Source organism: Leucobacter triazinivorans (assembly GCF_004208635.1).
In the GTDB taxonomy this organism is placed as follows: Bacteria; Actinomycetota; Actinomycetes; order Actinomycetales; family Microbacteriaceae; genus Leucobacter; species Leucobacter triazinivorans.
The window spans coordinates 2634836-2692238 of sequence record NZ_CP035806.1; the positions used below are offsets into that span (position 1 = coordinate 2634836).

Annotated in this window: 49 protein-coding genes and 2 tRNA genes (2 of these 51 cut by a window edge); 35 read left to right on the top strand and 16 right to left on the bottom strand. The window is 70.6% G+C overall.

Annotated elements, in window-relative coordinates; all coding sequences use genetic code 11:
• Positions 1-268 carry the 3' portion of an APC family permease gene (locus EVS81_RS11855; protein ID WP_130110574.1) on the top strand. It extends 1142 nt beyond the left edge of the window, so only the last 268 of its 1410 coding nucleotides appear in the window; its start codon lies beyond the left edge, outside the window; its stop codon occupies positions 266-268.
• A gap of 31 nt (positions 269-299) precedes the next feature.
• Here EVS81_RS11855 and greA read toward each other — a convergent pair whose 3' ends face one another.
• Together greA and EVS81_RS11865 are read right to left on the bottom strand one after the other, a co-directional pair.
• Positions 300-785, bottom strand: a complete 486-nt coding sequence (gene greA / locus EVS81_RS11860; RefSeq protein ID WP_130110575.1) for a transcription elongation factor GreA — start codon at positions 783-785, stop codon at positions 300-302.
• A gap of 265 nt (positions 786-1050) precedes the next feature.
• Positions 1051-1518 (bottom strand): DUF4307 domain-containing protein, encoded by a 468-nt coding sequence (locus EVS81_RS11865; RefSeq protein ID WP_240739829.1) that lies wholly within the window; start codon positions 1516-1518, stop codon positions 1051-1053.
• Positions 1519-1603: 85 nt separating this feature from the next.
• On the opposite strand from EVS81_RS11865, the gene mca reads away from it, so the two are divergent.
• Genes mca through EVS81_RS11880 form a run of 3 tightly spaced genes read left to right on the top strand, consistent with a single transcriptional unit; the run spans position 1604 to position 5065 of the window.
• Positions 1604-2473 (top strand): mycothiol conjugate amidase Mca, encoded by an 870-nt coding sequence (gene mca / locus EVS81_RS11870; protein WP_130110577.1) that lies wholly within the window; start codon positions 1604-1606, stop codon positions 2471-2473.
• The gene (locus EVS81_RS11875; protein ID WP_130110578.1) at positions 2470-2805 is read left to right on the top strand and encodes a hypothetical protein; all 336 of its coding nucleotides are present in this window, start codon (positions 2470-2472) and stop codon (positions 2803-2805) included. Before mca ends, EVS81_RS11875 begins: the two co-directional genes overlap by 4 nt.
• Entirely contained in the window at positions 2750-5065 is a 2316-nt protein-coding gene (locus EVS81_RS11880) for a RecQ family ATP-dependent DNA helicase (protein WP_130110579.1), read from the top strand. Before EVS81_RS11875 ends, EVS81_RS11880 begins: the two co-directional genes overlap by 56 nt.
• Before the next feature lie 218 nt (positions 5066-5283).
• Here EVS81_RS11880 and trhA read toward each other — a convergent pair whose 3' ends face one another.
• The gene (gene trhA, locus EVS81_RS11885; RefSeq protein ID WP_240739830.1) at positions 5284-6126 is read right to left on the bottom strand and encodes a PAQR family membrane homeostasis protein TrhA; all 843 of its coding nucleotides are present in this window, start codon (positions 6124-6126) and stop codon (positions 5284-5286) included.
• Between the two features lie 194 nt (positions 6127-6320).
• Here trhA and uppS point away from each other — a divergent pair, with 194 nt between their 5' ends.
• From uppS to EVS81_RS11905, 4 genes are all read left to right on the top strand, one after another.
• Complete coding sequence (gene uppS, locus EVS81_RS11890) at positions 6321-7142, top strand: polyprenyl diphosphate synthase (RefSeq protein WP_130110580.1); 822 nt, start codon at positions 6321-6323, stop codon at positions 7140-7142.
• A 142-nt stretch (positions 7143-7284) separates the two neighbouring features.
• Positions 7285-8115: an SDR family NAD(P)-dependent oxidoreductase gene (locus EVS81_RS11895; RefSeq protein ID WP_205879331.1), complete on the top strand. Its 831-nt coding sequence runs from the start codon at positions 7285-7287 to the stop codon at positions 8113-8115.
• 198 nt (positions 8116-8313) lie between these two features.
• Entirely contained in the window at positions 8314-9642 is a 1329-nt protein-coding gene (locus EVS81_RS11900) for an amidohydrolase (protein ID WP_130110581.1), read from the top strand.
• A 131-nt stretch (positions 9643-9773) separates the two neighbouring features.
• Positions 9774-10529 carry a nucleoside phosphorylase gene (locus EVS81_RS11905; protein WP_130110582.1) on the top strand — a complete coding sequence of 252 codons (756 nt, stop codon included), beginning with the start codon at positions 9774-9776 and terminating at the stop codon, positions 10527-10529.
• 64 nt (positions 10530-10593) lie between these two features.
• On the opposite strand, the gene EVS81_RS11910 is transcribed toward EVS81_RS11905, so the two are convergent.
• From EVS81_RS11910 to EVS81_RS11920, 3 genes are all read right to left on the bottom strand, one after another.
• A complete protein-coding gene (locus EVS81_RS11910; RefSeq protein ID WP_130110583.1) occupies positions 10594-10890 on the bottom strand; it encodes a DUF1905 domain-containing protein in 297 nt (98 codons plus the stop codon).
• A gap of 14 nt (positions 10891-10904) precedes the next feature.
• Positions 10905-11396: an S-ribosylhomocysteine lyase gene (locus EVS81_RS11915; protein ID WP_130110584.1), complete on the bottom strand. Its 492-nt coding sequence runs from the start codon at positions 11394-11396 to the stop codon at positions 10905-10907.
• 112 nt (positions 11397-11508) lie between these two features.
• The gene (locus EVS81_RS11920; protein ID WP_130110585.1) at positions 11509-11811 is read right to left on the bottom strand and encodes a hypothetical protein; all 303 of its coding nucleotides are present in this window, start codon (positions 11809-11811) and stop codon (positions 11509-11511) included.
• 297 nt (positions 11812-12108) lie between these two features.
• Between EVS81_RS11920 and EVS81_RS11925 the strand changes: the two genes are divergently transcribed.
• The 3 genes from EVS81_RS11925 to EVS81_RS11935 all read left to right on the top strand — a co-directional run bounded on the left by EVS81_RS11925 (position 12109) and on the right by EVS81_RS11935 (position 15528).
• Entirely contained in the window at positions 12109-12702 is a 594-nt protein-coding gene (locus EVS81_RS11925; protein ID WP_130110586.1) for a phosphorylase family protein, read from the top strand.
• Positions 12699-13643 carry a DUF808 domain-containing protein gene (locus EVS81_RS11930; protein WP_130110587.1) on the top strand — a complete coding sequence of 315 codons (945 nt, stop codon included), beginning with the start codon at positions 12699-12701 and terminating at the stop codon, positions 13641-13643. Before EVS81_RS11925 ends, EVS81_RS11930 begins: the two co-directional genes overlap by 4 nt.
• A 106-nt stretch (positions 13644-13749) precedes the next feature.
• Positions 13750-15528, top strand: coding sequence for a bifunctional 3'-5' exonuclease/DNA polymerase (locus EVS81_RS11935; protein ID WP_240739831.1), 1779 nt, complete (start codon positions 13750-13752; stop codon positions 15526-15528).
• 10 nt (positions 15529-15538) lie between these two features.
• On the opposite strand, the gene EVS81_RS11940 is transcribed toward EVS81_RS11935, so the two are convergent.
• From EVS81_RS11940 to EVS81_RS11950, 4 genes are all read right to left on the bottom strand, one after another.
• A complete protein-coding gene (locus EVS81_RS11940) occupies positions 15539-16189 on the bottom strand; it encodes an SDR family NAD(P)-dependent oxidoreductase (RefSeq protein WP_240739832.1) in 651 nt (216 codons plus the stop codon).
• A complete protein-coding gene (locus EVS81_RS16190) occupies positions 16186-16320 on the bottom strand; it encodes a hypothetical protein (RefSeq protein WP_276319064.1) in 135 nt (44 codons plus the stop codon). The genes EVS81_RS11940 and EVS81_RS16190 overlap by 4 nt, the downstream gene beginning before the upstream one ends.
• A gap of 282 nt (positions 16321-16602) precedes the next feature.
• Positions 16603-16693 (bottom strand) — tRNA-Ser (locus EVS81_RS11945).
• Positions 16694-16793: 100 nt separating this feature from the next.
• On the bottom strand, positions 16794-17777 hold the full coding sequence (locus tag EVS81_RS11950) for a putative FMN-dependent luciferase-like monooxygenase (protein WP_130110588.1): 984 nt from the start codon (positions 17775-17777) through the stop codon (positions 16794-16796).
• Between the two features lie 295 nt (positions 17778-18072).
• Here EVS81_RS11950 and EVS81_RS11955 point away from each other — a divergent pair, with 295 nt between their 5' ends.
• The 3 genes from EVS81_RS11955 to EVS81_RS11965 all read left to right on the top strand — a co-directional run bounded on the left by EVS81_RS11955 (position 18073) and on the right by EVS81_RS11965 (position 22827).
• Complete coding sequence (locus EVS81_RS11955) at positions 18073-19575, top strand: DNA repair protein RadA (protein WP_130110589.1); 1503 nt, start codon at positions 18073-18075, stop codon at positions 19573-19575.
• 75 nt (positions 19576-19650) lie between these two features.
• Positions 19651-21120, top strand: coding sequence for a malate dehydrogenase (quinone) (gene mqo / locus EVS81_RS11960; protein ID WP_240740077.1), 1470 nt, complete (start codon positions 19651-19653; stop codon positions 21118-21120).
• A gap of 234 nt (positions 21121-21354) precedes the next feature.
• The gene (locus EVS81_RS11965) at positions 21355-22827 is read left to right on the top strand and encodes an APC family permease (protein WP_130110591.1); all 1473 of its coding nucleotides are present in this window, start codon (positions 21355-21357) and stop codon (positions 22825-22827) included.
• Positions 22828-22929: 102 nt separating this feature from the next.
• Here the strand turns inward: EVS81_RS11965 and EVS81_RS11970 are convergent, their stop codons facing one another.
• Together EVS81_RS11970 and EVS81_RS11975 are read right to left on the bottom strand one after the other, a co-directional pair.
• Entirely contained in the window at positions 22930-23694 is a 765-nt protein-coding gene (locus tag EVS81_RS11970) for an HAD-IIB family hydrolase (protein ID WP_130110592.1), read from the bottom strand.
• Between the two features lie 157 nt (positions 23695-23851).
• Positions 23852-25366 carry an aminotransferase class I/II-fold pyridoxal phosphate-dependent enzyme gene (locus tag EVS81_RS11975; RefSeq protein WP_130110593.1) on the bottom strand — a complete coding sequence of 505 codons (1515 nt, stop codon included), beginning with the start codon at positions 25364-25366 and terminating at the stop codon, positions 23852-23854.
• A 227-nt stretch (positions 25367-25593) separates the two neighbouring features.
• Between EVS81_RS11975 and mftD the strand changes: the two genes are divergently transcribed.
• The 4 genes from mftD (at position 25594) to EVS81_RS11995 (ending at position 30983) form a co-directional block, all read left to right on the top strand.
• A complete protein-coding gene (gene mftD, locus EVS81_RS11980) occupies positions 25594-26778 on the top strand; it encodes a pre-mycofactocin synthase MftD (RefSeq protein WP_130110594.1) in 1185 nt (394 codons plus the stop codon).
• A 34-nt stretch (positions 26779-26812) separates the two neighbouring features.
• Entirely contained in the window at positions 26813-28270 is a 1458-nt protein-coding gene (locus EVS81_RS11985; RefSeq protein ID WP_165384258.1) for a GMC family oxidoreductase, read from the top strand.
• 11 nt (positions 28271-28281) lie between these two features.
• The gene (locus tag EVS81_RS11990; protein ID WP_130110596.1) at positions 28282-29583 is read left to right on the top strand and encodes an aspartate aminotransferase family protein; all 1302 of its coding nucleotides are present in this window, start codon (positions 28282-28284) and stop codon (positions 29581-29583) included.
• Positions 29584-29738: 155 nt separating this feature from the next.
• A complete protein-coding gene (locus EVS81_RS11995) occupies positions 29739-30983 on the top strand; it encodes an ABC transporter substrate-binding protein (RefSeq protein ID WP_240739833.1) in 1245 nt (414 codons plus the stop codon).
• A 120-nt stretch (positions 30984-31103) separates the two neighbouring features.
• On the opposite strand, the gene EVS81_RS12000 is transcribed toward EVS81_RS11995, so the two are convergent.
• On the bottom strand, positions 31104-32234 hold the full coding sequence (locus EVS81_RS12000; RefSeq protein ID WP_130110597.1) for an amidohydrolase family protein: 1131 nt from the start codon (positions 32232-32234) through the stop codon (positions 31104-31106).
• Positions 32235-32501: 267 nt separating this feature from the next.
• Here EVS81_RS12000 and EVS81_RS12005 point away from each other — a divergent pair, with 267 nt between their 5' ends.
• From EVS81_RS12005 to tyrS, 11 genes are all read left to right on the top strand, one after another.
• Positions 32502-33224 carry an ABC transporter ATP-binding protein gene (locus EVS81_RS12005; protein ID WP_130110598.1) on the top strand — a complete coding sequence of 241 codons (723 nt, stop codon included), beginning with the start codon at positions 32502-32504 and terminating at the stop codon, positions 33222-33224.
• A 5-nt stretch (positions 33225-33229) separates the two neighbouring features.
• The gene (locus EVS81_RS12010) at positions 33230-33973 is read left to right on the top strand and encodes an ABC transporter ATP-binding protein (RefSeq protein ID WP_130110599.1); all 744 of its coding nucleotides are present in this window, start codon (positions 33230-33232) and stop codon (positions 33971-33973) included.
• Positions 33974-33975: 2 nt separating this feature from the next.
• The gene (locus EVS81_RS12015) at positions 33976-34851 is read left to right on the top strand and encodes a branched-chain amino acid ABC transporter permease (RefSeq protein ID WP_130111451.1); all 876 of its coding nucleotides are present in this window, start codon (positions 33976-33978) and stop codon (positions 34849-34851) included.
• Positions 34848-35894, top strand: a complete 1047-nt coding sequence (locus EVS81_RS12020; protein ID WP_130110600.1) for a branched-chain amino acid ABC transporter permease — start codon at positions 34848-34850, stop codon at positions 35892-35894. The genes EVS81_RS12015 and EVS81_RS12020 overlap by 4 nt, the downstream gene beginning before the upstream one ends.
• On the top strand, positions 35887-36768 hold the full coding sequence (locus tag EVS81_RS12025) for a MurR/RpiR family transcriptional regulator (RefSeq protein ID WP_130110601.1): 882 nt from the start codon (positions 35887-35889) through the stop codon (positions 36766-36768). The genes EVS81_RS12020 and EVS81_RS12025 overlap by 8 nt, the downstream gene beginning before the upstream one ends.
• A 22-nt stretch (positions 36769-36790) precedes the next feature.
• Positions 36791-38107 (top strand): type I glutamate--ammonia ligase, encoded by a 1317-nt coding sequence (locus EVS81_RS12030; protein ID WP_130110602.1) that lies wholly within the window; start codon positions 36791-36793, stop codon positions 38105-38107.
• A 39-nt stretch (positions 38108-38146) separates the two neighbouring features.
• Positions 38147-39340 carry a M20 metallopeptidase family protein gene (locus EVS81_RS12035; protein WP_130111452.1) on the top strand — a complete coding sequence of 398 codons (1194 nt, stop codon included), beginning with the start codon at positions 38147-38149 and terminating at the stop codon, positions 39338-39340.
• Between the two features lie 30 nt (positions 39341-39370).
• Positions 39371-40297, top strand: a complete 927-nt coding sequence (gene argF / locus EVS81_RS12040; RefSeq protein WP_130110603.1) for an ornithine carbamoyltransferase — start codon at positions 39371-39373, stop codon at positions 40295-40297.
• Positions 40294-41769: an argininosuccinate lyase gene (gene argH, locus EVS81_RS12045; RefSeq protein ID WP_420813217.1), complete on the top strand. Its 1476-nt coding sequence runs from the start codon at positions 40294-40296 to the stop codon at positions 41767-41769. Before argF ends, argH begins: the two co-directional genes overlap by 4 nt.
• A 1011-nt stretch (positions 41770-42780) precedes the next feature.
• Entirely contained in the window at positions 42781-44079 is a 1299-nt protein-coding gene (locus tag EVS81_RS12050; protein ID WP_338034599.1) for a nucleoside recognition domain-containing protein, read from the top strand.
• Positions 44080-44142: 63 nt separating this feature from the next.
• Positions 44143-45456 carry a tyrosine--tRNA ligase gene (gene tyrS / locus EVS81_RS12055; protein WP_276319065.1) on the top strand — a complete coding sequence of 438 codons (1314 nt, stop codon included), beginning with the start codon at positions 44143-44145 and terminating at the stop codon, positions 45454-45456.
• Between the two features lie 139 nt (positions 45457-45595).
• Here the strand turns inward: tyrS and EVS81_RS12060 are convergent, their stop codons facing one another.
• Positions 45596-46327 (bottom strand): polyprenol monophosphomannose synthase, encoded by a 732-nt coding sequence (locus EVS81_RS12060; protein WP_130110606.1) that lies wholly within the window; start codon positions 46325-46327, stop codon positions 45596-45598.
• A gap of 150 nt (positions 46328-46477) precedes the next feature.
• Here EVS81_RS12060 and secA point away from each other — a divergent pair, with 150 nt between their 5' ends.
• The 4 genes from secA (at position 46478) to EVS81_RS12080 (ending at position 51566) form a co-directional block, all read left to right on the top strand.
• Entirely contained in the window at positions 46478-49216 is a 2739-nt protein-coding gene (gene secA / locus EVS81_RS12065; RefSeq protein ID WP_130110607.1) for a preprotein translocase subunit SecA, read from the top strand.
• A gap of 51 nt (positions 49217-49267) precedes the next feature.
• Positions 49268-50248 (top strand): DsbA family protein, encoded by a 981-nt coding sequence (locus tag EVS81_RS12070; RefSeq protein WP_130110608.1) that lies wholly within the window; start codon positions 49268-49270, stop codon positions 50246-50248.
• Between the two features lie 69 nt (positions 50249-50317).
• Positions 50318-50390 (top strand) — tRNA-Thr (locus EVS81_RS12075).
• A 237-nt stretch (positions 50391-50627) separates the two neighbouring features.
• A complete protein-coding gene (locus EVS81_RS12080) occupies positions 50628-51566 on the top strand; it encodes a DMT family transporter (protein ID WP_240739834.1) in 939 nt (312 codons plus the stop codon).
• Here the strand turns inward: EVS81_RS12080 and EVS81_RS12085 are convergent.
• On the bottom strand, positions 51553-52161 hold the full coding sequence (locus tag EVS81_RS12085) for a nitroreductase family protein (protein WP_130110610.1): 609 nt from the start codon (positions 52159-52161) through the stop codon (positions 51553-51555). The genes EVS81_RS12080 and EVS81_RS12085 overlap by 14 nt on opposite strands.
• Positions 52162-52469: 308 nt before the next feature.
• Between EVS81_RS12085 and EVS81_RS12090 the strand changes: the two genes are divergently transcribed.
• Complete coding sequence (locus EVS81_RS12090) at positions 52470-55901, top strand: HtaA domain-containing protein (protein ID WP_130110611.1); 3432 nt, start codon at positions 52470-52472, stop codon at positions 55899-55901.
• Complete coding sequence (locus tag EVS81_RS12095) at positions 55901-56794, top strand: HtaA domain-containing protein (protein WP_130110612.1); 894 nt, start codon at positions 55901-55903, stop codon at positions 56792-56794. Before EVS81_RS12090 ends, EVS81_RS12095 begins: the two co-directional genes overlap by 1 nt.
• Positions 56795-56924: 130 nt before the next feature.
• Here EVS81_RS12095 and EVS81_RS12100 read toward each other — a convergent pair whose 3' ends face one another.
• Positions 56925-57403, bottom strand: the 3' portion of a protein-coding gene (locus EVS81_RS12100) for a heme ABC transporter ATP-binding protein (protein ID WP_205879332.1). The gene runs 337 nt beyond the window's last position; only the last 479 of its 816 coding nucleotides appear in the window; its start codon lies off the right edge, out of view; its stop codon occupies positions 56925-56927.

A 57403-nucleotide genomic window follows, 5' to 3' on the forward strand; every position in this document is an offset into this window, starting at 1 on the left:
CTTCACCTTCGTGAACCTGTCGGTGATCTTCGTCTTCTTCCGCTTCATCAAGCGGCGCGGACCCGGAGTGTGGCTCGGCTTCGTCGCGGTGCCCGCCATCGGCGTCGCGATCAACGTGTGGCTGTGGTTCAGCCTCGACAGCGTGTCGATGATGATCGGGGGCGTCTGGTTCGCGCTCGGGCTGATCTACCTGTTCGTCAAGACCCGCGGCTTCCGGGCGCCGGCGCCCGACCTCACGGGGCCGATCAACATCAGCATGTACGAATAGCGGCCAGGGGACGGGATCCGCTGCGCTCCGCTCAGCCGGCGTAGGTGTCGACCGCCAGGATCTTCACCGAGATCTGGTTGCCGTTGGGCGCCGCGTAGCTCGTCTCGTCCCCGACGCCCAGCCCGAGGATCGCCACGCCGAGCGGGCTCTCGGAGCTGTAGACGTCGAGATCGCTGCCGTCCGCGAGTTCGCGGCTGCCGAGCAGGAACCGCTCCTCGTCGCCGAAGACCTCCGCGGTCACGATGGTGCCGACCTCGACGACGCCGCTCGCCTGCGGGGCCTCGCCGACCACCGCGTGCTTCAGCAGCTCCTCGAGGTCGCGGATGCGGGCCTCCATCTTGCCCTGCTCGTCCTTGGCGGCGTGGTACCCGCCGTTCTCCTTGAGGTCGCCCTCCTCGCGAGCGGCCTCGATGCGCGCTGCGATCTCCTTGCGGCCGGCACCGGAAAGCGCGTCGAGCTCGCCCTTGAGGCGGTCGTAGGCTTCCTGCGTCAGCCAGGTCTGCGTGGGCTCGGCCATAGTCGATCCTCGTTTCGTGTGTGCGCGGTGTGTGCCGGCGCTCGTGCGCATCGCGGTCGCGGAGGGCGACGGCGTCGGCACGCGCCATGGCGCGGGGGTAAACGGAACGCCCCGACCAGGTCAGGGCGCAGCCTCAAGGATAGCACCGTGTTCCCAGAACGCGGACCGAGAAATCGCCGCGTGTCAGGGCGGGGGCGGGAGAACGGGACCGCGAGGACGGGAGCGGGTGGAGGGGAAGCGGGTGGACGGGAGCGGGGCCTCGCGACTACTCCATCACCCAGCACTCGCGCACGGTTGCGGCGGTCGCCGGATTCGTCACGACCAGGGGCGTGGTGACGGTGTGGGTGCGATCCTCGGTGACCGGCAGTTCCACGACCTTCCACCCGACGGTGGCCTTCACCGTGTTGAGCGCCTCGACCGCGCACGCGACGGGCGTCTCTGCGGGGGCGGTCACCTCGAACTTCACGTCGAGGTTCAGCTCGTCCTGCTTGGTGAACCCGATGTCCTGCCAGGAGACCCGATTCGTATTCTGCCAGCCGCTGAAGAGCAGGAAGCTCACGCCGCCGAGCACCAGGATCGCCGCCGCGCCCCAGGCGACGCGCCGGTCGAGCCGACGCCGACGCCCGGAGCCGTAGCGATCCTCGAGCGACTGCCCGTCGCCCGGCCCCGTGCCGGGCTCCGGGTCCGAGCCCGATGCTCGCGAGGCTCCTGCACCGGCAGTCGTCTGCGACACGGGAGCCTCCGATCCGGGCTGGGTAAACTGGGTGATCGTTGCCAGACTACCGGGAGGCTCCCGAGAGGCACGTGAGAGGACTCGCATGACGCTCAGGTTGATCGCGGTGCACGCGCACCCCGACGATGAGTCCAGCAAGGGCGCCGCCACCTACGCACACTACCTCGATGCCGGGGTGGAGGTGATGATCGTCAGCTGCACCGGCGGGGAGCGCGGCGACGTGCTCAACGAGCTCGTGTCGCGGGATCCGAAGAGCCGTCGGGATCTCGCCGGTCTGCGCCGCGAAGAGATGACCCGCGCCCGCGAGATCATCGGCTTCGAGCACCGCTGGCTCGGCTACCAGGACTCCGGCCTGCCGGAAGCGGGCGATCCCGTGCCGCCGGGATCCTTCGCGGCGATCCCTGCCGAGGTGTCGGCCGAGGCGCTCGTGCGCGTGGTGCGCGAGTTCCGTCCGCACGTCATGATCACCTACAACGAGCAGGGCGGATACCCGCACCCCGACCACATCCGCTGCCACGAGATCAGCCGCATCGCCTGGGAGCGCGCGGGCGATGCCGCCGCGTACCCCGACGCGGGCCGCCCCTGGTCGATCAAGAAGCTCTACTACGAGGAGATCTTCAACGCCGAGCGCGTCACGACGGTCTACCAGTGGCTCGTCGACCACGAGCCGACCTCGCCGCTCCTGCAGCAGTTCGCCGAACTGCGCGAGTGGATGAGCCGGCGCGAGTACCGCGGGACGGCCAAGATCGAGGTGGGGCGCTTCTTCGAGCGCCGCGATGAGGCGCTGCGCGCGCATGCGAGCCAGGTGCCCCCGGACAGTCCCTTCTTCTTCTGGCCCAACGAACTGCAGCGCGAGGCGTGGCCGTTCGAGGACTATCGGCTCGCAGCGTCGCGAGTGGCAACGAGCGAGTTCGAAGCCGATCTGTTTCAGGGAATCGAGGAGGAGCGCGCATGAACGTGCTGAGTATCGCGGTGCGGATCGCGGAGGAGACCGAGTTCGATCCCGATCAGGTGACGCCCGGCTGGGAGGGCTTCGTCTTCACGGGGCTGCTGGCCGTGGGGATCATCGCGCTCGGGTTCCTGCTCGTGAGCCGGTTGCGCCGCAACGCCTACCGGGCCGAGGTGCGCGAGCAGATCGCCGAGGAGCTCGCCGCCGAGGGCGACGCCCCCGCGGGGCCTGCCGACGGAGCGGCCGCGGGGCCTGCCGGCGGGGCGGCCGATGGGCCGACCGATGGGCCGACGTCGACGGGGGCCGGCGACGCGACCGATCCCGACCGACGGGCCTGACGCCATCGTGAGCGGCGGCGGCTTCGACGAGCCCGGTTTCGGCCCGGCCGACGAGGAGCGGTGGCCCGGAGAGGCCTGGGGCGCCCCGCCGCCCGAGGGGTGGACGGATCCCCGCCGCGAGACCGCGCGGGGGCCGCGCGCCGCTGCCGGGCCCGGCCCGGACGGGGCGCCCGCATCGCCGGGATCCGCGCCGGGACCCGTACCGGGATCCGCGCCTGCACCGACGGCTGCACCGGGATCCGCGCCCGCACCGCCGGTTGCACCGCCCGCGTCGACCGTGCCGAGCGCCCGCGGCGCCGACCCGCTCTCCGTGCTCTCGGAGGTCTTCGGCTACGACTCCTTCCGGGGCGAGCAGGCCGCCATCATCGAGCAGGTGAGCGCCGGCGGCGACGCGGTCGTGCTGATGCCGACCGGGGGCGGCAAGTCGATCTGCTACCAGATCCCGTCGCTCATGCGCGAGGGCACCGGGGTCGTGCTCTCCCCGCTCGTCGCGCTGATGCACGACCAGGTGGCCGCGCTGCGATTGGCCGGCGTGCGCGCGGCGGCGCTCAACTCGGCGATGTCGCATGAGGATCGGCTCGAGGTCGAGCGCGCCTATCGCGCGGGTGAACTGGAGCTGCTCTACCTCGCTCCCGAGCGACTCGCCGCGCCCGGCACCGTCGAACTGTTGGGCCAGGGGCGCATCGCCCTCTTCGCCATCGACGAGGCCCACTGCGTCTCCCAGTGGGGCCACGACTTCCGGCCCGACTACCTGCGCCTCGGCGCGCTCGCCGAGCGCTGGCCCGACGTGCCGCGGATCGCGCTCACCGCGACGGCCACCCCCGAGACGCACCGTGAGATCACCGAACGGCTGCACCTCGAGAACGCCGCGCACTTCGTGTCGAGTTTCGACCGGCCGAACATCCGCTACCGCATCGTCTCGAAGCAGAACGTGCGCTCGCAGCTCATCGCGTTCATCCGCGGGGAGCACGCGGGCGAGGCCGGCATCGTCTACGCGCTGAGCCGCAAGCGCGTCGAGCAGACGGCGGCCGCGCTGCGCGACGCCGGGATCGACGCGGTCGCCTACCACGCGGGCCTGCCCGCCTCCGAGCGGCTCGAGGCGCAGACCCGCTTCCTGCGCGAGGACGGTGTGGTGGTGGTGGCCACCATCGCCTTCGGCATGGGCATCGACAAGCCCGACGTGCGCTTCGTCGCGCACATCGATCTGCCCAAGTCGATCGAGGGCTACTACCAGGAGACCGGCCGCGCCGGTCGCGACGGACTGCCCTCCGAGGCCTGGCTCGCCTATGGGCTGCAGGACGTGGTGCAGCAGCGGCAGATGATCGAGGGGGGCGACGGCGACGCGGCCACGAAGGCCAACCAGACCCGTCACCTCAACTCCATGCTCGCGCTGTGCGAGGGGGTGGAGTGCCGGCGGGCCTTCCTGCTGCGCTACTTCGGGCAGGATCCCGCGTCTTCCGTGCGCCATCTCGTGGGCAGCGAGCCCGCCGGCGACGCTCCCTCCCGTCATCCTGCGGCCAGCGAGCCCGCGAGCGGAGTCGCAGGATCCGGACCCGCGCAGGCGCAGAACTGCGGCAACTGCGACGTCTGCCTCGATCCGCCGAAGCTGTGGGACGCGACCACTCCCGCGCAGATGCTGCTCTCCACGATCATCCGCACGCAGAGGGAGCGCGGCCGCACGTACGCGGCCGGCCAGCACATCGACGTGCTGCGCGGCGTGGGATCGGAGCGCGTCACGCAGATGCGGCTCGACGAGCTCTCCACGTGGGGGATCGGCAAGGAGTGGTCGGTCGCGCAGTGGCGCGGCCTGGTGCGGCACCTGCTCGCGGTCGGGCTGATCGAGGCCCGTGGCGAGTGGGGGGTGCTCGCGCCCACCGAGGCCGCGAAGCCGGTGCTGCGCGGCGAGGAGCAGGTGCGGATGCGCGAGGAGATCGTGGCGCGGGGCGCCGGCCGCGGTGGGCGCGCGGGCGGTGCGGGTGGTGCGGGCGGTGCGGGATCCGGCGGCGCGAAGCGCTCGGCAGCCGCTGCCGATCTGTCGCCCGAGCAGGCCGAGATCTTCGAGCGGCTGCGCGCGTGGCGAGCGGGGGAGGCCCGCAAGCAGGGGGTGCCCGGCTACGTGGTGTTCGGCGATGCGACGCTCGCGGCGCTCGCAGTGCACCGGCCCGCGACCGACGACGAGATGCTCGCGATCTCCGGCATCGGAGCGGTGAAGCTCGAGCGGTACGGTGCCGCCGTGCTCGAGGCGCTCGCCGCGGGCTGATCCTCCTGCCGGTCTCCCCGCGCGCCCCGCTCCCGGTCTCGCCGCGCGCCCCGCTCCCGGTCTCTCTTCGCGCGCCAGTAGTTGTCACCAAATCTCAGGTGAGGTGACACCTACTGGCGCGCGAAGATGCCGCGCCCGGGCCGGGCGCTCGGCCCGGGTGTTCGGCCCGGGCGCTCGCGCCGGGCACCCGCCCCGGGGCCCGGCCCGCGCCGCCCCGGCTACCGCAGGTAGACCGGATCCAGTGCCACGAGCAGCGCAGCCGTCCAGTGGCACAAGAACGCGAGCACCGTGAGCGCGTGGAAGATCTCGTGGAACCCGAAGACGCCCGGCACGGGATTCGGGCGCTTCAGCCCGTAGACCACCGATCCCAGCGTGTACATCAGGCCGCCCACGACCACGAGCACCATCGCTGCGGCGTTCGCGTTGTAGATGTCGACGATGAACATCACCGCCGCCCAGCCGAGCAGCACATACAGGGGCACGTACAGCCAGCGCGGCGCTCCGATCCAGAACACTCGGAAGCCGATCCCCAGCAGTGCTCCCGCCCAGACCAGCACTAGCAGCAGCACGCCCTTGTCGAGCGGCAGCGCGAGCAGCGCGATCGGCGTGTACGTGCCCGCGATCAGCAGGAAGATGTTGGCGTGGTCGAGGCGGCGGAAGACCTGCTTGGTCCGCGGCTTCCAGTTGAAGCGGTGGTAGAGCGCCGAGACGCCGAAGAGCAGCATGCTCGACAGCATGAAGACCGCCGAGGCCCACTTCGCCACGGGGCCGTGCGCGAGCGAGATGAGTACGATGCCGGCGGCGGTCGCCACGGGGAAGGTGCCGGCGTGGATCCATCCGCGCCAGCGGGGCCTCGACTCGACGGTGCCCTGCGGTCCCTGCACGGTGTCGGCGGCCCGATCCGGGGCCTGGGGCGGCTGCGGGTGATCGTGCGGGTGGTCGAGTGCGTCGGCGAGCAGCGGCAGCGACAGGCGATCCGGCTCGGGGAACGGCCGCTCGGTGCGCTCGGCAGGGTCGTTGCGGTCGGTGCGCTCGGGCTCGGAGGAGCCGTGGGAGGTCATGCTTCGAGTGTATGGTCTGCACAGTTCGCGAGCTGCATATATGTGGGGGATCCCCAGCCGGCGCGGTCGGCCCGTCGCTCGAACAGGAGATCGGCACTCGCGCAGGAACGACTGGACGACATGCTCCTGCGCGAACGCCGATCTCCTGTCTCGACGACGGCTGCTGCGCAGCGGGCGGGCGATACACTCTCAGGGTGAACGCACCTGCCCCGACGCCGCGAACCGGTCTGCTGTACCGGCTCTATCAGCGGCGTCTGCGCCGGCAGATCGCACCCGGCAGCGTGCCGAACCACATCGCCGTGATCGTCGACGGAAACCGGCGCTGGGCCAAGCAGCGACTGCAGGAGCGGGCGGCATTCGGCCACCGCGCCGGCGCGCAGAAGGTGCCGGAGTTCCTGGGCTGGTGCGAGGAGGCCGGCGTCGGCACGGTGACGCTCTATCTGCTCTCCGCCGACAACCTGCGGGCGCGGGATCGCCAGGAGCTCGAAGACCTCTTCGGGATCATCGGCGAGCTCGCCGCGCAGCTCGCCGAGAACCCGCGCTGGCGGGTGAAGCACGTGGGCTCGTGCGAGGGGCTCTCGAAGGATCTCGCGTCTGCGCTCGCCGCCGCGGAGGGGCGCGCGGAGGGGCACACGGCGGAGCGCGCGGAGGGGCGCGCGGCGGAGCGCGACGGGCTGCACATCAACCTCGCCGTCGGCTACGGCGGCCGCAGCGAGATCACCGCCGCCATGCGCAGCGTCATCGAGGAGCACCAGGCCGCGGGCGGCACGATCGATACGCTGGCCGACCGGCTCACCCCCGAGATCATCGGCGAGCACCTGTGGACGCGCGGGCAGGCGGATCCCGACCTCGTCATCCGCACCTCGGGGGAGCAGCGGCTGTCCGACTTCATGATCTGGCAGTCGGCGCACTCGGAGTTCTACTTCGTCGAGGCGCTCTACCCAGATCTGCGCGAGGTCGACTTCCTGCGTGCCCTGCGCGACTACTCCTCGCGGCAGCGGCGCCTGGGCGGCTGAGGCGCCCGGGTCTGACGAGGGCGGGTAGTCTGCCGTGTGGAGGCGTTCCTGCCGCGCATGCGCCGGGCCTCCTGCAGATCCCGCTTCTGCGGCGGCGCGACCGGCGTCGACCGCAGTTCGAACCGACCATGAGGAGACCGAGATGACCGACGGGAACGCGGGCCTGCCCGACCTGAGCGGTCAGCGCGTGCTGGTGACGGGAGCCTCGGGAGGCATCGGCGGCGGGATCGCGCGACGCTTCGCCGCCGCCGGCGCGCGCCTGGCGGTGCACTACCGAGGTCTCTCGGCAGCGTCGACCGATGCGGTGTTCGCGCTGGTCGAGGACGTGCGGGCGCGCGGCGGCGAGGCAGTGGCGGTGCGCGCCGACCTGTCGACCGCCGGATCCGCGGCACTGCTCGTCGAGGAGGCGGTGCGCGCGCTCGGAGGTCTCGACGGGCTCGTGAACAACGCGGGCATCCAGCCGCTCGCGCCGCTCGCGGAGACCTCTCGCGAAGAGTGGGACGAGGTGCTGGGCACCAATCTCGGCGCGGTCTTCGAGCTGTCCCGCGAGGCGGCGGCTGCGATGGGCGATTCCAGGGAGGGCGCCGAGGGCCGATCCGGATCGGGATCCCGGGGCGATCGTTGGATCACGCACATCGCCTCGATCGAGGCCAGTCGCCCCGCGCCGGCGCACGCGCACTACGCCGTCGCGAAGGCGGGGCTGGTGATGCACGCCCGCGCCGCCGCCCTCGAGCTCGGGCCCTCGGGGATCCGCGTCAATTCGGTGTCACCGGGTCTCGTGGATCGGCCGGGGCTCGCCGATGCCTGGCCCGAGGGCGTCGAGAGCTGGATCGCGCACGCGCCGCTCGGCCGGCTCGCGACGGCGGAGGACATCGGCAACGCGTGCGTGCTGCTCGCCTCGCCCGCGGCGTCGTTCATCACGGGGCAGGATCTCGCCGTCGACGGCGGCATGCTCGCGACCCCGGGCTGGTAGCGGCGTCGCCCGTCTGCTCGTGCAGGTCTGCCGTCGTCCTGCGCGCAGTCGCAGGATCCACCAGTGGCGGTCAGTCCACGCCGAGCGCGGGTCCGGCGTGCCGGTCCGGACAGATCCGGGCTGGTTCGGCCTGGCGGGGCCCAGCCGGTCCGTGTCCGAGCCGGGCGATACAGTGGGCCTGGACGAAACGGAGGCGCGATGACCGAGACCATTCTGCGGGCCGATGCGATGCTGACGCCGCACGGCGCGATCGCGGGGGCCGAACTCGCCTTCGACGAGACCGGCCGCATCACCTACGCGGGAGCGGCCCGCCCCGATTCGGTGGTGACCCACGACCTCGCGGGGCACGTGCTCATGCCCGGGCTCGTCAACGGGCACACGCACTCGGCGATGACCCTGCTGCGCGGTGTCTCCGACGACGAGGGCTTCATGCCGTGGCTGGCGGCCGTGCAGGCACTCGAGCAGCATCTCACCCACGACGACGTCGCGACGGGGCTGCAGCTCGCCATGGTCGAGATGATCGAGACGGGCACCGTCGCGTTCGCCGACATGTACCACTGGGACGAATCGCTCATCGAGCTCGTGCGCGCCGCCGGCATGCGCGCGATGGTCGCGCTCGCCTCGTTCGCGCCGGAGGCCGTCGGCTTCCCGGGAGTGTCCCCGTGGAACGGCAGCGACGCCACCGCCCAGACGGAGGCGCTCGCCGAACGATACTCGGGGGATCCGCAGATCCGGGTCGCCTACGGCCCGCACGCGCCATACACCTGCCCGCCCGAGTTTCTGCGCGACATCGCGGTGCGTGCCGCCCGGCGCGGGATCCCCATCCACACCCACATCTCGGAGTCGGCGGCGGAGGTCGAGCAGATCGTCGAGCGCTACGGCGCCACGCCGGGCGAGCACCTCGCCTCGCTCGGTCTGTTCGAGGCCGACGTGCTCGCCGCGCACTGCGTGCACCTCACGTCGGGCGAGATCGAGCGCTTCGCCCGCGAGGGGGTCGCCGTGAGTCACAATCCGGTCTCCAATCTCAAGCTCGGCTGCGGGATCGCGCCGCTGCCCGACTGGCAGGCTGCCGGTCTGCGCGTCTCGCTGGGCACCGACTCCGTCGCCAGCAACAACACGCTCGATCTCTTCGAGGAGATCAAGACCGCCACGATCCTGCATCGCGGGGCGCGGCAGGACGCGGCGATCGTGCGCGCCTCCGATGTGCTCGACATCGCCACGCGGAGCGGGGCGGAGGCGATCGGCTTCCCCGAGAGCGGTGCGCTCGAGGCGGGCGGGCTGGCCGACGTGATCGCGCTCGACGTGCGCGGTTCGTCGGCGACACCGCTCGACCTGGCGAGCGATCCGGGCGTCCTCACGTCCCACCTCGGCTTCGCGGCCACCGGAGCCGACGTGCGTCACGTGTTCATCGGCGGCCGCCACGTGTACTCCGAGGGAGAGCATCTCACGCTCGACGCCGCCGCGATCCGCGCCCGAGCGGCGGAGGCCCGCGCCCGGCTGAGCGCCGCGTCCCGACACCCCGACTGAGTGCGCGAGGCGCGGGCACCGCCGGCCTGCGCCGGGCACCGCGGCCCGTGGCGCCCGGACACCGTCGCTCTGCGATTACGATGGCTTGGCGTCCCTGTTCAGTACGACCGTTCGAGAGAGGTCCCCTCACCATGGCACCCGTCCGACTCCCCGCCGATGCCGAGCTGCCCCTGCTGCGCGCCCGCGTCTCCGACCTCGCCGATCGCGCACTCGTCGTCGGCGACCCCGGCCGCGCCGCCCGCGTCGCAGAACTGCTCGACGACGTCCGGCAGCTCGCGGCGAACCGCGAGTACCACGTCTACGCGGGCAGCTACCAGGGCGTGCCGATCACCGTCGCCTCGCACGGCGTTGGAGCAGCGGGAGCAGCGGTCTGCTTCGAGGAGCTCGCACGCGGCGGGGTGACTCGCATCATCCGCTCGGGCACCGCGGGCGGCATGCAGCCCGACGTCGTGGACGGCGCGATCGTCGTCGCCACCGGCGCCGTGCGCGAGGACGGCGTGAGTCACCAGCTCGTGCCGACGCCGTTCCCCGCGATCGCGACGCCGTCGCTGACGCTCGCGCTGCAGGCAGCGGCCGAGCAGAGCGGCCTCGACGTGCACAGCGGAATCGTCGTGACCGGAGACATGTTCTATCCGAGCGATGTGATCACCGGGGTCGATCTGCCCATGTGGCAGCGGGCCGGCGTCGTCGCGGTCGAGATGGAGGCCGCCGCGCTCTTCGTGATCGCGGCGCTGCACGGCATCGAGACCGGTGCGGTGTTCGCGATCGACGGCAACCCGCTCGCCGCGAAGGACGAGTCGATGGACGGATACGACCCCTATCGCGAGGTCGTGACGCGCGCCGTCGACGGCGCGCTCACCGCCGCGCTCGACGCGCTGATCGCCTAGGCCGGCATTCCGCGGCCGGATCCCGGAACTGCGGATCCCGGGCCAGCGGCGACACCGGGAGACGTCAGAGGTCGAGCACGTCGAGCAGGATCGCGACCTCGCGGCCCAGCTCGACGCCCTCGGCCTCGCGCACACTGCGCTTGAGGGGGAGGACGTAGACGACGGGGTCGCTCTGCGGAAAGATCGACGTGCGCCAGACCGTCGCACCGATCCGCACCTCGACGCGCACGCCCCCGAAGCCGCGACGCGGCCGGGGGATCTCGGCGATGTCGGCCGAGAGCGGTTCGGGGAGGTCGACGAACACCCACTCCTCGGTGCGCGCCTCCCAGCGGTACGGCACCCCGGTGAACTCGACGAACACGGCGCTTGTGCGGGCTACGCGATGCGCGAGCGGTCGAAGGCGTCGAGGCTGATGCCCTGATCCAGCACCTGCCGGGCCCACTCCTTCGCGGAGTGCAGACTGTGATCGCGGTAGTTGCCGCAGCTGACCGCCTCGGTGCCGGGCACGTCCTCCCAGGCGACCCGCTCCACGAGATCCTCGAGCGAGCTCTTGATCGCGGCCGCGACGGCCTCGGCCGAGGGCTCGCCCCACGCGATCAGGTGGAAGCCCGTGCGGCAGCCGAAGGGCGAGATGTCGATGAGGCCCTCGAAGCGGGTGCGCAGCAGCGCGGCGAGCGTGTGCTCGATGGTGTGCAGACCGGCGGTGGGGATCTCTCCCTCGTTCGGTTGCACGAGCCGGATGTCGAAGTTGGAGATGGCGTCGCCCTTCGGGCCGCGCTCCACGCCGATCAGGCGCACGTAGGGGGCGAGCACCCTCGTGTGGTCCAGGGCAAAGCTCTCCACTTCGGCAAGTTCGACGTCGCTCATGCGGTCAGTGTAGCGAGCGGGCGCCGCGAGTGCCGCGAGTGCGACGCCCGATGACGGGCCGCGAGTGCGCGGTGCGACGCCCGCTGAGACGCCGGCCCAGGGGCGCGCGCCCCTAGGCCGCCTTCGCGAGGTCGCGGCGCGAGAGCGCGATCCGGGCGCGGGATCCGGGGGAAGCCGGATCCTCGTCCACGCGCACGTCCCACCCGGCGCGACCGAGCCGCTCCAGGTCGCCGCGGGCCTCGTCGAGGCTCTCGGTCTCGACGAGGTACAGCGTGCGCCCCGAGGTGCGGTACACCGAGCGGTGCTGGGCCCAGTCGGGTACGAGCATCTCGTGCCCGTCGCCGAGGGAATGGTACGGGGTGCGCAGCGGGCGCACCCGGCGCTGCTCGTGCAGCGCGGTGATGGTGTCGTTCATGATGAGTCCTTTCCAGCGCGCACCGTCGTGGTGCGCGAATTGCGGTGCGCACGGCCCATGCCAAGGAACACCTGTGGAAGAGGCGATTGCCGTGCTGCTGAGCTTGGCGGGTCTCGCGGAGTTGAGATTCGACGCCCGGGATCTGATCGAAGCCGTATGGCGGAAGCGCGTACTGTTCGCAAGCTCAGCTTTACAGCATAGAACAGATCTTCGAAAAGCGCTAGTGTTGAGCCGGATCACGTATGAGCTGATCCCGATCCGGATCGAGGGGCGCGCGAGCGCCGCAGGGAGAAACCGATGTCAGAACCCCGAACGCTGCTCGTCTTCGCGCACCGCGACGAGGCGTCGGCCTTCGCCGACGTGCCGCACCTCGTGACGGGCGTGGGCAAGGTCAACGCGGCGGGGTCGCTCGCGGTCGCGCTCGCCGCGGGAGGCGTCGAGCGGGTAGTGGTGCTCGGTACCGCCGGCGTGGTGAGCGACGGGCCGGACCGCCCGCACCTCGACGAGGTCTACCAGATCACCGGAGTCGTGCAGCACGACTTCTCGCTGCCGTCGCCGGAGCTGCGCCCGGCGGGAGAGGCGATCCTGCCCCCGGAATCGACCGCGGTGCTGGCCACCGGAGACGTGTTCGTGCAGAACGACGCGCAGCGCGCGCGCATCGCGGGACTCGGCGCCTCGCTCGTCGACATGGAGGCCTACGCCTATGCGAGCGTCTGCGCGCGCTTCGAGGTGCCGCTGCAGCTGTTCAAGATCCCTTCGGATTTCGCCGACAGCTCGACCACCGACGAGGAGTGGGACACGATCGTGTTTCGCAAGAGCGAGCAGCTGCGCGAGTTCTGGGCGAGCCGCCTGGCTGGGGCGGCGCCTGCCGGGTCGGGTGCGCGCGCATGAGTTCGAGCTTCTTCGCCCTCTTCGACGACATCGCCGTGCTCGCGAAAGCCGCCGCGGCGTCGATCGACGACATCGCCGCCGGTGCCGCGAAGGCCTCCGCGAAGGCTGCGGGCGTGGTGATCGACGACGCCGCGGTCACGCCGCAGTACGTGCGGGGCATCAACCCCAAGCGCGAGCTGCCCGTCATCTGGCGCATCGCTCGCGGCTCGCTCGTCAACAAGGCGATCATCATCACCGCGATCATGCTGCTCAGCGTGTGGGCGCCGTGGGTGTTCCCGTGGATGCTGCTGATCGGCGGCACCTATCTGGCCTTCGAGGGCACGGAGAAGGTGTGGCACTGGATCGAGACCGCGCGCGGCAGGGAGCGCGAGCACACGGTCGAGGAGGTGATCCAGCGCCCCGCGATCGATGAGAAGCAGATCGTCGGCAGCGCGGTGCGCACCGATCTGGTGCTCTCCGCCGAGATCATGCTCATCTCGCTCGCGAACATCGATGCCGACGGCTGGCTGATGCGGCTCATGATCCTCATCGCCGTGGGGCTCTCGATGACCGGTGCCGTCTACGGCGCGGTGGCGCTGCTCGTGAAGATGGACGATGCCGGTCTGTGGCTGATGCGGCGGCGCGGGCCGCGAGGGCTGCGCGGGTTCGGCCTCGGGCTGGTGCGGGCGATGCCCGCCGTGTTCCGGATCGTGAGCGTCGTGGGCGTGGTCGCGATGCTGTGGGTGGGCGGCCATCTGCTGATCGCAAACCTGCACGAGGTGGGATGGCACCTGCCGCACGACCTCGTGCACGGCGCGACGCACGCGGTGCACGCGACGGGGTTCGCGGCCTGGCTGATCGACAGCGCGCTCTCGGCCGTGTTCGGCCTGGCGTGGGGCGCCGTGGTCGTCGCCGCCGTGTCGGCCGGTCGGCGGGTGCGGCGCCGGCTCAGCCGAGCCTAGCCCGCCCGTTGCGGTCGCCGTTGCCGACTTCGTCCCCGATGCCGTCGCCGATGCGGATCGCGCACCGCGGGCAGGCGATGTCCGTGGTCGGCAGTACCGTTGAGCCGTGACCGAGGATCCCGCCGCGCTGCGCAGCCGGCCCGCCGATGCGGCGACCGCGCCGCCGCGCTGGTGCGTGCTCGGGCGCACCTCCGACGGCGGCATCGCGGCGGTGGACTCGGGGGTGGGAGGGGAGCGCTCGGCGCCGATCCGCCTGAGAGACGAGGATCTGCCGGCGTTCGTCGCGCAGCGGGAGTCCAGTGCCCCTCCCCGCTGGGTGTGGAGCGATACGCCGACCTGGTATCCGCGCCTGCTCGAGGCTGGGGTGCGTGTCGGTCGGGCGCACGACCTCCGACTCTGCCACGCGATCCTGAAGCACTCGGCGCGAGTCCGCGAGCGCGCCGGGCTGCTCGATGCGGGCCGGTGGGACGCGGGATCCGGAGCTGCCGATCCCGAGCCCGCCGAGTCGGCGCTCTTCGTGATCGAGGATCCCGGGACGTCGGTGCGCACGGTGCCGCACGACGCCGAGGCCGCACTCGCCGAGTTCGAGCGGCAACGCGTCGCAGCGGCCTCGAGCGACGACCCGGGCCGGCTCGCGCTGCTGCTGGCGGCGGAGTCGGCGGGCGCCCTCGTGGCGGTCGAGATGAGATCGGCCGGGGTGCCGTGGGACGCCGCGGAGCACGATCGGCTGCTGCAGGAGGCGCTCGGGCCGCGGCCCACGCACAGCGCGAAGCCGGTGCGCATGCTCGAACTGGCGGGGCAGGTGCGGGCGGCGCTGGGGGATCCCGGCGCGAGCCTTGACTCGCCCCCGAAGCTGCTGCGATCGCTGCGCCGCGCCGGCATCGATGTCGAGACGACCTCGCGCTGGGAGCTGGCGGAGCACGAGCACCCGGCGATCGCGCCGCTGCTGCGCTACAAGAAGCTGTCCCGGCTGCTCACCGCGAACGGCTGGGCGTGGATCGACGAGTGGGTGCGAGACGGGCGCTACCGCCCGGTGTACGTGCCGGGAGGGGTCGTCACCGGGCGGTGGGCGTCGAGCGGTGGCGGGGCGCTGCAGCTGCCGCGGGCGCTGCGACCGGCGCTGCGCGCCGATCCCGGCTGGCGGCTGGTCTCGGCCGATGTCGCGCAGCTCGAGCCCCGGGTGCTCGCGGCGATGGCGGGCGACGCGGCCATGGCCGCCGCGGGGCGCGGCACCGACCTCTACTCGGGCATCGTCGAGAGCGGCATCGTTGCGAACCGCCAGGACGCGAAGATCGCGGTGCTCGGCGCCATGTACGGCGGGACGGCGGGGGACAGCGGCCGGCTCGTGCCGAGGCTTCGGCGAGGCTTCCCCCGCGCGATGCGCCTGGTCGACGAGGCGGCCGCGGTGGGGGAGCAGGGGGGCATCGTCTCCACGTGGCTGGGCCGCTCGTCTCCCGATCCCGGGCCGGAGTGGCGAGAGCTGCAGTCGCGCGCCAGTCTGCCCGGGGCGACGACGCGGGACGAGCAGGGCGCTCGCCGCGCGGCGCGGGAGTACGGCCGATTCACGCGCAACTTCGTGGTGCAGGGCACCGCGGCGGAGTGGGCACTGGCCTGGCTCGCCGAGCTCCGGCAGCGACTCGCGGGATTCGCGCCGGCGGCCCTCGCCGCACCGGCCCGGGCCTCTGGCCCGGTGTTCGAGCGCCGCGCGCACCTCGTGTTCTTCCTGCACGACGAGGTCATCGTCCACGCCCCCGAGGATCAGGCGGATGCCGCGGCGGCGGCGATCCGAGAGGCGGCGGAGGCGGCCGGTCGACTGCTCTTCGGGGATGCTCCCGTGGACTTTCCACTCGACCTGCGCATCGGGGAGCGCGCGGAGAAGGACTGAACGCGCGACGTCAGTGCACCGAGAACCCGCCGTCCACCGGGATCGCCTGCCCGGTGATGTAGCCGGATGCGGGGCTCGCGAGGAAGACCGCCGGGCCGACGAAGTCCTCGGCGACGCCGTTGCGGCCGATGAGCGTGCGCGCCGCCAGAGCCCGCACCGTCTCGGGATCGGAGGAGAGGCGCTCGTTCAGCGCGGTGCGCACGAAACCCGGAACCAGCACGTTCGCAGTGACGCCGCGTGACGACCAGGCCTCGGCCTGCGACCGCGCGAGCGCTTCGAGGCCGGCCTTCGAGACCCCGTAGGCGCCGCTCGACGCGAACGGGCGATGAGCCTGCTGCGAGCTGATGTGGATGATCCGTCCGTAGCCGCGGGCAGCCATGCCCGGGATGAGGCGCTGCCCGAGGACGAACGGCGCGTCGAGATTGACCGCCATGGTCGCGTCCCAGGTGGCCTCGTCGAGTTCAGGCATCGGGGGTCGGAGATTGATCCCGGCGGAGTTCACCAGAATGTCGGCGTCGCCTGCCGCCTGCACGGCGTCCGCGAGCGCGTGGGCGCCGGCGCGGGTCGACAGATCGGCCCGGATCCCGGTGAGCTCGACTCCGGATTCCGCGCCCTGGGCGATGACCTCGTCGACCGCCGATTCCGTGCGCGCCGCGATCACGACCTCGGCTCCGGCCCGGGCGGCCCGAGCGCGATCGCGCGGCCGATCCCGGAGCTGCCCCCGGTGACCAGCGCCCGCCTGCCGCCGAGCCCGAAGGTCTCGGCGAAGAAGTCCGCTCGATCCTCACCCATGTCGTCAGTCCTTTCGCTCCGCAACAGATGCTACGGCAGCGCGCGTCTTGCCACCCTTCCGGCGATAGCCCGAGATACGCGCGTCATGAGTTGTCACCAAAACCGAGGTGAGGCAGCAACTCCTGGCGCGCGTCGCGGGGGTGGTGGCGGACGAGGCTGGGGTGCGGGGCGGGCGCCCGGGTGGCCCCGGGCGCATCTGCCGGGAACCGGCACCCCGGAACCCATGGCCCGGCAGGGGCCGGCGGAAATGCGAAGACCCCCTGCTCTCGCAGGGGGTCTTTCTGGCGGTGACGGTGGGATTTGAACCCACGGTGCGGGGTTACCGCACACGACTTTTCGAGAGTCGCACCTTCGGCCGCTCGGACACGTCACCGCCGAAAAGAATACGCGATTCCGGCCCCGAGCGCGAATCGAGCGGCCCCGGCAGCGCGTCCGGCGTGTCGGGCGCCGCTCGGGCCCCGCTCAGACCTCGCTCAGGCGTCCGTGCCCCAGCCGAAGCGAGGAGCGACCTCGCTCGCGAACAGCTCGAGCGAGCGCAGCACGTGCGCGTGGGGCGCGTCGACCGAGTGCACCTGGATCGCCACCTCGTCGGCGTGCGCGAGAGCGGCGTCGGCCGCGAGCGACTCTGCCACCTCGTCGGCGGTGCCGAGGTGGGTGTCGCTGCGGCGGATGACCTCCTCCAGGGGTGCGTCCTCCGCCACCCCGAAGAGCGCCGCCTGTCGGCGCAGCCCCGCATCGGCGAAGCGCAGCGCCTCGGCCCGGTCGTCGGCCACGAACACGGTGCGCGACGCGGTGATCCGCGGCGCGACCCCGCTGGGCAGCGCGTCGAGGTAGGCATCGATGATCGGCTGCTGGATCTCGGCCAGTGCAGCCTGCTCACGGCCGGGCTGCCGCGGCTGCGTGCGGCTGAGCAGCAGCCCGTGCCCGTGACGCCCGGCGCGCTCGCCGCCGGCGGCGCTGAACGTGGCCTGCCACACGCGATCCGCGAGGGATCCGGCCGGCGGATACAGCGTGTTGCCCGCCCCCAGCTCGCGGCCCGCCAGGGCATCGACGAGCACCTCGAGCTTGCGCTCGTAGTCGGCGCTCTTGTTCTCGAGCGCGAGTCTGAACGGGGCGAACGATGTGGGCGTGCCCCCGCTGCCGAGTCCGAGGTCGACGCGGCCGTCGCTCAGCAGGTCGGCGACGACCGCGTCCTCGGCGACGCGCACCGGATCCTCGAGCGTGAGCGTGACCACCCCGGTGCCGAGGCGGATCGACGAGGTGCGCTCGGCGATGCTCGCGAGCAGCACGAAGGGCGACGGCAGCCCGCCCTCGTCGGCCCGGAAGTGGTGCTGGGCCACCCAGGCCCGTGCGAATCCGTGCCGCTCGGCGTGCTGGATCTGCTCGCGTGCGAGGCGCAGACGCTCGGCCGGTGAGACCGCGTCGAGCAGCCGGGTGAAGAAGGCGATGTCGGTCATGGCGTGCGGCTCCCTCGGGATGGCGTTCTTCCAGGCTAGTGAGCCGGGCGTATGACCCCAAGGCGGACCGTCAAGGACGGTCACATATCCGGCGTACCATCGTGCGCCGATCCGTGCCCCTCGAAACCCACCCCATTGTCCGAAACCGCACGAATTGGTCCCGCTGAAAGCGTCGGATTGAAACAACGGGATCGGTTTCGGCAGTCGGGGAGGGGCCGGGACGCAGGTGGGGGCGGGCGCCGCCGGGGTCTGCGGGATCCCGTCGATGTCCGAGGCCACCGATAGGCTCGCCGGCATGGCGAAGTCGAACAGCGTGTATACGTGCTCGGAGTGCGGGTGGCAGACCTCGAAGTGGGTCGGCCGCTGCGGCGAGTGCCAGCAGTGGGGCACGGTCGAGGAGCGCGCGCAGGCGGGCGCCTCGCTGGCCCGCACCACGCGGGCGATCGCGCCCGTCTCCGGTCGCGAGGCGCGACCGATCACGGAGCTGCACGGCGATGCCGTGCGGCATCGTCCCACCGGGATCGGCGAGCTGGATCGCGTGCTCGGCGGCGGCGTGGTGCCGGGCGCCGCGATCCTGTTCTCCGGCGAGCCCGGCGTCGGCAAGTCCACGCTGCTGCTCGACGTCGCCTCCCGCTTCGCGGCTCCGAGCGAGGAGCTCGGCGCGCCCGGCGCAGGTGCCGCCGCCTCCGGGCGATCCCGAGTGCTCGACGCCCACGGGCGATCCCGGGTGCCCGACGCCGATGGGCGATCCCGTGTGCCCGACGCCCATGGGCGATCTCGAGTGCTCGACGCCCATGGGCGATCTCGAGTGCTCGACGCCCATGGGCGATCTCGAGTGCTCTATGCCAGCGGCGAGGAGTCCACGGGGCAGATCCGCATGCGCGCCGAGCGCACGGGCGCGATGCACGACGAGCTGTTCCTCGCGAGCGAGACCGACCTCGCGACCGTGCTCGGGCACATCGAGGCGGTCGATCCCGAGCTCGTGATCATCGACTCGGTGCAGACGATGGCGAGCGGGGAAGTCGAGGGCAGCCCCGGCGGCCCCGCGCAGGTGCGCGAAGTGGCTGCGGCCCTGATCCGGGCGGCGAAGGGCCGCGGCACGCCCGTGATCCTGGTGGGGCACGTCACGAAGGACGGTTCCGTGGCCGGCCCGCGGCTGCTCGAGCACCTCGTCGACGTGGTCTGCCACTTCGAGGGCGACCGCCAGACGTCGCTGCGCTTTCTGCGCACCCTCAAGAACCGCTACGGGCCCACCGACGAGGTCGGCTGCTTCGAGATGACGGATCGCGGCATCGCCGAGGTGCCCGATCCCAGCGGGCTCTTCCTGAGCCGCGCCGCGGCGCCCGTCAGCGGCACCTGCGCCACGGTCGCCCTGGAGGGGCGTCGCGCGCTGCCCGTCGAGGTGCAGGCGCTGGTGGCGAAGAGCGCGACGCCCAACCCGCGGAGGGTCACGAGTGGGGTCGACCCCTCGCGGGTGGCGATGATCCTCGCCGTGCTCGAGCGCCGCGTCGGCGCGCGCCTGCACGACCAGGACGTCTACGTGTCGACGGTCGGCGGCGTGAAGCTCGCCGAGCCCGCAGCCGACCTCGCCATCGCGCTCGCCGTGCTGTCCGCGATCACCGACCGGCCGCTGCCGCACGACCTGGCGGCGTTCGGGGAGATCAGCCTGGCGGGCGAGGTGCGCCCGGTCGTCGGCGCCCCGCAGCGCGCCGGCGAGGCCGCGCGCCTCGGATACGCACGGGTGCTCGACGCGACGGCGGGCACGCTGGACCGTGCCAGGAAGGGCGCGGGTCTCTAGTGCGCCGAGAGGCGAGTAGACTTGCAGACCGTGAGTAACAACACGGTAGATGTCGTCCTGATCGGCGGAGGCGTGATGAGCGCCACTCTGGGAACGCTGATCAAGCAGGTGCAGCCCGACTGGACGATCGAGATCTTCGAATCCCGATCAGAGGTCGCGACCGAGAGCAGCAACGCCTGGAACAACGCGGGAACCGGCCACGCCGCGCTCTGCGAGCTCAACTACATGCCCGAGGGCGCGGACGGCAGCCTGTCGTCGGCCAAGGCCATCGATATCAACGAGCAGTTCCAGCTCTCGCGGCAGTGGTGGTCTGCACTCGTGAAGCAGGGCATTCTCGGCGAGCCGTCCTCGTTCATCAACGCCACGCCGCACATGACCTTCGTGCGCGGCGAGGCCAATGTCGACTACCTGCGACGCCGCTACGAGCTGCTCAAGAACGAGCCGCTCTTCGCCGACATCGAGTTCAGCGACGACCCGGCGCAGATCGCCGAGTGGGCGCCGCTGCTGGTCGACCGCCGCGCCAAGGACGAGGTGTTCGCCGCGACCCGTTCGGAGAGCGGCACCGACGTCGACTTCGGCGCCGTCACCCGTCAGCTGATCCGCCACCTCGTTTCCGAGGGCGCCGAGCTGCACCTCAACGCGCCGGTCAAGCAGCTGAAGCGCCGCGCCGACGGCACCTGGGACGTGGGCGTGAAGGCCTTCTCGGGTGCGGGATACCGCACCGTCAACGCCCGCTTCGTCTTCGTGGGCGCCGGCGGCGGCGCGCTGCACCTGCTGCAGTCCTCGGGCATCCCCGAGATCAAGGGATTCGGCGGCTTCCCGATCAGCGGCAAGTTCCTCAAGTGCGACAACCCCGAGATCGTGGCGCAGCACCGGGCCAAGGTCTACGGCAAGGCAGCCGTGGGTGCGCCCCCCATGTCGGTGCCGCACCTCGACACGCGCGTCGTGGACGGCACGGAGAGCCTGCTCTTCGGCCCCTACGCGGGCTTCAGCCCGAACTTCCTCAAGCACGGGTCGTGGTGGGATCTGCCCGGCTCGATCCGGCCGCACAATCTCGGGCCGATGCTCAAGGTGGGGCTCACCGAGTTCTCGCTCGAGAAGTACCTGGTCGGCGAGGTGCTCGCCAGCCGCGAGAAGCAGATGAGCAGCCTGCGCGAGTACATGCCCACCGCGCGCACCGAGGACTGGGAGATGATCACCGCGGGCCAGCGCGTGCAGGTGATGAAGCAGGATCCCGAGAAGGGCGGCATCCTGCAGTTCGGTACCGAGGTCATCACGGGCGCCGACGGCTCCATCGCCGGTCTGCTCGGCGCGTCGCCCGGCGCCTCGACGGCCGTCCATGCGATGCTCGGCGTGCTCGAGCGCTGCTTCCCCGAGCAGTTCGAGCAGTGGCGGCCCGCCTTCACACAGCAGGTGCCCGCATTCGGCACGGGCCTCAACGGCGATCCCGAGGCGGCGGCCGCCTCGCTCGCCGAGACCGCCGCGGTGCTGGGCCTCGTGCCGGTCGCCGAGCCGGTCGCGGAGCCGGTGGCCGCCGAGGCCTGACCGGCGTCGATCGCATGGTGGAACGGGCGTCCGGAAGGACGCCCGTTTCGTGTTTCCGGCATCCTGCGCGGGCGCAGACCTGCGCCGCAGTGCGCTGCAGTGCGCTGCTGCAGACGTCTCAGTACGCGAACCATCCTGCGACGAGCGGTGACACACCCTGATCGGATGTGTTTTCCTGGCAGAAACCCGCCGTGCACGCGGTGCACGGCGTGCACGCGTTTCAAGGGAGAAGCCATGTCCGAAACTCGCACGGAAGCACTCGCCCGGAATCAACTCGGGGTCGGCTCGATCGTATTCCTCGTCCTCGCGGCAGTGGCGCCCGTCACGGTGCTCGTGGTCGTGCTGCCGCTCGCGATGGCGCTCGGCAACGGCGGCGGGCTGCCCGTCGCGATCCTCATCGTCGCCGCGGCCCTGCTGCTGTTCGCGGTCGGCTACGCGCAGATGACCAAGGAACTCACCAACGCGGGCGGGTTCTACGCGATCGCAGTGAAAGGACTCGGCAAGACGGCCGGTCTCATCACCGGCATCATCGCGACGATCGGCTACAACGCGTTCGTCGCGGGTGCACTCGGGACCATCGGATTCTTCACCGGAATGGTGGTGATCCCCGAACTCTTCGGCGGACTCGTGCTCGACTGGTTCGTGTGCGGTCTCGTGCTGTGCCTGATCGTGTTCCTCCTCGCGCGCTCGGGCATCCACATCAGTGCGGTCGTGCTCGGTGTGGCACTCGTCCTCGAGATCATCCTGGTGCTCGTGTTCACAGTATCGGTGCTCGTGCAGGAGGGATTCAGCCTCTCGGTGTTCACCCCCGAGGTGATCACCGGCGGATCCCTGTGGATCGGGCTGCTGCTCGCGGCCACCGCGTTCATCGGCTTCGAAGCCACGGCGCTCTTCGGCGAGGAGGCGAAGGAGCCGCGCAAGACCATCCCGCGTGCCACCTACACCGCGATCGTCGTGATCGGCCTGATGCACGCCTTCGCCGCGTGGGCGATGGTCAGCTCGCTCGGTACGGCTCGGGCTCAGGACGAGGCGCTGGCGCACCTCGAAGCCGGCGACCTGACTCTGATGCTGATCGAACGGCACCTCGGACCGTTCATGGTGCTGGTCGCGCTGATCCTGCTGGTCGTGAGCCTCTTCGCCGCCCAGCTCGCCTTCCACAACTCGGCCGGCCGATACCTGTTCGCACTGGGCCGCGCCCGTGTGCTGCCGAGCTGGCTCGCGAAGACCAACGCGAAGGGTGCGCCGGAGCGTGCGCTCCTCGTGAATCTGGTGTTCGCCGTGGCGATCGCGGCGATCTTCCGGTTCGTCTTCCCGGAGCTGCCGTCGATCCTCACGCTCGTGCCTGTGGGGCTCGGCTTCGCGACGCTCGCGATCATGATCGTGCAGGCGATCGCCGCCCTCGCGGTCGTGGTCTACTACCGGCGCAGGCGGGATCCGCGCTGGTGGAGCACATGCATCGCACCGGGCGTGGGATTCGTCGCTCTGCTCGTGTTCAGCATTATGGCGATCGTGAACTTCTCGACGGTCGCGGGCTCCGAGGAGCCCTATGTATTGGTGCTGCCGTGGCTGCTCGTGGCGGCGGTGATCGGCGGGATCGTCTATGCGGCGGTGCTGCGGTCGAGCCGTCCCGGTGTCTACGCAGGCTTGTCGGCGGATCTCGAGAAGTTCGACGAGGAGCTCGCCGAGGCCGCGACCGAGCATCCGTAGGGGCGAGCGCAGCGGTTCCCGCTGATCGAGCGAGCGCAGAGAGTCGAGATCTCGGGTCGGGATCCCCGTGGTTTCGACTCGCTGCGCTCGCGCAACCGTTCGCTATGCCGCGAGCAGCCGCTCCAGGAACGCGGCCGTGTCCTCCCACCCCGAGACCTCGTGGCAGGGCACGCCGAGCGCCTTCACCGGGTAGTCGTTGCCGTCGGGATCGAGCCGATCGCCGACGAACAGCATCTCGTCGAGCGGGATGCCCGTGTGCGCCTCGAGCTTGCGCATGCCGTAGGCCTTGTCGATGCCCCGTCTCGTGATGTCGACCGAGGTGGAGCCTCCGCTGCGCACCTCGAGTTCGGGGAGCCTTGCGGCGACCGCGGCCCGCAGTGCGCTCTTCTTGGCTCCGTCGGGATCCCACGCCTGCTTCACGTCGACGGGAGCGCGCTGGCCGAGCGCCGAGAACGTGACCTGGGATCCGCGATCCTCGAGGATCTCGCCCCAGGGATCCGGCTCCCACAGGCCCAGGCGCTCGGCCTCCTCGCGCAGAGCGGTGAGTGCCGCGTCGCATTCGGCGGGCGTCAGGTTCTCGCGGTAGACGGTGACCCAGCCGCCGCGCTCGCGGCGTTCGTAGCGGGTGCCGCAGGTGGGCAGCAGGTGCAGGCGCTCGAGTGCCGCCTCGTCGACGCCCTGCAGCGCGTCGAGCCGATCCACCAGCTGCGCCTCGAACTGCGCGAAGTTGCCGCCCGAGATCACCGCCACCGAGGTGTGCTCGAGCAGCTCGGCGAACACCGCGAGCATGCGCGGGTCGACCGGGGACTTCGAGGGGGCCAGGGTGTCGTCGAGGTCGAATGCGATGAGGCGGGGGATCGTGGGCACCCGACGATTCTCCCACAGTGCGTCGGCGGAACTCCTGGCTCGCCGGGCCGCCAGCCGCGCCGGCTCGGACCGCCGAGCGATCCCGGGCGATCCCGAGCGATCCCGGGCGCCCCGGCCGCCCCGACCGCACCGACCGCACCCCCGCCGGCCCGGAGGGTCAGCGGCGCCGGGCCCCGGGTTCCTCGGCCACCACGCGGAAGTGCGACAGCTCGGGGTCGAACGCCCCGCGGACGTACCCGATGGGCGAGGCGGCGACGGTCTGCAGGAAGTCGACGGTCTCCGCGGTGATCTCCTCCCCGGGGATGACATTGGGGATGCCCGGCGGGTAGGCGGCGAGCGAATCCGCCGAGACGCGGCCCGCGGCGTCGGCGGCGCGCACGATCTCGTGCCGCGAGAAGTAGGCGCTGCGCGGCCGCATCGCCATGCGCCCGGGGCGGGGGAGCGGGGGGAACTCCAGCACCGCCGGGTCGGGGGCGCCCGCTCGGTCGGCGATCGCGAAGAGCGCGCGGGCGAACCGCGCAAGATCGGGGTGCTTGCCCGGGCCGATGAACGCGACCACGGCGCGAGCGGTCGAGATCTCGAGGTGGATCCCGTACTCGGCGCCCAGGATGTCGCGCACGCGATGCCCGCTGAGGCCGGTGGTCGAGACGTCGATGGAGACCCGCAGCGGATCGTGGGCGACGATGTCGGGGAACGCGGAGAACCCGTCCGAGATGATCGCGTACCGGCCGTCGTCGCGGAGCGCGTCCCGCAGGCGCTCCACCGCGGAGAGCGTCTCGCCGATCAGCTCGCCGCCGTGCACGAGCGCGTGCCGGGCTACGTCGAGGGAGCCGAGCAGCAGAGCGCTCGCACTCGTCGACTGGGTGAGCATGTAGGCGCGGTCGAGCATCGGCTCCAGCGCATCGGCGAAGGGGCCGTCGCCGAGGTGGAGCATGGCCGACTGCGTGAGGCTGCCGCCGAGCTTGTGGGTGCTCGACACGGTGAGGTCGGCGCCCAGGCGGGCGGGCGAGTCGGGCAGGTCGGGGTGGAAGCCGAAGTGGGATCCCCAGGCGCCGTCCACCACGAGCGGGGCGCCGTGCCGGTGCGCCACCTCGGCGAGCGCGGCCACGTCGGCGACGGCGCCGAAGTAGCTCGGGGTGATGACGTAGACGGCGGCGACCCCGGTGCCGTCGCCCGTCGCCCGCTGCAGCGCGCGATCGAGCGATCGCGGGTCGATGCCGTGGTTGATCCCGCGCTCCGCGTCGATGCTGGGAAAGACGAAGCTGGGGATCAGATCGCCGAGCAGCACGCCGTCGGTGAAGCTCGAGTGCGCGCTGCGCTGCGCGATCACCGTGTCGCCCGTGTGCATGCCGGCGAGTGCGAGCGCGGCCATGCGGTTCGCCTGCGAGGCGCCGTTCGCGAGAAACCAGGTGCGGCGCGCTCCCCAGGCCTCGGCCGCGAGTCGCGTCGACTGCACGAACGCCGACTCGGGGCCGACGTCGATGCCGTCGATGAGCGGCGGAATGTCCATCGCGAGCGCGCGCTCGCCGCAGAACCGTCCCAGCTCGCTCGAGAGCCCGCTCGGAGTCGCCCCGTGACCCGGCACCATGAGGTTCACCGTGTCGCGCGCCGCCTGGGCGTCGAGCGCCGTGGCATACGGGGTCATCGTCTGATCGGGCTGGTGCTGCGACATCGCCGGACTCCATCGTTGAGGATTTCGCTGTGTTTTACGATTGTTACATTCCTGATGCATTGAAGCAAAATGTTTCTCTTGAAAACTTCTAACCGATCGTAGATAGTGGTGTGCAGGGCCCGTGATCTAACGCTGGTTAGAACCGGGTGGTGGCCCGAGCCGCCGCAGCATCGTCTCGAGAGGTGCCGGTTCGGAGGCGACATGGAATCAATGGAGATAGACACGACATGAGCACACGAGTCCCGTTCAAGAACCTGGCCGAAGCCGAGCGCCTCGCGAAGCGGCGGCTCCCCAAGCTGGTGTGGCTCGCCATCAAGGCGGGCAACGAGCAGGGGCTGACGCCGGCGGACAACGAACGCGCCTTCACCGAACTCGGCTTCTCGCCGACCGTGTTCGAGCGCCCGACGTCGTTCGACATGAGCACCTCCGTGATGGGCGTGGACCTCGACATCCCCGTCATCGTCTCCCCGGTCGGGGCGCAGGCGGTCCACCCCGGCGGCGAGGTGGCCGCGGCGCGCGCGGCGGCGCGCCAGGGCACGGCGATGGGTCTGAGCTCGTGGGCCACCGATTCGCTCGCCGATCTGCTCGCCGTCAACCCCGACGTCTTCTTCCAGCTCTACTGGGTCGGCTCCAAGGCCGATATCGAGAAGCGGGTGCTCGACGCCAAGGCGCAGGGCGCGAAGGGGCTGATCGTCACGCTCGACTGGTCGCACACCCCCCGGCGCGACTGGGGCGTGCCGCCCTCGCCGCCCGCGAACATGGGCCTCAAGACCATGCTGACCTTCGGCCCGTCGGCGCTGGCGCGACCCCGCTGGTTCTCGTCCTTCCTCGCGCACGGGCGCATCCCCGACGTGAAGGTCCCCAACCTCTGGGGTGCCGACAAGAGCGACATCCCGTCGTTCGGCACGGCCTGGGCCGAGTTCGAGCGCACCCCGGCGCCGAGCTGGGACGACGTCAAGTGGATCCGCGATCTCTGGGGCGGTCCGTTCATGGTGAAGGGTATCAACACGATCCGCGACGCCAAGCTCGCCGTCGATCTCGGGGCCGACGCGATCTCGGTCTCCAACCACGGCGGCAACAACATCGACGGCAGTCCCTCGCCCCTGCGCTATCTCCCCTACATCGTCGATGCGGTGGGCGACCAGGTCGAGGTCATGGCCGACGGGGGTGTGCGCCGCGGCTCCGATGTCGTGAAGACGCTCGCGCTCGGCGCCAAGGCGGTCTTCGTCGGCCGCGCCTACCTCTACGGGCTTGCGGTCTCGGGCGAGGCCGGCGTCTACGAGGTGCTCGACATCCTGCGCAACGGCATCAGGGAGACCCTCTACGGCATCGGGAAGAGCTCGATCCACGACCTGTCCCGTGACGACCTCATGGTGCTCAACAGCGACTTCTTCGTCCCCCCGACCCAGTAGTGCCGACCGCGAATGTTCGAAGGAGAAAATGCTCGTGACTGAAACCGTCATCGTCGTCGGAGCCGGCAGCGCCGGGTGCGTGGCCGCAGCCCGCCTCACGGAGGATCCCGACCGCACCGTCATCCTTCTGGAAGCCGGCGGAGACCGCGGCCACGACCCCGAGCTGCAGTCGCTGAACTGGATGGATGCGCTTGCGCACCGCGACGTCTTCTATCCGGATCTCTTCGCGACGAAGGTGCAGGGCGGCGAGTCCCGGCTCTATCAGCGGGGTCGCGGGGTCGGCGGATCGGCGTCGACCAATGCGATGCTCGCGCTGCCCGGCCTGCCGCAGGACTACGACGATTACGCGGAGCGCTACGGGCTGACGGAGTGGTCGTGGGCGCACGTGGAGCCCTGGTTCGCCAAGCTCAAGCCGATGCTCGTCCGTTCGACCGATGCGGAGCTGACCCCGGTCGACCGCGCACTGCTGCGCTCCGGCGGGGCCCTCGGGTTGCGCGACGACGTCGACGCCTACACGGCCGAGGACGGGAGCGCGCGGCTCTACCGCACGGCCGATCGGACGGGGCGGCGCTCATCGCTCGAGCTGTGGCTCGATCCGGCGCGGGATCGCGACAACCTGGTCGTCCGCCCGGACAGCCAGGTCGACCGACTGCTGCTCGACGGCGACCGGGTACGGGGCGTGCGGCTCGCCGACGGCGAGGAGGTGCACGGGGATCGCGTGATCCTCTGCGCCGGCGTGTTCGAGAGCCCCTGCATCCTCATGCGCAGCGGCCTGGATCGAGCGGGGCTCGGACAGGGCCTGCAGGATCACCCCGCGGCGTCCGTCTACGTCTCGCTGAAGCCGGAGTACCGCGAGACGAATCGGAGCGTGCCCTGCATCGGCTCGGTCATGCGTCTGTCGTCGTCGGTCGGCACCGGCGACCTCCACCTCCTGCCGCTCCACGGCGAGCTCATCTCGAGTGACCCGCCCGCGCACGGGCTCCTCATGGCCGCGGTCATGCGCACGCGCTCGCAGGGCTCGCTGCGGCTGAACCCCGAGCGCCCCCTCGCGCCCCCGATCGTCGATGAGGCGATGCTGACCCACCCGGACGACCGGCGGGCGATGCGGGAGGCGATCGCGGCCGTGGCTGCAGTGCTGGACGGCGAGGCCTTCTCCGAGATCGTCGAACAAGTCTTCATCGATGAGCGAGGCACCCCGATCGAGGTGCTGCAGGACGATGAGGCCTTCGACCGTTGGCTTTCGGCCTACGTGGGCGACTACTTCCACGCGGTGGGCACCGCGCGCATGGGGCGCGCCGACGATCCCGCCGCGGTGGTCGATCAGCTCGGCAACGTGCACGGTCTCGAGGGGGCGGCGGTCTGGGACGCGTCGATCCTGCCCGAAGTGCCGAGCGCCAACACCCATCTCCCCGTCGTGATGCTCGCCGAGCGTCTGAGCGCGGCCTATCGCAGCGGTTCGCTCGACTCGAGCGTCGCGGACGACGACCAATGAAAGGAACTTCGATGTCGAATGCAACACCCTCCGCCCGCCAGTGGGAGCACGCCAGGCGAGTCATCCCGCGCGGGGCGTCGTCCGGGCACCGGCTCGGGTGGACCCAGGTCTTCGTGCGGTCGCAGGGCGCCTATCTCTGGGACCAGGAAGGCAACCGCTACCTCGACTTCCTGAACGCCTGGGGGCCGATCGTGCTCGGGCACTCCGACGCTCGCGTCAACGAGGCCGTGCTCGCCGCCGCGAACACCTGCGATCTCACGGGCGTCGGCCCGCAGCTCGGCGAGATCGAGCTCGCCGAAAAGGTGTGCGAGCTCATGCCCTCGGCGGAGAAGGTGGTCTTCTGCACCTCGGGCACCGACGCCACGATGCACGCGGCGCACATCGCCCGCGCCGCCACCGGTCGCGTGAAGGTGCTCAAGTTCCACGGCAGCTACCACGGCTGGAGCGATCACGTGGCCGTCGGCGGGGCGCGCGCAGATCTCACGCGAGAGGCTCCGCTCGACACGGTCAACAGTGCGGGGCTCCACCCGGGGGTCACGGGCGACGTGGTGGTGGTCGAGTGGAACGACGCGGCCGGGCTGCGCGCCGCGTTCGAGCGCCACGGCGCCGAGCTCGCCGCGGCGTTCGCCGAGGGCTACGTGCACAGCTTCGGCTGCGTGGCGCCCGAGCCGGGCTTCCTCGAACTGCTGCGCGAGCTCTGCACCCGGCACGGCGTGCTGTTCGTGCTCGACGAGGTGAAGACGGGGTTCCGCGCCGCGCTCGGAGGCATCCAGTCGGTCAACGGAGTGGTTCCCGATCTCACCGCCTTCGGGAAGGCGATCGCCAACGGCTACTCGCTCGCCGGTCTCGCGGGCCGCGACGAGTTCATGGGGCACCTCGGCGCCTACACCCACGGCGAGGCGACGATCGACGGCACGTACAACGCCAACCCCTACGCGATCGCCGCGGCGAACGCGACGCTCGGGATCATGGAGCGGGAGGACACGATCTCGCGTCTCTACGCGCTGGGTGAGCGGCTGCGGACGGGATACGCGAACGCGATCGCCGAGACCGGGGTCGAGGCCGTGGTGACCGGAATCGGCTCGGAGTGGGCGGTCTACTTCCGCGGGGAGGCGCCGCGCAACTTCCGGGACACGATGGATGTGGACACGGACCGCTACGCCGCGTATCAGGCGTCCCTGTTGGCGCAGGGGGTGCTCGAGACGACGTCGGCCACGGGGGATCGGCGACTCAACGCCTCGACGACCGAGGAGGACATCGACCGAGCCGTCGAGGCGGCCCGCACCGCGTTCGCGGCGGCAGCGGCGGTCTGAGCGGGCCGCTTCCGAAGAGACGTCCGGATTCCGGTGCGCCGCACGGCGCACCGGGTGATCCGGCGTGCCCGAAGCGCCCTGCGGGCGGCTCGGGCGCACTGAACAGGTTCTATTCAACGAGGTATAGAAAGGCAGTGAGCACTATGAACGGGAATATGAGAGGACTGCGCGGGGTCGCAGCGGCGGGTGCCGCGCTCCTGCTCGTCGCGACGGCCGGATGCTCGTCGTCCGGGAGCGGCGGCGGAGAGGGCGACGCGGGCGGCGAGGAGATCACGATCGGGTTCGCGCTCTCGCAGAGCGGCAACATGGCCGGCTTCGATGCCGAACCCGGGGCCGCGGCACAGCTGGCGGTGGAGCAGATCAACGCCGACGGCGGGATCGAAGGGAAGCAGATCCGGGTGATCCAGAAGGATGTCGCGTCGGATCCCGAGACCGTCGGCGTGGTCGCGCAGGAGTTCCTGCAGGAGGGGGTCGACCTCATCGTCACCCCCTGCGACTTCGATCTGAGCTCCCCGGCGCTCATCGCGGCCCAGTCGGCCGAGGTGCCCGCGATCTCCATCTGCGCGGGCGACCCCAAGACCGCCGACCTCACCACGATCGGCGATTTCAGCTTCACGGCCAACGCGGGATCCGACGTCGAGGGCTCGACGGGGGCCTCGTGGGCGTTCGACCAGGGCTGGGAGAACGCCTACCTGCTGCAGGACGAGAGCATCGAGTACACGAAGTCGGCGGGCGCCTACTTCGCGGGCGCCTTCGAGGCGCTCGGGGGCACGATCGTCGGCACCGACAGCTTCCCCGGAGGCGACAACATCGACGTGAGCGCGCAGATCTCGAGCATCAAGGCGCTGCCGGAGGAGCCCGATTTCATCTACGTGGCCAGCTGGAACCCGGCGGGCGCGACGGCGATGAAGCAGATCCGCGAGGCCGGCATCGACGTGCCGCTCGTCGGCCCCAACGCGCTCGACGGGCAGACGCTGCTCGACATCCTCGGCGGCGCCAGCGACGTCTACTACACGGCTTTCGCGTGCTACGAGTACTGCTCCGGCGCGGCGACGCAGGAGGATCTCGACGCCTTCGTGGCCGACTTCACCGAGAGCAGCGGATCCGGGCCGTCGAGCTCGTACGCGCTGCTCGGCTACAACATGATGCTGGCGATCCAGAACGCGCTGACCGGCGCGGATACGGAGTCGGGTGCGAGCCTGCGCGACGCGCTGCAGTCGGCGGGCCCCGTGGACACGCCGATCGGCGAGATGACCTACTTCTCGGACACGTGCCACAAGATCATCGACTTCCCGATGTCGATCGTGAACGTGACCGACGGATCCGCGAGCTTCGTCGAGCAGCACACCGCTGCGATCGTGCCGGATCTGGGCGACGGCAACCCCTGCTCCGCGTCCTGACGGCGGGCGGTGCGGGTCCCGGGGAGCGTTCCCCGGGACCCGCACCCGTTTCCCGGCGCAGCCCGGGGCCGCCCCTCCGGCGCAGCCCGGGGCCGCCCCTCCGGCGCAGCCCGGGGCCGCTTACCGGGCGTAGACCCGGCGCGCGTTCCCCTCGCACACCAGCCGCGCCACGCGAATCGCCTCCTGCGCGCTCCACTCGTCTGCGTCGACGAACTCCTGCAGCGCGATCGCGAGCCCTCGGCGCCAGAGCCGCGCGCCGAGGAGGTGCAGCTCGGGCACGCCCCACGCGTCGCTCGAGTAGAGCAGCTTGCCGAACGGCGCGAGTTCCAGGCCCTCCCTGATGATGGCGCTGGAGGCCGCGCCGGAGTAGTTGATGCCGAGGCCGAGGTCGAAGTAGACGCGGGGGAACACCTGGGCCAGGTACCCGGCTTCGCGATGGTAGGGGTAGCAGTGCAGCAGCATGATCGGCGACGCGGAATCCGGCAGGAGCCGCAGCCAGGGCATGAGCAGCGCCGGATTGCAGCGCCAGAGGTCGAGATCGGCGTCGCCGTAGCCGACGTGGAGCTGCACCGGCAGGCCGGTGTCGACGCCGCACCAGAGGAGGAAGCGCAGCACCGTGGGATCGTCGATGCGCTCCCGGCCGCCGGGCCCGAGCGCGTCCACCGCGGCGACTGTCTCGGCGTCGCTCGGGCGCTGCGGTGCGAAGTCGAAGCCGAAGCGGTAGGCGATGATGCTCTTGAACCCCGCGGCCGAGCCGCGCACCGCGTCCAGTGCGCGCCGGAACGCGTCCGGGAAGTGCTCGGCCGCGATCCCCGAGCGCAGCAGCTCCTCGGCGGTCGATTCGAGGCGGACGATCTCGTGCACCTCGTGGTCGGCCAGCTCGGCGAACTCGGCGTTCGTTGCGAGCTCGGTCTCGCCGCCGACCGTGCCCGTGTCGATCAGCGAGGCCGAGACCCCGCTCGCGCGCAGCAGGCGGCGCGCGACTTCCCGGTGCCCGAGGAGACCGCGCTGCTCGAGATAGCGCCCCGGCTCCGCGTGCCGGGGCAGGTCGAGCAGGGGCGCGCAGTGCCGGCGCAGTGCGAAGCCGACCTGCGAGTCGAGATGGCTCGTGCCGGCGGGCGCCGGCAGCGAGGACTCGGTGAGCAGCAGCTCGAACTCCGCGTCGGAGGGATCCCGCTGCAGCACGCTGTGCACATGGTGATCGACGAGGGGGAGCCGCTCGATGCGGTCTCGGAGCGTGGGAGGGGTCACGGATCTCTCCAATCGGCGGGACGCGTCCGCGTTCGAACAAAGTGATAGAAAAATTGATGTTGTGTTGTAAATGTAACGTACGATACTCTTTTCGCAGGATGTACTTCTTGTTACATTTGCTTCATGTATTCAAGAGCATGTTACCTCTGCTAGGTGATAGCTCGAGGATCGGAACGGCCCGATCCGGCAATGGAATGGAGACCGCATGATGATGTGTGGGACACCCGGGCGACTCTGCCCGCATCGCCCGAATCGGGGTGACGACCGATGACCGATCAGGCGCTCGTGCTGGAGCACGGGGGAATGCACTTCGACGGCGTGAGAGCGGTCGACGATGTCAGTCTGCGCCTCGAGCCCGGTGAGGTGCTGGGATTGATCGGGCCGAACGGCTCCGGCAAGACGACGACGCTGAACATGCTGAGCGGCGCTCTGCGCCCGTCGGCGGGCCGCATCCTGCTCGACGGCGCGGACGTCACGCGGAAGTCGCTGCGGCATCGGGCTCGCGCCGGTCTCGTCCGCACCTTCCAGAGCGTCAAGGTATTCGGTCGGCTGACCGTCGAGGAGAACATCGAGGCCGCCGCGCTCGGAGCCGGAATGCGGCGCCGCGAAGCGCGCCGGGTGGCCGTCGAGACGATCGAGGAGCTGGGGCTCGGCGCCCTCGCGGAGCTGCGCGCCGACGCGGTGCCCGCCGGCCAGGTGCGCAGCGTCGGCATTGCGCGCGCCATCGCGCTGCGCCCCCGCTACCTCCTGCTCGACGAGCCGGCCGCGGGGCAGAACGAGGCGGAGGCGCTCGAGCTCATCCGCATCATCGCCTCCTTCGCCCGCGAGCGCGGCCTCGGCGTGCTCCTCGTCGAGCACGACATGACCGTGGTCATGGGCACCTGCGATCGTCTGCACGTGCTCGACAGCGGGCGCACCGTCGTCTCCGGTGATCCGGAGGCGATCCGCAAGGACCCGCAGGTCATCGAGATCTACTTCGGAAAGGAGTGACGACCGTGTCCACACTCGACGTGCGAGACCTGTTCGTCCGCTACGGCAAGTCGATCGTCGCCGTGCAGGGCGCCTCGATCGAGGTGCGCGAGGGCGAGATCGTCTCCCTGCTGGGCCAGAACGGCGCCGGCAAGTCCACGATCCTGAAAACGATCGCCGGGATCGTCGCGCCGCTGTCCGGGAGCATCGCCTACGGCGACGTCGACCTCACCGCCAAGGGCGCATCCCGCATCTCCGCCGGCATCGCCTACGTCCCCGAGGATCGCGGGGTCTTCGCCTCGCTCAGCGTCGGCGAGAACCTGCGGCTCGGAGCGGTCTCCCGCCGCGACCGCCAGGAGATCGACGCCGACGTCGAAGCCCAGCTCGAGCGCTTCCCGATCCTCCGCAAGTACTGGAGCCGGGGCGCGAGCCTGCTCTCGGGCGGCGAGCAGCAGCAGCTGGCGATCGCACGCGCCCTCATGATCCGCCCCCGCCTTCTCCTGCTCGACGAGCCCACGCTCGGCCTCGCCCCGATCATCGTCGACCTCATCTTCGACGTCGTGCAGCAGTTGAACGCCGAGGGGGTCACCGTTCTGCTCGTCGAGCAGAACGCGGTGCGCTCCATCGCCATCTCCGATCGCTCCTACGTGATCCAGGCCCCGGGCCGAGTGCTCGGCAGCGGAGACGCGCGGCAGCTCGCCGCGAACGACGAGGTCGTCGAGTATCTGGGCTTCTCGCCGCTCGGCGACGCGACGGAACGGGGGCAGTGATCATGTGGATCCAACTGATCGTCGACATGCTCGGACTGGGGACCTTCTACGCGCTGCTCACGCTCGGCATCGCGCTGCTCTTCGGCATCCTCGGCCTCATGAACTTCGCCTACGGCGAGACCATCATGGCCGCCGCCGTCGTGCTGCTCGTGCTCAAGGACTCCCCGTGGTGGGTGAGCTGGCCCCTCGCGATCATCGCTGCGGTGGTCGTGTCGGTGCTCACCGAGCGGGTCGCGTTCCGCTCGCTCCGCAACGCGGACCCGGTCACGCTCATGATCGCCTCGTTCGCCGTGAGCGCCGCGCTGCAGGCGATCGCGCGCATGACCGCGCTCCCCAAGGTGCAGGGCGTTCCGCCGCAGCCCTTCCTGCAGCACTCCTTCACGCTCTTCGGCGCACGCATCAGCATGCTCCAGGTTCTCACCCTCGCGCTGAGCGCGGCGATGATCGCACTGCTCGCGATCGTGATGCAGCGCACGAGCCTCGGGGTGCAGCTGCGAGCCGCTGCCGAGGACTTCGAGATGGCGAAAGTGCTCGGCGTGCGGGGCTCCTTCGTGATCATGAGCGCCTTCGCGATCTCCGGCGCGATCGCCGCAGTTTCGGCCATCGTCCTCGTGGCGAAGCAGGGGGCGGTGGGTGCCGAGATGGGCCTGCAGCCGCTCCTGATCGGCGTCGTCGGGGCGGTCGTCGGAGGGATGCGCAGTCTCAAGGGGGCCGCCCTCGGCGGGCTCCTGCTCGGCATGGCCACGGTACTGCTCGAAACGTTCCTGCCGACCGACCTGATCGCGTTCCGGGATGCCTTCCTCTACGCGGCGGTCATCGGAATCCTCGTCATCCGGCCCCAGGGCCTGCTCTCCGGTGTGAAGGTGCGTGTGTCATGAATCTATTCCGTCGAAACCGCACGCAGGTGCTCGCCACCGGAATCGTGCTCGTCGCCATCGTGGGGGCCGTCGCGCTGATCGGCGCCGTCACCGACCCCATCATCGAGCGGGTCGCCGTCGGCAGCCTGGTCTCGGTCGTCGTCGTGCTGGGCATGTCGATCTACTCGGGCAACTCGGGCATCATGTCCTTCGGTCACGTCGCGTTCATGGCGGTCGGCGCGTACACCACCGCCTACCTCACGATCCCGCCGGCACTCAAGCAGACCATGTTCTCGAGCCTGCCCGAGCCGCTCGCATTCCTCATCGAGGTCGAAGCCCCGTTCCCCGTCGTGCTCCTCGTCTCGGCGGTGTGCGCCGCGCTCTTCGCGCTGCTCACCGCGCCGGCCATGGGGCGGCTGAGCGGCCTGCAGTCGGGTATCGCCACGCTCGCCCTGCTCGTCATCACCTTCACCGTCATCAATTCCTGGACCGCGGTGACCCGGGGATCCTCGGCCATGATCGGCCTGCCGAAGCTGACCACGCCGCTCGTCGCATTCGTCTGCGCGGGTCTCGCGATCGTCGTGGCGCTCTGGTACAAGAACAGCCGCAGCGGCCTGCAGCTGCGGGCCTCGCGCGAGGATCCGGAGGCTGCGCTCGCCTCCGGGATCGCGGTCGGCCGCCACCGCGCGACCGCCTGGGTGCTCAGCGCCGCGGTGAGCGGAGCCGGCGGGGCGCTCTACGCGGCGTTCCTCACCACCTTCTCGTCGCGCACATTCTTCCTCTCGCTGACCTTCGGCTTCATCGTGATGATCGTGATCGGCGGCTACCTCTCGACGAGCGGCGCCGTCATCGGCGCGGTCTCCATCAGCGTCCTGCAGGAGGTGCTGCGGCGTCTGCAGGACGGCCAGTTCACCGGAGGATTCGCGCTGCCCGGCGGGGTGACGGACCTGGTGCTCTCGGCGATCCTTATCCTGGCTTTGATCACGGCACCGACCGGACTCATGGGAATCCGAGAGCTCGGCCTGCCGCAACGTCGAAGGAAGCAGGATCTGGCACATGGATGAATCACTGACGCTCGCAGAGGTGCTGAAGAAGTCCTACGAGCAGTTGAGCCCGGCCGAGAAGCGCGTCTCGCGCGCGCTGCTCGCGGACTACCCCGTCGCCGGGCTCGCACCCGTGAACCGGCTCGCCGATCGCGCCAACGTGAGCGCGCCCACCGTGCTCCGGCTGCTGTCGAAGCTCGGGATCGGCTCGTACCCCGACATGCAGAAGCTGCTGCACGGCGAGATCGCGGCCCGGACCTCCTCACCCGCGACGATGTACGGGGAGCCGGAGGCCACGCGCAACGGGGCGGTCGAGCACTCGCAGCGGGTGATCGAGCAGGGCATCGCGGCGACCCTCTCGGGGCTCGCCATGGAGGACTTCGACGCGATCGTCGAACTGCTCGCCAACACCAAGCGCCGAGTCTGGACGACGGGCGGCAGATTCAGCCGCCTGCTCGCCGAGTACCTCTCCATGCACCTGCGCCATCTGCGGCCGAGCGTCACCCACGTTCCGACCTCTCAGCAGGAGCGCGCCTTCGCGCTGCTCGACATCGGGGCGAAGGACGTGGTGGTGGCCTTCGACTACCGGCGCTACCAGGAGCCCACTGTCGCATTCATGCGGCAGGCCAAGGCGCAGAAAGCGGCCACGGTGCTCATCACCGATCCCTGGCTGTCGCCGGCGGCGAAGCACTCCGACTATCTCCTCTCGAACGCCGTCGTCGCTGCCTCTCCCTTCGACTCGATCACGCCGGGCTTCGCCCTCGTCGAGACGCTCATCGCGTCGCTCGTCGAGGCGCTCGGCACGGACCCGGTCGAACGGGTGCGCCGCTACGACGGCATCGAGGATTTCCTCAACGACCACAGCATCGACGGCACCGCAGCCGGCGACGCATGACAGCCAGCAAAGGATAGACCACATGACAACGCCCATCGCCGCAATCCTCACCTCGGATCTCGTGGGCCAGGTGCGCGGGCGCGCCTTCCCCGCGGACGAGATCGACGACTACGCGCGTTCGGGCTCGGGATGGGTGCCCGCGAATCTGGCGCTGGACCCCTTCGGCCGCATCATCGTGCCGAACCCGTTCGGTTCGATCGGGGACCTCAGGATCATGCCGGATCCGGCGACCCGGGCCGCGGTCGCCAATGAGACGGGCGGGCAGCCGGTCACCGCGATGCTGGGCGACCTCGTGAACCCCGACGGCACGCCCTGGGACTGCTGCCCCCGCACCTTCCTGCGCGACGCCGTGCGCGACCTGGAGGAGGAGACCGGTCTGCGCGTCATCTCCTCGTTCGAGCACGAGTTCATGCTGCGCGACGACGATCGCGTTCCCGGGCGGAAGCCGTTCTCGCTCGAGTCGCTCCTCACCTATGAACCGCTCGGATCGAACGTGCTGCAGGCATTGCGCGATGCGGGACTCGAGCCGGAGATGTGGCTGCCCGAGTTCGGCGACCGTCAGTGGGAGGTGACGCTCGCCCCGGCGCCGGCCCTGCAGGCTGCGGACCGCGCGATCCTGCTGCGCGAGATCGTGCGCAGCGTCGTGCGCGCGGCGGGGGAGCGCGCCACCTTCAGCCCGATCGTCGAGCGCGACGGCGGCGGCAACGGCGTGCACATCCACCTGAGCTTCATCGACCGCGAGGGCACCCCCGTGGCCTACGACCCGTCGCGCCCGGGCGGCCTGTCCGCCGTGGCGGGATCCTTCGCCGCGGGTGTGCTCCGGCACGCCACCGCGTTCCAGGCGCTCACGGCCTCGTCCGGCGTCTCCTACGAGCGGCTCGCACCGGGGCGCTGGAGCGTCGGCGGGCTGTTCCTCGGCGAGAACAACCGCGAGGCGCTGCTCCGGATCTGCCCGCTCTTCGACACCCCCGGCGCCGACCATCGCAAGCAGTTCAACCTCGAGTACCGGGGCGCCGACGCCACCGCGAATCCGTGGATCGCGCTGGGGGTGCTCATCCGCGCCGGGCTCGAGGGCGTGCGCGCTGCGCTCCCCGCGCCGGAGGTCGTCTCGGGCGACCCCGCAGAGCTCTCGGAGCAGCAGCTCGCGGCCGCGACGCACGGCCGGATGCCGTCGTCTCTCGGGGAGGCGCTCGACGAGCTCCAGGCCGACGAGACGGTGACGTCGTGGCTGCCGCCGCGGCTCCTCGAGACCTTCCTGACGGTGAAGCGCGCCGAGCTCGCCTGGCACGGATCGCTCTCGGAACCGGAGCGGTACCGGGTCTATGCCGAAGCGTATTGAGTCGCCGTGGAACAGGGGAGGTGAGCAACGATGACGGACATGATGACTGACCCGTGGGACCGATTCTTCGCAGCGGTGGCCGAGGAGATCCCCGAAGCGCTGCAGCTGCGCCGTCAGCTCCATCGCGCGCCCTGCATCTCGGGCGAGGAGGGGCCGACGCGCGATCTGGTGCTGCAGGCGCTCGGCTCGCCCGAGTGGGATCCGGTCGCCGACACCGGAGGGCTCGTGCGCATCGGACCGAGCGATGGCCCGGCGATCGCACTGCGCGCGGAACTCGATGCGCTGCCGATCCTCGAGGAGACGGGGGCCGCGTTCGCGTCGACGAACGGCGCGATGCACGCGTGCGGTCACGACGTGCACATCGCTGCGGCGGTGGCTGTGGCGCGCGCCGCGCAGCGGGTGGCGCTGCCGGTCGCGCTGCTGCTGATCCTCCAGCCGCGCGAGGAGGCCTACCCTTCGGGTGCACGCGACATCTGCGAGAGCGGCCTGCTCGAGCAGCACGGGGTGCGCGAGGTCTTCGGAGCGCACGTGCACCCGCGGGTGCCCGCCGGTGGCATCGCCATCGGCGAGGGTGCGGTGAATGCGGCGGCCGACGAGTTCGGCATCGCGGTGCGGGGGATCGGCGGGCACGCCGCCTACCCGCACCACGCGCGCGATCCGATCGTCGCCCTGGCGGCCGTGATCGGCGCGATGCAGATGATCCTCAACCGCAGGATCGATCCGATGCATCCGGCGGTGCTCTCCTTCGGCACGATCCATGCGGGGAGCGCGGCGAACGTGATCCCCTCCGAGGCGCGCGCCCGCGGCTCGATGCGCACCATGCACCCGCGCGATCGGGCGTTCCTGCACACCGAGATCCCGAGAGTCGCATCCGAGGTCGCCGCGGCGCACGGGTGCAGTGCGGAGGTGGAGATCATCTCCGGCGAACCCGTGCTCTACAACCACCCCGAGATGTCGCGCTCGCTCATGCGGGCGCTCGAGGGTCGCGCCGTGCGGGTCGTCGAGCCGATGCGATCGTGCGGGGCAGACGACTTCTCGTATTACACGGAGCGTCTGCCGGGGGTCATGATGTTCGTCGGCGTCGCGCGGAGCGAGCACGAGCCGGCGCTGCACACCTCTGCCTTCCTGCCCGGTGACGAGGCGGTCTCGGACATCGCCATGGCCTACGCGATCTCGGTGCGCACCGCCTTCGGCATCGGCGTGGGCGCGGGCAGCGGAGCGGAGGCCGCGTGAGGCGCGCGTCGCGCGGACTACACTGGTTCCGTGATCCGACACTTTCTGCGCGACGATGATCTCAGCCCGTCCGAGCAGCGCGAGGTCCTCGACCTCGCCGCGGCGCTGAAGGCCGACCGCTTCGCACGACGTCCGCTCGACGGGCAGAAGACCGCGGCGGTCATCTTCGACAAGACCTCCACGCGCACGCAGGTGAGCTTCTCGGTCGGCGTCGCCGACCTCGGGGGAAACCCGCTCATCATGGACTCGAAGAATTCGCAGATGGGCGGCAAGGAATCGATCTCCGACACCGCCAAGGTGCTCTCGCGCATGGTCGAGCTGATCGTGTGGCGCACCTATGCGCACGCCGGGCTCGAGGAGATGGCCGCCGCCGCGAGCGTGCCGGTGATCAATTCGCTGAGCGACGACTTCCACCCGTGCCAGATCCTCGCCGATCTGCAGACCATCCGGGAGCGCAGGGGGGAGCTCGCCGGGCTCACCGCCACCTACGTGGGCGACGCCGCCAACAACATGGGGCACTCCTATCTGCTCGGCTTCGCGACCGCGGGCATGCACATCCGCGTCGCCGGCCCGGCCGGCTTCCACCCGCGCGAGGACATCGTGGCCGACGCGACGCGCATCGCCGCCGAGACCGGCGGCAGCGTCACGATCCTCACCGACCCGGTGGAGGCGGTGCGCGGCGCCGACGCCGTCATCACGGACACCTGGGTCTCGATGGGGCGCGAGGACGAGAAGGCCGAGCGGATCGCCACCTTCGGCGCCTACCGCGTGACGCCCGAGCTCATGGCGCACGCCGCCGCGGACGCGATCTTCCTGCACTGCCTGCCGGCCTACCGCGAGTACGAGGTGGCCGCCGAGGTGATCGACGGGCCGCAGAGCGTGGTGTGGGACGAGGCGGAGAACCGCGTGCACGCGCAGAAGGCGCTGATGGCCTGGCTGCTGGAGGAGAGCAAGTGACTGAGAATACGCACGATCGAGCGGGCGACGAGACCGGCGATGCGACCGGCGACGACACCGGCAACCGCGCCGCAGAGGCGGGCGCGCTGTGGGGTGGGCGCTTCGCGAGCGGCCCGTCGCCGGCGCTCGCCGCGCTGAGCAAGTCGACCCAGTTCGACTGGGTGCTCGCGCAGTACGACATCCGCGGCTCGAAGGCGCACGCCTCGGCGCTCGCCGCAGCCGGGTACCTGACCGCCGACGAGCTGCGCGACATGCGCGCGGCGCTCGATGAGCTCGCGGCGCGCGTGGCCGACGGGCGCGCGCTGCCCGCCGAAGACGACGAGGACGTGCACTCCGCCCTCGAGCGCCTGCTCATCGAGATCACGGGCGTGCAGCTCGGGGGCAAGCTGCGCGCGGGGCGCAGCCGCAACGACCAGATCGCCACCCTGGTGCGGCTCTACCTGCTCGACCACGCGGCGATCATCCGGACCCGCCTGCTCGAGCTGCTCGACGCCATCGCCGAGCAGGCGCGCAGGCACCCCGACGCGATCCTGCCCGGCCGCACCCACCTGCAGCACGCGCAGCCGGTGCTGCTCGCCCACCAGCTGGCGGCCCACGCCTGGCCGATCGTGCGCGACCTCGAGCGCCTCCGAGACTGGTCCCGGCGCGCGAGCGCATCGCCCTACGGCGGGGGAGCGCTCGCGGGCTCCTCGCTCGGTCTCGATCCGCGCCTCGTCGCCGCCGAACTCGGTCTCGGCGATCCGCTCGAGAACTCGATCGACGGCACCGCGGCGCGCGACGTCGTCGCCGAGTTCTCCTTCATCTGCGCCCAGATCGGCATCGACCTCTCGCGCCTCAGCGAGGAGATCATCCTCTGGAACACCAAGGAGTTCGGGTTCGTGCGCCTGCACGACGGGTACTCGACGGGTTCGAGCATCATGCCGCAGAAGAAGAACCCCGATATCGCCGAGCTCGCGCGGGGCAAGTCGGGGCGCCTCATCGGCAACCTCACCGGCCTGCTCACCACGCTCAAGGGGCTGCCGCTCGCCTACAACCGCGACCTCCAGGAGGACAAGGAGCCCGTCTTCGACTCGGTGCAGCAGCTCGAGGTGCTGCTGCCGGCCTTCACCGGCATGGTCGCCACGATGAGCTTCGACACCTCGCGCATGGCCGAGCTCGCGCCGCAGGGCTTCTCGCTGGCCACCGACGTGGCCGAGTGGCTGGTGAAGCAGGGCGTGATCTTCCGCGATGCGCACGAGATCTCGGGCGAGCTGGTGCGGTACTGCGAGGAGCGCGGGATCGAGCTGCACGAGCCCTCTGACGCCGAGCTGGCCTCGGTCTCGGAGCACCTCACGCCTGAGGTGCGCGAGGTGCTGACGATCGAGGGGTCGGTGAACTCGAGGATCGGCGCCGGCGGCACGGCGCGCGTACGGGTTGCCGAGCAGCTCGACCGCCTCGCCGAGCGCATCGCCGAGTTCCGGGCGTCTGCGTAGGGAGGGGCCTGCGCGCCGAACCGGCCGCCGTCGGGCGTGCGGAGTCGCGCCCCGGCGTGCGGTGCGGCGTCGCGCCCCGGCATCCGGTGCGGGGTCGCGCCCCGGCATCGCGCCCCTGCGTTTGGTGCGGGGTCGCGCCCCGGCGTCGCGCCCATGCGTTTGGTGCGGGGTCGCGCCCCGGCATCGCGCCCCTGCGTCCGGTTCGGGGTCGCGCCCCTGCGTCCGGTTCGGGGTCGCGCCCCGGCGTCGCGCGTCAGTAGCACGGATTCACCGTGCGACACGCGCATTTTTGCGGTTCTGCGTGTTCCACGGTGAATCCGTGCCGCTGGCTGCCGGCGGCGTGAGCGCCACCACGACCCCGGGCGCGAGGCTACCGGCGGCGTGAGCGCCACCACGACCCCGGGTGCGAGGCTACCGGCGGCGTGAGCGCCACCACGACCCCGGGGCGCGAGCCTGCCCCGCACGCCCCGGCCCGCCCCCGCCCCGCCCCCGGGCGCGAGCCCGCCCTGCCCTCGCCCGCCCGCTCGCTCCCGCTCGCGCCCGCCCGCCCGCGCCCGCGCGTGCGCCCCGGCGTCGCGCCCATGCACCGCGCGTCAGCAGCACGGATTCACCGTGCGACACGCGCATTTTTGCGGTTCTGCGTGTTCCACGGTGAATCCGTGCCGCTGGCTGCCGGCGGCGTGAGCGCCACCACCACGACCCCGGGCGCGAGGCTGCCCCGCCTGCCCCGCTCGCCCTCCCGTCGCGCGTCAGTAGTCGTCGCCAAACCGCAGCCGAGGCAGCATCTTCTGGCGCGCGTCGAGGTGTTCGGCCGGGTCGGCGGGCTCCTCGGCCGGCTCGGAGGCCACTGACGGGGGCGTCGGCGGGGCAGATGAGAAGATCCGGAATCCCGGACAGGGGAGGTGTGTCGGCCAGGGCGCGAGGAGGGTGCGTCTTGCAGGATAGGAATCCAGTGATACTCGATGAAGAGGATTATGGAAGCCTATGGAAGCGCTGCGAGAATTCAGGCCGGTGAAACGAAGGGCCGGCGTGTGGAGATTCTTCGTCTTCAGCGGGTTGGGCGCATTCGTGTTCTTCGTCCCAGTGACGCTCGCCGGCACGAGTACCATCGTGTTGGATCACCTGGTGAGCGCGATTCGCGTCCAGGCGGCCCCCGTTGTCCCCTGGATCATCCTGGCGCTCATCGCACTCGGAACCGTTCGGCCGTTCCTTCGCGCAACCTGGCGCCAGAACCCAGTGCGACTGGTCTTCGCCCTCCTGAACGTGTGCGGCCTGGCGGTCGCCGTGCTCATGCTGTTCCCCGCCCTCGCGCCGGGCTGGTTGATGGCCGACGACCTCGCCCCGTTCCTCTGGGACAAGCTGGTGATCCCGGTGGGGCTCATGATCCCGGTGGGCGCGGTGTTCCTCGCCCTGCTGGTCGGCTACGGACTGATGGAGTTCGTCGGAGTCCTCGTGCAGGGGTTCATGCGTCCGATCTTCCGCACTCCCGGCCGGGCGGCGGTCGACGCGGTCGCATCGTTCGTCGGCAGCTACTCGCTGGGGCTCCTCATCACCAACCGGGTCTACCGCGAGGGGAAGTACACGGCTCGCGAGGCGGCGATCATCGCGACAGGCTTCTCGACGGTGTCGGTGACCTTCATGATCGTGGTCGCGAAGACCCTCGGGCTGATGGACCATTGGCTGCTGTACTTCACCACGACACTGGTCGTGACGTTCGTCGTCACCGCCCTGGTCGTCAGGATCCCGCCGCTGTCACGTATCCCGCAAGCGGTGTTCCCCGGCGCCGCGGTCCGGCTCGAGGAACCGGTGGCCCGTTCCCGGCTGCAAGCGGCCTGGCGGGAGGCGCGGCTCGCGCTCGATCGCACCCCGGGACTCTGGCGCAACGTGTACGACAACCTGAGGGACGGCGTGGTGATGGCCGGGTCGATCCTCCCGTCCATCCTCTCGGTCGGACTCCTGGGGCTCATCGTGGCGAAGTTCACCCCGGTGTTCGACTGGCTCGGGTGGATCATCGCGCCAGTGGCCTGGGGAACCGGAATGGACGATCCGCCCCTCGTCGGCAAGGCAGTGGCGCTCGGGCTCGTCGAGATGTTCCTCCCGGCGACCCAGGTCGCCGATGTGGAGTCGCTCCCCACACGCTTCGTCGTCGGGGTGGTGTCGATCGCGGGCATCATCTTCTTCTCGGCGATGGTGCCGTCGATCCTCGCCACAGACATCCCGATCCGGATGCGGGAGTTGGTCATCATCTGGTTCGAGCGTGTGGTGCTCACGATGGTGCTCGCGGCACCCGTCGCGCACCTGCTGCTCTGACACCGGCGAGGCGCGCTCGACCGGCGAGCGCCCACTCGGGTCAAGAGCGGTACGATGGCAGGCGTGTCAGTAGCAGATGAACGCACCGAGATCCTGTCCGCCCAGCGCAACGACGACAGCTTCGAGACCCTGTGGGACGAGCTGGAGTGGCGCGGGCTGATCCACGTGTCCACCGACGCGGGCGCGCTGTCGGAGCTGCTCGAGGGAGACCCGTTCACCTATTACTGCGGCTTCGATCCGACCGCCCCGAGCCTGCACCTCGGCAACCTCGTGCAGCTGCTGGTGCTGCGCCGCCTTCAGCTCAAGGGCCACAAGCCGCTTGGGCTCGTCGGTGGATCCACCGGCCTCATCGGCGATCCTCGCCCCACCGCGGAACGCACCCTCAACAGCCGCGACACCGTGGCCGAGTGGGTGACGCGCCTGCAGGGCCAGGTGACGAGGTTTCTCTCGACCGAGGGCGAGAACGCGGTGCGCCTGGTCAACAACCTCGACTGGACGGCGCCGCTCAGCGCCATCGACTTCCTGCGCGAGGTCGGCAAGCACTTCCGCGTGGGCACCATGCTCAAGAAGGACGCGGTCGCCGCGCGTCTCAACTCGGATGAGGGCATCAGCTACACCGAGTTCAGCTACCAGATCCTGCAGGGCTACGACTTCCTCGAGCTCTACCGCCAGTACGACTGCCGTCTGCAGTCGGGCGGCAGCGACCAGTGGGGCAACCTGACGAGCGGCACCGACCTCATCCGCAAGGTGGAGGGCCAGGCGGCGCACGCCATCGGCACACCCCTCATCACGAACTCCGACGGCTCGAAGTTCGGCAAGAGCGAGGGCAACGCCATCTGGCTCGATCCGGAGATGTGCTCGCCGTACACCTTCTACCAGTTCTGGCTCAACCAGGCCGACGCCGACGTGATCGCGCGGCTCAAGGTGTTCACGTTCCTGTCTCGCGCCGAGATCGAGGAGTACGAGCGCCAGGTGGCCGAGGAGCCGTTCAAGCGCGCGGCGCAGAAGCGGCTGGCGCTCGAGGTGACCGCGCTCGTGCACGGTGCCGCGGCGGCGCAGGGCGCGATCGACGCCTCCGAGGCGCTCTTCGGGCGCGGCGACCTCGCAGCCCTCGACGAGGCGACCCTGCGGGGCGCGATCTCGGAGCTGCCGCAGGCGGCGGGATCGGTGGGCGCTCCGCTGGCCGAGCTGCTGGCCGAGTCCGGGCTCGTGGCGAGCCGCGGCGAGGCGCGACGCGCGATCAAACAGGGCGGCGTGTACGTGAACAACGCGCCGGTCGACGACGAGGATCGCGTGATCTCGGGCGACGACCTGCTGCACGGCCGCTACGCCGTGCTGCGCCGGGGCAAGAAGGCGCTCGCGGGCTTCACCGCGTGAGCGGCCGAGACGGCCGGTCATCCTGCGCGGAGTGAGCTTGCGAACGGAGTCGCAGGATCTCAGTGGGGGATCCTGCGACTCCGGATCGTTCCTCGCCTCTGCGCAGGATGACCGGACTGGAGCGTGAGCGGGAGGCGGCTCAGCGCCCGCCGAAGCGCAGCCGCCACCCCCAGCGCAGCACGTTGCCGAGCGCCTCGAGCACGATCCCGAGGCTCATCTTCGAGCGACCGTCCACGCGCTCGACGAAGGTGATGGGCACCTCCACGATGGGGAGGCCGAGCCGCTCGAAGGTCCACGCGGTCTCCACCTGGAAGGCGTAGCCCTGCGAGTCGACGGCGTCGAGGTCGAGGTGCACGACGCAGCGCGCGTCGATCGCGCGGAATCCGCTCGTGAGGTCGCGCAGCCGCGAGCGCAGCGCGATCCGCGCCACCCGGGTGCCCGTGCGCGACACCCAGCGGCGGTACCAGGGCCAGCCGACGATCCGCCCGCCCGGAACCCAGCGGGCGCCGATCGCGACGCCGCGATGGGCGCGCGCGGCGGCGACGAGGCGCGGCAGATCGGCGGGCAGGTGCGAGCCGTCGGCGTCCATCTCGACCACCACCCGGTACCCCTCCGCGATCGCCCACCTGAACCCCAGCACATAGGCCGTGCCGAGTCCGAGCTTCGCTCCGCGGTGATGCACGAAGAGTCCGTCGAGGCCGAGCGCGAGCTCATCGGCGATGCGTCCCGTGCCATCCGGGCTGCCGTCGTCGATCACCAGGATGTCGGCGTCGGGCAGGTGGGCGCGCACCCCGGCCACGGCGGCCGGCAGGGTCTCGCGCTCGTTGTAGGTGGGCAGGACCACGAGAACCTCGGCGGGGCGCTCGCGCATCACGATCCTCGATCCTCACGATCCTGGCATCTCCCCAGCCGGGCACGGAGCGCACCTTGCTAAGCTGGGGCGTTGTCACAATTCGGCAACGGCGGTGACCCGGATCTGACGCGGGTGGACCCACCGAGCAAACCCTACAGGAGAGACAACGTGGCGACAGTTCTCGAGAAGCTCCTTCGCGTCGGCGAAGGCCGCACCCTGAAGAAGCTCCAGCGGCAATCGAAGCTCGTGGCCGAGCTCGAGGATTCGTTCGCGGAGCTCAGCGACGAGGAGCTGCGGGGCGAGACCGACGAGTTCCGGGAGCGCCTCGAGAAGGGCGAGACCCTCGACGATCTGCTGCCCGAGGCCTTCGCCGCGGTGCGCGAGGCGGCGAAGCGCACGATCGGCCTGCGCCCCTTCGACGTGCAGGTCATGGGCGGCGCCAACCTGCACCTCGGCAACATCTCCGAGATGAAGACCGGTGAGGGCAAGACCCTCGTCGCCACCATGCCGGCCTATCTCAACGCGCTCGCTGGCAAGGGCGTGCACGTGGTCACGGTCAACGACTACCTCGCCAGCTACCAGAGCGATCTCATGGGGCGCGTGTTCCGCGCCCTGGGCATGACGACCGGCTGCATCGTCGCGGGTCAGGATCCCGCCACACGACGCCAGCAGTACAACGCCGACATCACCTACGGCACGAACAACGAGTTCGGCTTCGACTACCTGCGCGACAACATGGCCTCCGATGCTTCGGAGCGCGTGCAGCGCGGCCACTTCTTCGCCGTCATCGACGAGGTCGACTCGATCCTCATCGACGAGGCGCGCACCCCGCTCATCATCTCCGGACCGTCCTCGGGCGAGGCCAATCGCTGGTTCGCGGAGTTCGCCCGCATCGCGCGCAAGCTCGAGCCGGGCGCCGACTACGAGGTCGACGAGAAGAAGCGCACCATCGGCGTGCTCGAGCCCGGCATCGAGAAGGTCGAGGATCACCTCGGGATCACCAACCTCTACGAGTCGGTGAACACGCCGCTCATCTCCTTCCTCAACAACTCGATCAAGGCCAAGGCGCTCTTCACGCGCGACAAGGACTACGTCGTGCTGAACGGCGAGGTGCTCATCGTCGACGAGCACACGGGCCGCATCCTCGCCGGGCGCCGGTACAACGAGGGCATGCACCAGGCCATCGAGGCCAAGGAGGGCGTGCAGGTCAAGGCCGAGAACCAGATGCTCGCCACCGTGACGCTGCAGAACTACTTCCGGCTCTACGAGAAGCTCTCGGGCATGACGGGCACCGCCGAGACCGAGGCCGGCGAGTTCATGTCGACCTACAAGCTCGGCGTCGTGCCGATCCCCACCAACAAGCCCATGCAGCGCAAGGACCAGCCCGACCTCGTCTACAAGAACGAGGAGGCCAAGTTCGCGCAGGTGGTCGAGGACATCGCCGAGCGGCACGAGAAGGGCCAGCCCGTGCTCGTGGGCACCACGAGCGTCGAGAAGAGCGAGTACCTCTCCCGCCTGCTCGCGAAGAAGGGCGTGCGGCACGAGGTGCTGAACGCGAAGAACCACGCGCGCGAGGCCGCGATCATCGCGCAGGCGGGTCGCCTCGGCGCCGTGACCGTGGCGACCAACATGGCCGGCCGCGGCACCGACATCATGCTCGGCGGCAACGCCGAGTTCCTCGCGGTGCAGGAGATGACCGCCCGGGGCCTGTCGACCGATGAGGATCCCGAGGCCTACGAGGCCGCATGGGACGACGTGTTCGACGCCGTCAAGGAGACGGTCGCCGAGGAGGCCGAGAAGGTCGTCGCCGCGGGCGGCCTGTACGTGCTCGGCACGGAACGGCACGAGTCGCGACGCATCGACAATCAGCTGCGCGGCCGCTCCGGCCGTCAGGGCGATCCGGGCGAGAGCCGCTTCTACCTCTCGCTCGCCGACGACCTTATGCGCCTCTTCAACTCGGGTGCCGCCGCCGCGCTCATGAACCGCGATGGATTCCCCGACGACCTCGCCATCGAGTCGAAGGTCGTCACGCGCGCCATCCAGAGCGCGCAGAGCCAGGTCGAGCAGCGCAATGCCGAGATCCGTAAGAACGTGCTGAAGTACGACGACGTGCTCGACCGCCAGCGCAAGGCGATCTACAGCGACCGCCAGCAGATCCTCGACGGCGAAGAGATCCAGCCGCGCATCTCGGCGTTCCGGGAGCAGACGATCGACGCGATCCTCGACTCCCACGGACACGACGGCGACTGGGACTTCGACGCGCTCTGGAGCGACCTGCGCCAGGTCTACCCGGTGGGCATCACCGTCGACGAGCTGCTCGCCGAGACCGGCGGATCCCGCGTCGATCGCGCCTTCCTGCGCCGCGAGATCCTTTCCGACGCCGAGGTCGCATACCAGAATCGCGAGGAGACCCTCGGGGAGGAGGCCATGCGCGAACTCGAGCGCCGCGTGGTGCTCGCCACCATCGATCGCCGCTGGCGCGACCACCTCTACGAGATGGAGTACCTCAAGGAGGGCATCGGCCTGCGCGCCATGGCCCAGCGCGATCCGCTCGTCGAGTACCAGCGCGAGGGCTTCACCATGTTCGAGGGCATGATGGGGCAGATCAAGGAGGAGTCGATGGGACTGCTCTACAACCTCGAGGTGAAGGTGCGACCGGCCGAGGGGCCGCAGGATCACGTGCACCTCGAGGGCGGCGGCCTCGAGCAGCAGCAGGTGCCGGATCAGTCCAAGCTGAGCTACAGCGCCCCCGATGAGGACGGTGCGCCCGCGGTGAGCGGGGCTCAGGACGCCGCAGCTGCGAACGCTGCGCAGGCTCCGCAGAAGCGCGGGGCGTTCGGGCAGCAGGTGCCGGACGAGGCGGGCGCGGGCAACCGCGCCGAGCGCCGCGCGAACAAGAAGAAGTAGTCACACCGCACTGACCGTGATCCGCACCGGCGGAGCAACTGGGAGACATCCATGGCAAACGAGACGAATCATCGTCCCTCGAAGAACGAACGCCGGGCCGAGGCCCGCGAGCAGGCCCGCCTGGCGCGCGAGCAGGAGAAGAAGCGCGAGAAGCGCAACCGACTGTTCCTGCAGGGCGGGATCGTGCTCGGAGTGCTGGCGATCCTCGCCGTCGTCGCGCTCGTGCTCACCCAGACGATGAAGCCCGCCGGCCCGGGCCCCCAGAACATGGCCTCGGGGGCCGCGATCTTCACGAAGGATCTCAAGGTCGTCGAGAGCCCCGCGCTGCAGCCCGGTGAGGATCGCGAGGCGCCCGAGGTCGACCGCAAGCAGCTGCCGCTCGACGTCACGGTCTACGTGGACTACATGTGCCCCGCCTGCGGTGGCTTCGAGCAGCAGTACGGCACCATGCTCGAGAACTACGTGGGCAGCGGGGATATCGAGTTGGGCGTGTACCCGCTCAACTTCCTCGACGGCCAGTCGCTGGGCACCAAGTACTCCACCCGCGCCGCCAACCTGTTCAGCTGCGTGGTCGAGCAGCAGCCCGACGTCGCCTTCGGCCTGCACAACGCGCTCCTGAGCGCCGAGGTGCAGCCGGCAGAGGGCACTACCGGCCTCACCGACGACCAGCTGCTCGAGCAGGCCGAGGCGGCCGGCGCCGAACTCACGACCGAGCTGCGGCAGTGCGTCAAAGACGTGCGCTTCGGCAACTTCATCGGATCGAACTACAAGACGGTCAGCGAGGACGGGATCCTCGGCCTCGCTCGGGGCGCGCAGCTGGTCGGTGATCCGAACACCGGCGAACTGCAGGATGCCGACAGCCCGCAGCGTCTCATCAGCACCCCGACCGTCATCGTGAACGGCCAGCAGTGGGTCGCCGGCCGGGACGGCGATCTCGAGTCGTACCTGCTGAAGGTCAAGGGCGAGATCGAGGGCAACGGCTCCGACTCCGACGAGGACGCGACCGACGACGCTGGTTCCGACGAGTCGTAGACTCGGAGTAGACTGCTCTGGCGGCCCTCGGGGTCGCCAGAGCGATCCGCGGTCATGCGACCGGGATTCGCCGCCTTAGCTCATCTGGTAGAGCAGCGCCCTTGTAAAGCGCAGGTGGTCGGTTCGAGTCCGACAGGCGGCTCGCGTGAAAACCCTCCTCCGGGAGGGTTTTCTGTTTCGCGAGCCGCCTGCCGTCCTCAAACCGACTCCGGTGTCGCAGGCTCCACCGGCTCGGCCCGCGCAACGCTGGCGCGTTGCCCTGAGCGGGCCGAGCAAGTCCGACAGGCGGCTCGCGTGAAAACCCTCCTCCGGGAGGGTTTTCTGTTTCGCGAGCCGCCTGCCGGCCTCACACCGACCCCGGTAGGGTTGGGGAGTGCACGTGAGATTGAGGGTTCCGCTGGCGCTCGTCGGCTCCGCCCTCGCGGGGGTGCTCGTCGCGCTGCAGACCCGCGTCAACGGCGGCCTCAGCCAGCAGCTCGGCAACGGCTACGTCACTGCGGCGGTGTCGTTCGGTTCGGGTCTCGCGCTCCTCTGCGTCGCGATGCTGCTGTCGCGTCGCGGGCGCCGCGGCTTCGGCCGGCTGCGCGTCGAGCTGCGCTCGGGGCACCTGCCCCGCTGGGCGGTGCTCGGCGGCGCGGGCGGCGCGATGTTCGTGCTCGGGCAGGGGCTCGTCGCGCCGCTGACGGGTGTGGCGCTGTTCACCGTCGGCATCGTCGCGGGGCAGGTGCTGGGCGGCCTCGTCTTCGACCGCGTCGGCCTGGGGCCCGGCGGCCGGATCGATCCCTCCCCGGCGCGCATTGTCGGCACCCTCCTCGCGGTGGCCGCCGTCGCCATCGCGGTGGGCGTCGACGCCGGTCCCTTCGTCTGGTTGGTCGTCTTCCCGATGATCGTCGGCGTCGGCGTTGCGGCGCAGTCGATGGTGAACGGACTCGTGCGAGCAGCGGCTCAGAGCGCGCTCACATCGACCTTCGTGAACTTCGTGGTGGGCACGGCGCTGCTCGGGATCATGGCCGTCGTGTCCGTCTCCGTCTCCGGCTGGCCTCAGAACTGGCCGAGCGCCCCCTACTTCTACATCGGGGGCGTCGTGGGCACGGTCTTCATCGCGATGGCGGCGGCGCTCGTGCGCACGGCGGGGGTGCTGCTGCTGAGCATGTCGAACGTCGCGGGCCAGCTGATCGCGGCGGTGGCCTTCGAGGCCGGAGTGCCACTGACCGACGGATTGACCCAGGGGATGATCGCGGGGGCCGCGGTGGCCCTGCTCGCGGTGGCGGTCGCGGCGCTCCCCGGCGGCAGACGGGGGCCCGCTAGAGCTCGGTGAGGTGGCGGCTCAGGTCGAGCGGTTTGCGCGGCTTGGGTCGGCGATCCCGATCCCGATCCGGGATACCGCCCACGTAGAGCCAGCCGAGCAGATACTCGGGCTTCCGCACGCCGAGCGCCTTGCGCAGCGCCTTGCTGCGGGTGTGCGCTCCGGTCTTCCAGATGGATCCCCAGCCGGCTTCGTGCAGCAGGAGCCCCAGGAAGTGCGCGACGCCGCTCGCCACCGCCTCCTGCTCCCAGAGGGGAACCTTGCCGCTTTTGCGCGGGCTGACCACGATCACGAGCACCAGCGGACTGCGCATCGCCTTGGCCACCTGCTTGTCGCGATCCCCGCCGGACGCCGCCGCGATCCCCTCGCCCAGCCGTGCGCGAGCGGCTCCCCGCAACTCGATGATGCGCCAGGGGCGCAGCCGGGAGTGATCGGCGACGCTCGCCATCGCTGCGACGAGCTGCTCGAGCTCGGCGCGGGAGGGTGCGTCGTCGGTGTGCTTGGAGTGCGAGCGTCGCCGCAGCAGCGCCTCGAGCGCCGGGGGACGCTCGGCGGGGAGGCGCCCGATCCGCGCGCCCGCGCTCTGGATGCACTCGTCGTCGGACATGTGCTCAGCCTACGCTCCGCGGGTGGCGCTCGGGGAGCCTGTTGCGCCTGCTGCGCCTGGTGCGCCCGGTGCGCGCGGTGCGCGGCCTGCCCGGTTCCGCGGCGATCGAGGGGAGAATGGTCCCTTCTCGGGCCGCGAAACGGCTGTGAGGAGGGTCCGATCCCGCTCCGAGCTTGCAACGTCAGATGATTTTCGTCAGACTATTCCTGTGTGCATTGAGGTAAGGCTTGCCTCAGCACAATCTGATGTATCCCGTGATTCGCTCTGGGGGAGGGCAATCGCGCCCTACACAAGGAGCACGAACACGTATGTTTGCACGCCGTGGAGCCCGAAGAGGCCTTGCCGCGATTCTCGTGTCGGCACTGGTGGCGGGGGGTGTGTTCCTGGGCGTCGGTACCGCATACGCAGAGGAGCTGCCCGCCGAGCCGGCCGCGCAGGAGGTCGCGACGGGCGTTGAGCAGCCCGCCGCCCCGGATGAGCAGGCGGCCCCGGAACCCGTCGAGGAGGCGGCTCCGGCCCCGGAGCCCGCTGCGGAGCCCGCGGCGGGGCCCGTGGCGGAAGAGGAGCCGGCGGTCGAGGAGGATCCTGACGCTGCAGAGGGGGCGGAGGACTCGAGGGCCGAAAGTGATTCTCCGGCGCCGACAAATGAGCCCGCTGCGCAGGTTGCGCGCTCCGTGGGGCCGTCGGTGGAGGTTGTGGGTTCGGTGTCGGATCTGGATCCTGCGGGTGACACTGTGGTGACGGTGCGGGGTTCCGGGTTTTCGCCGGATACGCCTGGTGCTGCTGGGACGCGTCCGCCGCTGATGGGTGTGTTCGGTGGCGTGTATGTGGTGTTTGGTTCGTTCTTGGAGGAGTGGCGGCCGTCGGAGGGTGTGTCTTCGTCTGCGCGGAGTGTTGTGTCGCAGAAGTGGGCGGTGCTCGCTGAGAACATGGCCGGGATCGGTGGTCCGGATGCTGGTGCGGTTGAGATGCGTGAGGATGGTTCGTTCGAGACGCAGTTGACGTTGCGGCAGGACGAGGCGAAGGCGTTGGCCGATGGCCGGTGGGGGATCTACACCTATTCGGGGAGCGGTGCGAAGGTCGCGTCGTTCGAGACGTACACTCCGGTGACGTTCGCCGACCCGGCTCCCGTGGGGCCGTCGGTGGAGGTTGTGGGTTCGGTGTCGGATCTGGATCCTGCGGGTGACACTGTGGTGACGGTGCGGGGTTCCGGGTTTTCGCCGGATACGCCTGGTGCTGCTGGGACGCGTCCGCCGCTGATGGGTGTGTTCGGTGGCGTGTATGTGGTGTTTGGTTCGTTCTTGGAGGAGTGGCGGCCGTCGGAGGGTGTGTCTTCGTCTGCGCGGAGTGTTGTGTCGCAGAAGTGGGCGGTGCTCGCTGAGAACATGGCCGGGATCGGTGGTCCGGATGCTGGTGCGGTTGAGATGCGTGAGGATGGTTCGTTCGAGACGCAGTTGACGTTGCGGCAGGACGAGGCGAAGGCGTTGGCCGATGGCCGGTGGGGGATCTACACCTATTCGGGGAGCGGTGCGAAGGTCGCGTCGTTCGAGACGTACACCCCGGTGACGTTCGCCGACCCGGCTCCGCCCACGTTCGAGCCGGAGCTCGAGGTGTTTCTCGCCGACGGGACGACCGAATACAGCGGCCAGGAAGTGAAGGAAGGCGACACGCTCGTCGTCAAGGGCTCGGGATTCGATCCCTTCGTCAATACGTGCCTGCCGGGGGTCATGAGCTGCGAGCTCGGTGGCATCGGAATCCCGATTCCTGCCGACAAGCCGCAGGGCACGTTCGCAGTGTTCGGGCACTTCGCCGAGAACTGGCGCCCCTCGAACGGGGTCAGCTCGGACCAGCGCAAGATGGATAGCAGCAATCGGGCCTGGGCGCTGGCGGAGGAGACGCTGGAGAACGACGTGCCCGTGGCATACCGGGACGTGATCCGGAGCGAATGGGTGGAGCTGGATCCCGCAACCGGATCGTTCACCTGGACGGTGACGCTGAAGGAGCCCGCGGATCTCGTCGACGACGGGCGTTTCGGGATCTACACCTACGCCGGTGGCGTGAGCTCCCGGAATGCCGACCACGAGTTGGCGGTACTCCTCAACTTCGCGGGGAAGGATCGTTCCGGCGAGACGGATCCAGAGGTCGCCGAGGGCGACTTGAGCTGGGGAATCAAGGAGAGCTTCCGCACGTACGTGGAAGGCGGTGCGGGTGGCGCCATAACTCTGCTTGGGGCTGCGGAGCGCGCCTCCAACGGCACGTTCGGCTTCCCGCAGATCGCGGGGGGCACCTGGGATCCGAAGACCCGAACCGGAGAGGTGCGGTACGCCGGTGGCGTCGGATTCAGCGGCCACGGCGGAGGCCTGGCGCTCACGATCGCCGATCCGAAGATCACGGTCACCAGTGCGACGCGGGCGGTGCTCTACGCCAAGGTCGACAACTCGCTTCTCCCGATCGCCGACATCGATCTCGGCGCGGCGACCCGTAGCGGCACGGCTGGCGCTGTCACCTGGACCGGTGCCCTCTCGACGCTGCGGGCGGAGGCCGTCGACGCGTTCTTGGGCTTCTATCCCGCGGGGACTGCACTCGATCCGGTGACCTTCACGGTCGGAGCGGCGAGCGACGCCGAGCCGACGAAGCCTGTCACGCCGACTCCCCAGCCGACTCCCCAGCCCAAGCCCGAGCCGAAGCCCATCCCGGTGGATCCGTCGCGCCCGGGCGCTCAGCAGGCGGGATCGCTCACCTGGGGCGTGTCGTCGGCGTTCGCGAGCTACGCGACGGGCGCGATCGCGAAGGGCGGCGTCGTGCCGAACGGCGTCGGCGGCGGACCCGGCGGGTACGTCTTCCCGCAGGCCGGCAGCAGCTGGAACGCAACGTCCCAGACCGGCACCGTGCGGTACTCGGGAGTGGTGACCTTCACCGGTCACAACGGCCTGCTGAACGAGACGTTCGCGAACCCGGTCGTCACGGTGACGAGCGCGACCACGGGCTCCATCTCCGCCGGCGGCCACACCTTCGGGCTCGACCTCGGTGCGGCGAGCAAGTCGGTGGGCGCCAACGGTGAGGTGACCTGGAGCGGCGTGCCCGTGTCGGGAGCCATCTGCGGCGGCGGCTCGACCGGCGGCTCCACCGGGTCGGGCTGCTTCGCGGCCGATCCGGCGACCTTCACCGTCGGCGCCGCGGGCGGCGTCGGCGGCGGCGCGGCTGCGGTCACGTCCCAGTTCGGGCAGAAGCGCACACCCGCTGCAGCTCCTCCCGCCACCGCCGGCATCACCGTGATCACGCCGGAGGAAGAGCTCGTGCCCGGCGGCGAGATCGAGCTCCGGGCGTCCGGGTTCGAGCCCGATGAGCGGGACATCCTCGTGGTGCTGTACTCGGATCCCATCGTGCTCGACGATTCGGCGGGTGCCGATGCGAACGGCGATGTGCGTTGGATCGGCACCCTGCCGGAGGATCTCGAGCCGGGGCAGCACACGATCACGCTGCAGGGCAGCGTCAATGCCGGTAAGGTCATCACCGTGCTCGATTCGACGGATGCCGATACCCAGCAGGACGAGACGACCGAGATCTCGGTCGAAGAGGCGCAGACTGCGCAGGGGCAGGCGGTCGCCGCCGGACCCGCGGAGAACTCCTCCGTGCCCGTGTGGGTCTGGTGGATCGCGGCGCTCGCGCTGCTGGCCGCCGCCGGTGCCACCAGCGGACTCGTCGTCGCCCAGCGCCGCGCCAATGGAGGGGACTCCTGATGGCGCGACGCATGCGCGGCGCCGTCGCTGCAGTCTCCGTGCTCGGGGCCGCGCTTCTCGCGGCCCCGACCGCGGCGACCGCGACCTCTAGCGCGGCGCCGACCTCCGTTCCGTTCGCGGCCGAGGCCGCCGGTGAGTGCGTCGTCGAGTCCGCTCAGTTGAACTGGGGCATCAAGGAGAGCTTCCGCTCCTACATCAGCGGGAGCATCGCGAACGGCGATTGGACCACGAGCGACGACATGCGCTATGAGACGCCGTCGTTCATCTGGACCGAGAGCGAGGGCGCCATCGCCCCGGATCTCAGCGGGGGGAGCATCCTCTTCACGGGCGCGGTGCAGTTCACCGGGCACGACGGTGCGCTCGAGTTCGATCTCGCCGACCCCGGCATCGAATTCGAGGACGAGCGCACCGCGTATCTGCTGGTGCGGATCGGCGCGACCGATGCGGCCGCGGAGGGCGGCACCGTGGAGAGCGAGCTCGTTCGGGCGGCGAAGATCGATCTCGCGGGCGTCACGGAGGCGAGTGGCGCTCGGCTCGACATCGACGGGGCGGTGCCGGTGCTCACATCCGAGGGCGCGGCCGCGTTCAACGGAGAGTACGGCAGCTATGTCTCTGGCGACGAACTCGATCCGATCGTGCTGACCGCGACGGTCGGCGGATGCTCGCTGAGCCCCTCTGCGCCGACGGCCGAAGGGACGCCCACCGAGGAGCAGCCCGCCGCCGAGGAGGCCGCTCCGATCTCCGCACCCGAGCAGAGCATCCCCTGGCTGCCGATCGGGATCGGCGCGGTGGCGCTGCTCGTGATCGGAGTCACCGGCGGCATGCTCATCGCGGGACGTGGCCGCACGCGCGGCGCAGCGGATCCCGAGAACGCGGACACCCCGTCCGAGTAGCCTCGGCCGGGCGCGCACGGAGGCGCCGGCACCCGGCCACGGGTGCCGCCGCCTCGGCCGCCTCGGATGCCGGCCGCCGCCTCCGCCCCGCACCCGGCGGCCGGCGGGCGGAGCCGCGCCGAACGATCCCTCAGCCGCGGCGCGGCAGCACGATTCCCGCCCCGGTCACCGGGTGCGGGATCACTTCGACCGGGGTCCGGTAGACCTCGCTCACGATGTCTGCGGTGAGCACCCGATCCGGCGCGTCGCAGGCGACGATCCGTCCGTCTTGCAGCAGCGCGATGCGGTCCGCGAACGCCCCGGCGAGGTTGAGATCGTGGAGCACGACGATCACGGCGTCGCCGGCGCGGGCTCGATCCCGGGCGATGCCGAGCACCGCCTCCTGATGCCCCAGATCCAGAGCCGCCGTGGGCTCGTCGAGCATCAGCACGCCGGTGCGGCCCGCCAGTACGCGGGCGAATGCCGCTCGGGCCCGCTCGCCGCCCGAGAGCGACGGCACGCGCCGGTTGCCGAGGTGGGCGACATCGGCCGCGCGGATCGATTCGGCAATGGCCTCGTTGTCGTCGTCCTCGAGCGGGGTGCGCCGCCAGGGCGCGCGCCCCATCTCGA

What these genes read in the sequence shown, in the direction of transcription:
- greA (WP_130110575.1), bottom strand. Translation starts at nt 785, where the DNA reads ATGGCCGAGCCCACGCAGACCTGGCTGACGCAGGAAGCCTACGACCGC.
- mca (WP_130110577.1), top strand. Translation starts at nt 1,604, where the DNA reads ATGACGCTCAGGTTGATCGCGGTGCACGCGCACCCCGACGATGAGTCC.
- EVS81_RS11875 (WP_130110578.1), top strand. Translation starts at nt 2,470, where the DNA reads ATGAACGTGCTGAGTATCGCGGTGCGGATCGCGGAGGAGACCGAGTTC.
- EVS81_RS11880 (WP_130110579.1), top strand. Translation starts at nt 2,750, where the DNA reads ATGGGCCGACGTCGACGGGGGCCGGCGACGCGACCGATCCCGACCGAC.
- trhA (WP_240739830.1), bottom strand. Translation starts at nt 6,126, where the DNA reads ATGACCTCCCACGGCTCCTCCGAGCCCGAGCGCACCGACCGCAACGAC.
- EVS81_RS11895 (WP_205879331.1), top strand. Translation starts at nt 7,285, where the DNA reads ATGACCGACGGGAACGCGGGCCTGCCCGACCTGAGCGGTCAGCGCGTG.
- EVS81_RS11900 (WP_130110581.1), top strand. Translation starts at nt 8,314, where the DNA reads ATGACCGAGACCATTCTGCGGGCCGATGCGATGCTGACGCCGCACGGC.
- EVS81_RS11905 (WP_130110582.1), top strand. Translation starts at nt 9,774, where the DNA reads ATGGCACCCGTCCGACTCCCCGCCGATGCCGAGCTGCCCCTGCTGCGC.
- EVS81_RS11915 (WP_130110584.1), bottom strand. Translation starts at nt 11,396, where the DNA reads ATGAGCGACGTCGAACTTGCCGAAGTGGAGAGCTTTGCCCTGGACCAC.
- EVS81_RS11920 (WP_130110585.1), bottom strand. Translation starts at nt 11,811, where the DNA reads ATGAACGACACCATCACCGCGCTGCACGAGCAGCGCCGGGTGCGCCCG.
- EVS81_RS11925 (WP_130110586.1), top strand. Translation starts at nt 12,109, where the DNA reads ATGTCAGAACCCCGAACGCTGCTCGTCTTCGCGCACCGCGACGAGGCG.
- EVS81_RS11930 (WP_130110587.1), top strand. Translation starts at nt 12,699, where the DNA reads ATGAGTTCGAGCTTCTTCGCCCTCTTCGACGACATCGCCGTGCTCGCG.
- EVS81_RS16190 (WP_276319064.1), bottom strand. Translation starts at nt 16,320, where the DNA reads ATGGGTGAGGATCGAGCGGACTTCTTCGCCGAGACCTTCGGGCTCGGC.
- EVS81_RS11950 (WP_130110588.1), bottom strand. Translation starts at nt 17,777, where the DNA reads ATGACCGACATCGCCTTCTTCACCCGGCTGCTCGACGCGGTCTCACCG.
- EVS81_RS11955 (WP_130110589.1), top strand. Translation starts at nt 18,073, where the DNA reads ATGGCGAAGTCGAACAGCGTGTATACGTGCTCGGAGTGCGGGTGGCAG.
- mqo (WP_240740077.1), top strand. Translation starts at nt 19,651, where the DNA reads ATGAGCGCCACTCTGGGAACGCTGATCAAGCAGGTGCAGCCCGACTGG.
- EVS81_RS11965 (WP_130110591.1), top strand. Translation starts at nt 21,355, where the DNA reads ATGTCCGAAACTCGCACGGAAGCACTCGCCCGGAATCAACTCGGGGTC.
- EVS81_RS11975 (WP_130110593.1), bottom strand. Translation starts at nt 25,366, where the DNA reads ATGTCGCAGCACCAGCCCGATCAGACGATGACCCCGTATGCCACGGCG.
- mftD (WP_130110594.1), top strand. Translation starts at nt 25,594, where the DNA reads ATGAGCACACGAGTCCCGTTCAAGAACCTGGCCGAAGCCGAGCGCCTC.
- EVS81_RS11990 (WP_130110596.1), top strand. Translation starts at nt 28,282, where the DNA reads ATGTCGAATGCAACACCCTCCGCCCGCCAGTGGGAGCACGCCAGGCGA.
- EVS81_RS11995 (WP_240739833.1), top strand. Translation starts at nt 29,739, where the DNA reads ATGAGAGGACTGCGCGGGGTCGCAGCGGCGGGTGCCGCGCTCCTGCTC.
- EVS81_RS12005 (WP_130110598.1), top strand. Translation starts at nt 32,502, where the DNA reads ATGACCGATCAGGCGCTCGTGCTGGAGCACGGGGGAATGCACTTCGAC.
- EVS81_RS12015 (WP_130111451.1), top strand. Translation starts at nt 33,976, where the DNA reads ATGTGGATCCAACTGATCGTCGACATGCTCGGACTGGGGACCTTCTAC.
- EVS81_RS12020 (WP_130110600.1), top strand. Translation starts at nt 34,848, where the DNA reads ATGAATCTATTCCGTCGAAACCGCACGCAGGTGCTCGCCACCGGAATC.
- EVS81_RS12025 (WP_130110601.1), top strand. Translation starts at nt 35,887, where the DNA reads ATGGATGAATCACTGACGCTCGCAGAGGTGCTGAAGAAGTCCTACGAG.
- EVS81_RS12030 (WP_130110602.1), top strand. Translation starts at nt 36,791, where the DNA reads ATGACAACGCCCATCGCCGCAATCCTCACCTCGGATCTCGTGGGCCAG.
- EVS81_RS12035 (WP_130111452.1), top strand. Translation starts at nt 38,147, where the DNA reads ATGATGACTGACCCGTGGGACCGATTCTTCGCAGCGGTGGCCGAGGAG.
- EVS81_RS12060 (WP_130110606.1), bottom strand. Translation starts at nt 46,327, where the DNA reads ATGCGCGAGCGCCCCGCCGAGGTTCTCGTGGTCCTGCCCACCTACAAC.
- EVS81_RS12070 (WP_130110608.1), top strand. Translation starts at nt 49,268, where the DNA reads ATGGCAAACGAGACGAATCATCGTCCCTCGAAGAACGAACGCCGGGCC.
- EVS81_RS12085 (WP_130110610.1), bottom strand. Translation starts at nt 52,161, where the DNA reads ATGTCCGACGACGAGTGCATCCAGAGCGCGGGCGCGCGGATCGGGCGC.
- EVS81_RS12090 (WP_130110611.1), top strand. Translation starts at nt 52,470, where the DNA reads ATGTTTGCACGCCGTGGAGCCCGAAGAGGCCTTGCCGCGATTCTCGTG.
- EVS81_RS12095 (WP_130110612.1), top strand. Translation starts at nt 55,901, where the DNA reads ATGGCGCGACGCATGCGCGGCGCCGTCGCTGCAGTCTCCGTGCTCGGG.